Genomic DNA, 53,465 nt, shown 5'->3' with positions numbered 1-53,465 from the left:
GACCAACCGGGTGCCGATACCCCGAACAGCTTCGTCAACTGGACCAGCACCACGGCGGCACACGGCACCTTCACCGACCTGGGCGCTGGCAACTACAGCTACCTGATCAACCCGAACGATGCCGCGGTGCAGGGCCTGGACGAAGGCGAAACCCTCACCGAAACCTTCACCTACACCATGCAGGACGCCGACGGCGATCCGTCCAGCGCAACGCTGACCATCACCATCACCGGCAGCAACGACGGCCCGACCCTGAGCGTCGTGGGGGCCAACGTCTCCGAGCTCGGCTTGCCGTCCGGCTCGGATGCCACGGGGTACAGCGAATTTGCCACGGGTACCTTCACGTTGGGCGATGTGGATGGCCTGGACGACATCCAGACCGTCACGATCGGCGGTACCGCGGTGAATATTGCCAATCTGATCGGCAGTAGTTTTGCCGGCGCGTACGGTGTGCTGAACATCCTCGGCTACAACGACGAGACGGGTGTGGTCAGCTATCAGTACCAGTTGACCAGTCCGACCACCGATGTGGATGGCGTGACGGAGGCCGATACCTTCACGATCAGCGTGTCGGACGGCGCGGCCAGTACGTCGAGCGATCTGGTTATCGGTATCGCCGATGATCTGCCGTCGCTTGGTGCTTTTGTCGCCGCGACGATTCCCAACGAAGTCGGTACGGTCAACGGCACCTTTGCGGTAGTACCGGGGGCGGATGGGCTGGGCGGCTTCGAGATCACCGGGCCGACGCTGGACGGCGTGACCTATCAGACCACGCAGAATTTCAGCGGTGGCACGTTCGTCAGCACCACGCTCACGGCGCTGACGGACACCAACCAACAGGTCTTCACCTTGACGGTGAGCGCAGACGGCACCTACAGCTTCCAGCTGATCGCGCCTGAGGCGGGTTACACCGAGGCCATCGACTTTACGAGCCTGGAACCTGGCAAGCCGATTTCCGTGGCGTCCAGCATCGAGAATGGTTGGACGTTCGACGGCCTGCTGTTCAGCGGAACCTCCCCAACGACATTTACCAACCCCGATAGCGGCAGCGGCTCCAATAGCGATCTGCTCAACATCTCGGGAAATGGGTTCGGCTTGGGGAGTGCGAGCTCCGTTCCGGACAACGCCGGTTTCCTCTACACCCAGCAGGGCGGCGCGGATAGCTTGCGTTTCTTCGCCGATATTTCATCGAGCCTGGAAGGAAAGGGCACTGTACAGATTTCCTGGGCTGCCTATGGCAGCACCGTCGGCGGTACGCCGTTGGCCGTCAGCACGCAGAGCATAACGCTCACCGCAGACGGATGGGTCACCATCGACCCGGGCGTCTCGTTCGAGAATCTGGTGATACGTGTCGACGTGATCGGCGCGAACACTGGCGGGATCCGGGTGCAGGATTTCTCCTATTCCCGTGAAGTGCTGCCGGACGACCAGAGTCTGTCCTTCGGCATCGTGGCGCAGGACGGTGATGGCGACCTGAGTGCGCCGTCTACCCTCGATGTACAGATTACGGCGGCCGACTCGTCAGATGCCTTCACCCTGATCGGAACGGCAGGCGACGATGTCATCGCCGCCAGCAGCCTGACCGACAGCATCAGCGGCAACACCGGCTTCGATATCGTCGACTACGGCGACGCGACCACGGCCATTGCGGCCAGCCTGCTCAGCGGGACGGGCACGCTGGGGGAGGCACTCGGTGATAGCTACACGGGCATCGAAGGCCTGGCCGGCGGGGCGGGCGACGATGTGCTGACCGGCAATACGCTGGACAACTACCTGGCCGGCGGCGCTGGCAGCGATACGCTGGTGGGCGGTGAGGGCGACGATGTTCTCGACGGCGGGATCGGAGCCGACATTCTGCAGGGCGGTATCGGCGATGACGTGCTGATCGGCGGGGCAGGAACGGACGCGCTGGAAGGTGGCTCCGGCATGGACATCGCCGATTACAGCGCCGACGGCGTCGGCATCACGGTCGATCTGGAGAGCGGCGCACCGGGTATTGGCGGCCTGGCTGCGGGTGATACCTACCTCGACATGGAGGGCGTGATAGGCGGCAGCGGCGACGATCTGCTGGCTGGCGACACGCAGGACAACTATCTGGACGGCGGGCTGGGCGACGACGTCCTCTCCGGTGGTGGTGGCGACGACGTCCTGATCGGCGGGTTGGGTGACGACAGCATGACCGGCGGCGCCGGCCGTGACACCTTCGTCTGGCGGGCGGGTGACAATGGCAGCGATACCATCAGCGACTTCCATATCGACCCGACCGGTGCGGCCTCGGACGTGCTCGATCTGTCGGAGCTGCTGTCCGGGGTGGATGCCGACAGCGCGACGCTGGACAATTACCTGACGTTTGCCTTCGGTAACGACACGGTCATCTCGGTCAGCGTCACGCCGGGCGGTGCGCCGGTTCAGGACATTACCCTGGCCGGCGTGGATCTGGCGGATCTGTACGGCACCACCAACGAGGCGACGGTGATCGATAGCCTGCTTGCCGACAACATCCTGAAGGTCGATAACACCTGAGGGCACTCAAGCCCACCGTTCGCAGGAACGGTGGGCTTGTCTTTGCTGGAGAAACTGAATGCTCTATATCGAGCGAGGCCCGGACGGGCAGCTTCGGCGGGTCGAGGCCGAGCCGTTCGACGAGATGACCGGAACGATTCCCGCGGGTTGCGATGAAGCGCTGAGCTGGTTCGCAAACAGTGAGGATGAACACACGCAACGAGTCGGCTTGCAGGCATCCGACCTGGAAATGGTACGGGTTCTGGAAGACCTGATCGGCGTGTTGATCGATCGCGGCGTGATCCGTTTTACCGACCTGCCGGAAGCGGCCCAGCGCAAACTGCGCGCCCGTCAGCAGACCCGTGCGCGACTGGGTGGGCTGTGTGCTCTGTTGAGCGACGATGACGAACCGCGGTTGCCTTAGTCGGCGTTTTTGTTTCGTTCGCTGAAACCGCAACAGACCCCGATTTTCCCTTCCCTCGTGACGCCGACTGGTCGTTGCGACCAGCCGTTCTCTTTCCTTACTGCCACGGGTGGGGCGCGCCAACCGCGTGGCCCATGACGCCATGCACGCCGAGCGCAGCCAGCGTCGTGCGTTCGCCTTCGGTCTCCACCATCTCGGCGATCAGCGGCAGATCGATGCTGTGTGTCGTGCGGTAAAGCGCCTCGATGAAGTCGCGCTTGTCGTCGTCCTGGTCGATATTGCGGATGTAGGTCCCGTCGATTTTCAGATAGACCAATGCCAGCCTCAGCAAACTGCCGAGCTTGCTGAAATCGCCGCCGAAATGCTGCAGACCAACCTGCGCGCCGGTGTCGCGCAGCGCCTGGCTGCAGTGTTGCAGCGTGGCGCTCGCCGGCAGGTGGCGGGCGTCCAGTTCCAGGCAGAGCAGGCGGGTTTGCTCGGGGTGGTCACGCAGCAGTTGGATGATCGGTTCCAGACCGTCAGGGTCGCGCAGCGTGGCGCTGGAAAGGCTGACGGCCAGCGGAGTGGGGGCCTGCCGCAGGCGTTCGATAGCCAGTTCGAGCATCAGCCGGTCGAAGCGCGCCGTCCAGCCCAGCCGTTCCAGCCACGGCAGAAAGCTGCCGGCAGTGAGGACGGCGCCATCGGCGATCGGCAGGCGCGCCAGCAACTTCTGATGCACGAGCTGCTGCGGATTGTCGGCCAGCACCACCGGTTGTACGAAGACGGCCAGATCGCGCCGCTCCAGCGCCTGGTCGAGCGCGCGATACCACTCGTGTTCGCTGTGCAGAAGCGCTGTCGCATGGCTGCATTCCTGCCATGCGTTGTCGCTACCGAGTGCCTGCGCCAGCGCATGGTCGGCCCGCTCCAGCACCGCCGCAGGCGAATCGCCGATGTGAAAGGCGGTATAGCCGATGTGAGCCAGCGGGCCCTCAACGGGCGTGCCGAGCGGGCGCAGCGCTTGCAGATCGGCGCTCAGTGTTTCGGCGAGGCGGGCGGCATGCGCTTCGTGCAGACCGGGTGCCAGCAGGACGAAATCACCGCCGCGGCTGCGCGCAGCCAGCCAGTGCGGCTGGCCTTGTTCGTCCGGTACGCGCCCGAGGCGTGCACCGACCGCGGCGACGAGCTGGTCGGTCTGCTGGCTGCCGAGCTGCTGGTTGAGACGGTTCAGCTCGTGGATGCGGATCAGCATCAGATAGCCGCCGCCGTGATGCTCGGCCGGCGTCAGCTGGATCGCCAGGCGCTGATCCAGCAGGCGCCGGTTGGCCAGCCCGGTCAGCTCGTCGCGGAAGGCCTGCTGATGGAGCCGCTCGCTGCGCGCCGCTTCCTCGGCGAAGAGGGCTTGCAGCTTGGCGACCATCTGGTTCATCGCTTGCACCACACGCCGTAGCTCCGGCGTGCGCGGCAGCTCGGGCAGCGTGACGAATTCGCGTCGGGTGATGGCCTGCGCTTGCTCCACCATGCGATCGAGCGGGCGCAACTGGCTGCGCAGCAACCAGCCGCCGAGCAGGGCGCTGACCAGGCCGCAGCCCAGCAGCCAGTAGAGCGTGGCCACGGTGCTGTCCCAGACCTTTGCCAGGGCGAAGGCGGGGTGGCTGATTACCTCCACGCGCGCCGCCTGTTCCCAGCCGCGCATGATCAGCGCGTCGCCGCCCTGTGCCGGCAGATTCACCAGCGCGGCGAACCAGTTCGGCACCTGCTCGGTGACGATGTTGCTGCTGCGTTCGACGATCGGTTGGCCATCGGCGATCGAGACGATACGGATGCTGCTGAAATAGCCGCTGTCGAAGATCGAATTGACCAGCAATTCGAGCATGACCGGATCATCGACATGCGGCGTCATCGACAGCGCCAGTGCGGTGGCGGCGTCCTGGGCATGGGAGCGAAGCTGGCTGATCGACTGTTCGCGCGAATGCTCGATGCTGGCGAAGAAGCTCCCGGCGAAGGCCACGACGAGGAACAGGCAGATGGCGAGAAACAGCTGCTTGAGTAACGACATACTTCCCTCCTGAAACCGCTCTCGACTAGCCCTCGCCGACCACGAATCCTTCGGCACGCATCTTTCGCAGAACGTCCTGCCAGCGTGACAGCCTTTTGCCATCTCCGCTACGTTTACCACCGCCCGCACCGGGTAGATACAACCCTTCGGCATTGAAGGCATACACCGGCAGCAGGTCGCTGCGCTGCGAGGCGGGGCGGATGGTGCCGTCGATGTTATCCAGCACCAGCGGATCGGCGCCGGGCGTCGCGTAGTAGGTCAGCACCATGTGCGCCTGATTCAGCCGCAGCGCCTTGACGTAGGTGATGCGCAGCTTGTCGCTGGGCACGCCCAGCCGACGCAGGGTGAAGTACTTGGCGAGGGCGTAGTCCTCGCAGTCACCGGCACCGCGGATCAGGGATTCGACCGGCGTGGCCCAGTAATCGTCCTGCTCCCAGACCCAGATGTCGTCGCTGAACTGAATCTGTCGGTTGAAGAAGCGGTTGACCTCGGCGAGCTGCTCTCGCTCGGGCAGTGCGTCGCTGTCTCGCAGAAGCTGCTGCCAGGCCGCTACCCGCGGCAGCGCATCCTCCGCGGCCCCGTAGCGCTTTTTCAGAACCGGGTAGATGCGCTCGAAATCCCACTGTTGCCAGTTGGACGAGCGCGCCAGATTCCATAGCGGTGCGCTGAGCAGGGCGAGCGCGAGAAGCAGCACCAGCGGGCGGCGGCTTGCACGACCAGACTGCAAAGACTGCATGGGCTGCTCTCCATAGCGAATCCTGCCGGTGGGCGGATTCGTGCTCACTGGCGTGGTTTGGCTTCGACCGTGTGCAGGGTTTTCTGTTTGACGATGTACAGCGTGACCAGCGCAGCGCTGAGCAACATGGCGATGCGTGCCCAGACGAGCGGCACCAGCCAGCAGGAAATTCCGATGCTCACCCACATGGTGAGGATGGTGTAGGCCTTGCCCTTGAGCGGAATGCCGTTGCCTTCCAGGTAGTCGCGGAACCAGGGGCCGAGGCGCGGGTGCTCGACGAGCCAGACGTAGAAGCGCTCCGAGCTGCGCACGAAGCAGGCAGCTGCCAGCAGCATGAAGGGGGTGGTCGGCAGCACCGGCAGGAAGATCCCCACTACGCCAAGCGCCACCGCGAGCCAGCCGACCGTCAGCAGCGCATAGCGCACCACGGCGTTGCGCTGCTGGGGAATATCGCGGTGCGCCACGGCGGCTACCCGGTCATCAGTGACGGCGCGGTTTGAGCAGCGCCGGCTTTTCCTCGGGAGCGTGGCAGAGCAGGTATAGCGCAGTCAGGATTTCAGGAATCTGCGCGACCATCTCGTCCACCAGCTCGGGGCTCTCGGCGATCTCGGCGAACTCCGGCTGCTCGTCGAACAATCCCGAGCCGACCATGATCGGCAACAGCAATTCGCTGACTTCCTCCTCGGAATCCTCGAACCAGGCCTCCTCGCGCATGAACACGCCTTCCATGAAGCCGATGCACCAGCCGCGCAGATCGGACTCGTCCGGCTCCTCGCCGAGGTCCAGCTCGCAGGGCAGCTCCATGTCTTCGTCGCTGGCCAGCTGGCGGGCGATATGCGCCTTGAGCTGGACCAGCGTTGCCTCGATGGCGTCGCGTTCGGTGTCGTCCTGGTACTTCGGTGGCTCGGAAAACAGCGCATCGATCCATTCGCGCTCCGGTACCGCTTCGGAGCAGATGCTCAGAGCCGTCAGGTAGCCGTGGGCGGCGATGTAATCCAGCGCCTCTTCATGCAGGTCGTCGGCATCGAGGAAAACCTGCAGGCGGGTGAGTTGCTCGGCGAAAGACATCGGGAACTACCTTGGGGTGGGAAGACAAGCGGGATTCTAGACGAGGCGCGGGATGCAGGCTACTTCGATGGCCGTTGGGCCGCCGTGGCCGACCACCGCGCCTGAACTCCGGCAGGTGCTCGCGTATACTGCGCGCCTTGTTTCGGAGACCGGCATGCTCGACCAGGCACAGCGCATCCTCAAAGACGTATTCGGCTATGACGCCTTTCGCGGCAACCAGGGCGCGATCATCGAACAGGTCGCCGACGGCGGCGATGCGCTGGTGCTGATGCCTACCGGCGGCGGCAAGTCGCTGTGCTATCAGGTGCCGGCGCTGCTGCGCGACGGGCTGGCGGTGGTGGTGTCGCCGCTGATTGCGCTGATGGACGATCAGGTCGCCACGCTCGACGAGCTGGGCGTGGCGGCGGTGGCGCTTAATTCCACGCTGAGTGCCGACGAGCAGCGCGAGATTGCCGAGCGCATTCGCCGCAACGAGATCAAGCTGCTCTATCTTGCGCCGGAGCGACTGGTGCAGCCGCGCATGCTGGCGTTTCTGCAACGGTTGCAGATCGCGCTGTTCGCCATCGACGAGGCGCATTGCGTGTCGCAGTGGGGTCACGATTTCCGTCCCGAGTACCTGCAGCTCGGCCAGCTCGCCGAGCTGTTCCCCGGCGTGCCGCGCATCGCCCTGACCGCCACGGCGGACATGCGCACCCGCGAGGAAATTGTCCAGCGCCTGCATCTGGAGAACGCCGAGCGGTTCCTGTCCAGTTTCGACCGGCCGAACATCTTCTACCGCATCGTGCCCAAGGAGCAGCCACGCAAGCAGCTGCTGGGCTTTCTCGCCGAGCGGCGGGGCGATGCCGGCATCGTCTACTGCATGTCGCGCAAGAAGGTCGACGACCTGGCGGCGTTTCTCACCGAGCAGGGTTTTCCAGCGTTGCCGTATCACGCCGGGCTGCCCAACGAGCTGCGCGCCTATCACCAGAAACGCTTCCTCAACGAAGAGGGACTGATCATGGTGGCGACCATCGCCTTCGGAATGGGCATCGACAAGCCTAACGTGCGCTTCGTCGCTCACCTGGACCTGCCCAAGTCGCTCGAAGCCTATTACCAGGAGACCGGACGAGCAGGGCGCGACGGCCTGCCGGCCGACGCCTGGATGGCCTACGGCCTGCAGGACGTGATCTTTCTCAAGCAGATGCTCAACAACTCCGAGGGCGACGAGCGCCACAAGCGCATCGAGCAACACAAGCTCGATGCCATGCTCGCGCTATGCGAGGAGACCCGCTGTCGGCGCCAGGTGCTGCTGGCCTATTTCGACGAAGACCTGCCGCAGCCGTGCGGACATTGCGACAACTGCGCGGACGATGTGCAGACCTGGGACGCCACCGAACCGGCGCGTCAGGCGTTGTCGGCGATCTACCGCAGCGGGCAGCGCTACGGCGTCGGACATCTGGTGGACATCCTGCTGGGGCGCGACAACGACAAGGTGCGCGGCCTCGGCCATCAGCATCTTTCCGTGTTCGGCGTCGGCAAGAGCCTCGCCGAGGGCGACTGGCGCTCGCTGTTCCGCCAGCTGGTGGCACGCGGGCTGGTGGATGTCGATCTGGAAGGCTTCGGCGGCCTGCGCTTGAGCGACAGTTGCCGACCGTTGCTGCGTGGCGAGGTAAGCCTGGCGCTGCGCCGCGATCTCAAGCCGCAGCAGGCGGCCAAGGGGCAGAAGAGCGCTGCCAGCCAGCTGGTGCGAATCGAGGAGCGCGATACCTGGGAAGCGTTGCGCGCGCTGCGCCGGCGCCTGGCCGAGGAGCACGGCGTGCCGCCCTATGTAATCTTTCCCGACGCCACGTTGCTGGAAATGCTGCGCAGCCAGCCGGCTTCGCTGGCGGATATGGCGCGCGTCAGCGGTGTCGGCGCGCGCAAGCTGGAGCGCTACGGCGCGGCGTTCCTCGAAGTGCTGCAGGGTACGTCGGAACCCGCCAGGTCGCCGATCGATCTGCGTCACGAACTGGTCACGCTGGCGCGTGCGGGCATGACGCCGGCGCAGATCGCGCGCCAGCTCGATTGCAGCGAGAAGAACGTCTACGCCCTGCTGGCCGAGGCGATCGGCCAGCAGCAGCTGAGTCTGGAGCAGGCGCTCGACCTGCCCGAAGACCTGCTCGGCGAGATTCAGGAAGCTTTCCTCGACGGCGAAGGCGAGCTGCCGCCGGTGGCCGAGATCGCCGCGCAGTTCGCCACGCGGGTGCCGGAAGCGGTGCTGTACTGCGTGCGCGCGGCCTTGCAGGCCGAGTTCGAGTTGTAACCGGCTGCGTCACCGCCGCGCGCACGCCGGCGCGGCGCAATCCCGCGTCCTGGCGGGGCCGCCGAGTGCTCCCGCGTACCGAAGGAGGGTGGTGACTGGCCGTTGGTAGGCTTGCCTGCATATCGAAGCTGTGATTAGCTCGCTAATAATTGTTTTTGCAGGAATGCAAGCTTCATGTACGCCGAGCAACATCGCTTCGCCATGCAGTTGGCGCAACTCTCGCGAGGCTGGCGCGCGGAACTGGATCGGCGTCTCGCCGATCTGGGACTGTCGCAGGCCCGCTGGCTGGTGCTTCTGCACCTGGCCCGTTTCGACCATTCACCCACGCAGCGCGAGCTGGCGCAAAGCGTCGCCGTCGAAGGGCCGACGCTGGCCCGTCTGCTGGACGGCCTTGAGGCGCAGGGATTGATTCATCGTCAGGCTTCGCTCGAGGACCGCCGCGCCAAGCTCATCCTGCTCGGCGCCCCGGCGCGTCCGCTGATCGAACGCATCGAGGCGATTTCGACGCAGGTCCGCGAGGAACTGTTCGACGGCATTCCCGAGGAAGACCTGCGCAAGTGCCAGCAGGTGCATGCGCGCATCCTCGCCAATCTGAACAAGACCCGGGCGCTCTAGAAACTGCGGCCGAGGTTCAGATAGAGCGCCTGCTCGTCTTCGTCGTTGGCACCGTAGCCGAGGTTCAGCGGCCCCAGCGGGGTGTCGTAGCCGATGAACACGCTGGCGGCGTTGATGTAGCCGCTGTCGAATTCGTTGTCGTTGTTCCAGGCGCGGCCGCGTTCCAGCGAGCCGCCAAGGTACAGCGGGAAATCCAGCGGCAGGAATCCGCGTGGCGTCATGCGTCGGTAATACACCACCCGGCCGAGGCTGATGTTCTGCCCCGACAGCGCGTCCTGGCGAAAACCTGACAATTGGCGGGCGCCGCCGAGCAGGAAGCTGGAGGTCACCACCTCGGTGTCGTCGAGCGTGCGTCCGTAGCGGCCGCCCAGCAACCAGGTGTGCGGTCCATAGCCGAGCGCCTTGTCCAGGCGGAGGTGCCATTGCCGGTAGCGTTCATCCGAGCCCAGCCCGGGTGTGTACTGGCGCAGCGTCAGACTGATGTCCTCGCCCTCGTGCGGGAAATCCACGTCATCGAGCGTATCGAACGAATACTGCAAGGCGTAGTAACCCTCGCTGAAACTGAAATCCGGCAGGTCGCGCTCGCCGACGCGCACGTCCGCCTCGCCCCACGCCTGGCCGACGCCGAAGCGGATCTCGCCGTTGTTGGCAATCTGCCGGCCGAGGTTCAGCCCGTAGCCGTAGCGGCGCAGACGGTACTCGGCGATCGGGTCGTGCTCCAGCGTCGCCTCGACGTTCTGTGCCTCGAGAAACGCATTCGGCGCGACGAACCAGCGCGAACCGGCATCCAGCGGCTGGTAGAACTCACTGAACAGCTCCTGGCGATCGCCCAGTTGCGCCCGCGTCAGCCACTCGGCGCCCAGCTCGTTGATGCCGTTCATGCGGTAGCTGGCGCCGATATTGAAGGCACTGTCGCCCTGGAAATCGTCGGACAGGCTCAACCCGAGGCGCAGGTAGTCGGTGCCGGAGCGCTTCTCGCGTGTGCGGATCACCAGCGTGTTGCCCAGCTTGCCGTGGGCGACGCGGTATTCGACGCGGTCGAAATAGTCCAGGCCATACAGCGTGCCCATGTCCTTCTGCAGGTCGGCGAGGTCGAGCGGCTCGCCGAGACGCTGGCGGATGTGGCGGCGGATCACCGCATCGCCGACCTTGGAGTCGTTCTCGATGCGCACCGCGGTGATCACCGGCGTACGCGGATCGTTCGAGCGCGCCAGGCTCAGCGCCGGATTGCCGCCGCTGGCCGGCGCGAAGCCGGCCAGACGCCCTTCGAGCGCGCGGGTGGCGCGGTAGCCGGCGTCGATCAGCTGCGCCGCGCTGCCGAAATCGGTCGAGCCGTAGGCCGCCAGAGGCGGCTCGATCAACAGGTCTTCGGCGCGCAGGGTGGCCAGCTGCTCCTCGGAGTTGCGCCGCGTCATCATGGTGGTGGTCTGGTTGAGCACGTCGAACACGGTGAGCAGGTCTTCGCGGCGCATCAGCGGCGTGCCGATGTCGACCACGATCAGCCGGTCGACGCCCATGTCGCGCGCCACGTCCATCGGAATGTTGTCGACCATGCCGCCGTCCACCAGCAGGCGGCCGTCGAGCTCGACCGGCGCGAACACCGCCGGGATCGACATGCTGGCGCGAATGACTTGCGGCAGGTGGCCGCTGCGGAACACCACCTTCTCGTCGTTGGCGATGTCGGTCGCCACCGCGCGGAAGGGGATCGGCAGCTGGTCGAAGTCGCGCGTATCGCTGGCATGCACCAGCAGGCGTTCGAGCAGCAGGGCGAGGTTCTGCCCCTGGATCACGCCCAGCGGCAGGCCGAGGCTGCCGTCGTCGCGAAAGCTGAGCTTGCGTTTGACCAGGAAGTCGCGGTCGTCCTGCTTGCGCCGGAATGGCACGTCCTGGCGGGCCGGATCGTCGGACAGCACCTGCTGCCAGTCCAGCGTCATCGCCAGTTTCTCCAGTTCGTCGACGGTGTAGCCGGCGGCGTACAACCCGCCGATCACCGCGCCCATGCTGGTGCCGGCTACCGCGTCGATGCGCACGCCTTGTTCTTCCAGCGCCTTGAGCACACCGATATGTGCCAGCCCGCGCGCCGCGCCGCCGGAAAGCACCAGCCCGGTCTTCGGCGCCGCAGTGTCGGCGAGGCCGCTCAGTGGCAGACAGAACAGCAGGACAAGCAGCAGGCGACGCATGACGGATTCCGGGTACGAAGGAAAAGGCCGCTATTATAGGCCGCTCCCATTACCAGCCAGGGTCGCGCGCATGTCCAACGGCAAAGCGGAAATCGTCATCGTTTATTGCACCCAGTGCCAGTGGTTGCTGCGCGCCGCCTGGCTCGCCCAGGAGCTGCTCTCGACCTTCGCTGACGATCTTGCCCGGGTCGCGCTGGAGCCGGGCACCGGCGGGGTGTTCCGCATCACCTGCGACGGCGAGCAGATCTGGGAACGCACGCTCGATGGCGGCTTTCCCGAAGCCAAGGAACTCAAGCGGCGGGTGCGCGACCGCATCGATCCACAGCGTTCGCTGGGCCACAACGATCGTTGAGATTCAGGCCGCCGGCGGACTCTTCAGGCGGCTGGTGATGACGCTGGCGAGAATGATCAGCGCGCCGCCGCCGAGCATGCGCAGCGTCGGCTGCTCGTCGAACAGCCACCAGGCGAAGACGATGCCGTAAACCGGTTCGAGGGCGAAGATCACCGAGGTGGTGCGCGCCTTGAGCACCCGCAGACTGGCGACGAACAGGCTGTGCGCGAGGCCGGTGCAGAGTACGCCGAGCAGCGCCAGCCAGAGCCAGTCCTGTGCCGGAATGGCGGGTACGCCCGCCCAGGCGAACGGCAGCAGGCCGAGCAGGATCGCCAGGTTCTGCCACAGCGCGGCCTGCACGGCGTCGATGCCGCGGGTGACTGCGCGGTTGAGCAGCGACAGCAACGCGAACAGCAGACCCGACAGCACCCCATAGAGCAGTCCGCCGGTCGCTGCGCTGGATACGTCGAAGCTTGGCGTGACCAGCAGGAGGCCCAGGCAGACCAGACCGACCATTGCATACTCGATCGCCCGGGTGCGTTCGCGAAACAGCAACCCTTCCAGCAGCACAGTGAACGCTGGAAAGCTGGCGAAGCCGAGGGTGGCGATGCCGACGCCGGCGACTTTCACCGCGATGAAGAACGTCAGCCAGTGCGCGCCCAACAGCACACCGCCGAGCATCAGGCCGCAGCGGCGCTTCCAGTCGGGGCGCGCGCCGCTGGGCGGCAGCAGCAAGGCTACCGCCAGCAACGCGAGGACGGCGAACAGTGCGCGGCCGAAGGTGATCATCAACGGCTGGCTCTGCGCGAGTTTGCCGAGCACGCCGGACAGGCCAAACATCAGCGCGCCGAGGTGAATCGCCAGCAGGGCGTTGCGCGGGGTCATGTGTCGATACCGCGGGTCAGCGATGGGTACGAAGGGGGCATGCAGTTACCGCGACGGAGATGGCAGGGCGATCATGCTAGGACAGTCGCGTACGCGCGTCTGTCGCGTCAGCCGGCGGTTTTGTCGCGCAACTCTCGCGGCGTGCAGCCGTGTACTCGAACCAGCGCCGCGGTGAAGGCGCTCTGCGAGGCGTAGCCGACCTGTGCGGCAATCTCGCCGACCGACAGCCGGGTGCCGCGCAGCAACGCTTCGCCTCGCTGCAGACGCCGCTGGCGCACGTAGTTCATGGGCGTCTGTCCGGTCTCATCGAGAAAGCGCGCATGCAGGCGCGCCACGGACAGCCCGGCGACTCGCGCCAGATCCGCGACCTGCAACGGATGGGCGAGGTGCCGGTCGATGTAGGCGTCGAGCGCCGCAAGCGTCAGCGGCGGCCTGTTGCCGAGCGGCGCGCAACCGCTCCCCAGCGTTGCCAGCAGCAATACCGTGCCTTGTTCGGCGATCAGCGGATCGTTCAGCGGGCTGGCGGCCAGCCACTCCACCAGGCGCTGCTGCGTGGCGGTCAGGCGCAGTGAGTCGGGGCGTTCGAGCAGCCGCAGGCTGGCGGCCCCGTGCGGGCCGAGACGCTCGCTGATCCAGGCCGGATGCGCAATGTCGAGCACCAGACAGTGGCTGCCGCGCGCGCTGCCACAGGCATGATGGGTGAATGGAGGAACGACTGCCAGGCATTGCTGGCCGATGCGGCTGCCGCGTCCGGCGATCTCGAATTCCAGTTGGCCGCGCAGGCCGAAGACCAGTTGCACGTGATCGTGGCTGTGAGCGATCTGGTCCTGGTTGTAATGCCGAAGGGACAGCATCTGCATCGCGGCCTCGCTGCGGTATCCGCTCAGAGGATGACCTTGTCGCGCAGTTTCTCCGCGGCCTCCTGCAGGGCCTGGATCACGCGTTCCTTGTCGAAGTTCTGCACGCCGTTGGTGTCCAGGTACATGGAGAAGCCCGGCAGCTCGGTCTCGACGAAACTGCAGGTGGCGCCGAGGTCGCGGCGGAAATCGACGACCTGATAGATCTGCACTGGCCGGGTGAATCCCTTGACGCCGATCTGGCCCTTGTCGCGGCACATGATCACGTCCTTCACCAGTGAATAGGTTTCGTGGGAGATGAGGATCTCGCTGGTTTCCGCGGCGCTTTCCAGGCGGCTGGCGAGGTTCACCTCGCGCCCGATGATGGTGTAGTCCATCCGGGTGTCGGCGCCGAAGTTGCCCACCGTGCAATAGCCGGTGTTGATCCCCATGCGGATCTCCATCGGCCGGGTGATGCCCTGTGCGCGCCATTGCTGGCGCAGCACCTTCATGTGCTTGCGCATGGCGATGGCCATCGACACGGCGGCCACGGCGTCCTTCTTCGCGCCCTGGCTGGTCGGGTCGCCGAAGAACACCATCACGCAGTCGCCGACGAATTTGTCGATGGTGCCGCCGTACTTCAGCGCGATCTTCGACATTTCGTTCAGGTAGTTGTTGAGCAGGTCGGTCAGCGCCTCGGCTTCCAGCTCCTCGGACAGTTCGGTGAACCCCTTGATGTCGGAGAAGAACACCGAGAGCTTCTTGCGCTGGGTCTCCAGGCGCACGCTGCGCTTGCCGGAGAAGATCGATTCCCACACCTGTGGCGACAGGTACTTGGCCAGACTGCGCGCCAGCCGCGCGGCCTTGGTCTGCTCAGCCTCGATGTCGCGCCGCGCCTGGGCCAGGCGCAGGCCCTGCTGGTGTACGAAGTAGGCCGTGGCACAGATGTACAGCGAAGCGAACAGGATGCTCACCAGCGAGACCAGCTGCGGCGTGGCGCCGCGAAGCTCGAGCGGTACCAGCGCGCTGCCCAGACCGATACCACCGGCCACACCGAGCACCGCCAGCAGCAGGTGCTGCAGGCTGCCGGTAACCAGTGCGCTGAAAAACAGCGTCAGCAGGAACATCAGGCTGGGCACGATGGGCGCGCCGAGCAGGATGATGGCGACGCCGGTGTTGAGCGCATCCAGGCACAGCAGCACTTGCGAGGTACGCTGCGGATGATCGCGCTTGAAGCGGTAACCGAGGTGGTAGGCCAGATGCGGATAGAGCAGCGCATAAGGCACCATCCACAGCAGGTCGAGGGGAAAAAACTGCGTATAGGTTCCGGCCGCGAGAGTGGCGGCGCCGGCCAGGTAGGCGAACACACGGGAGTAGTACTCGCGCAGCGTGCGATTGGCGAGACCGTTGCGGCGCTCTGCCGTGGCGGAAGTCATGTGCTTACGTTCCCTTGTAAAATCGACGCCTTTTTCTAAGCGCCTTGCTGACTGAAGCGCCCACGCGCCGAACGCTTGGAAGGGGCCTTGCCGGTGGCGGTGCATTGCGCTGTTCTGCCGTGGCGCACGCCGAGCCGGTGGATCATAACCAAGCCGCGTCGCGCAGCCAAACCGCAGGCGACAAAAGCCGTGTGGCGATGGGGCGTGGTGACTGGCAGAGGCGCCCCCAGCGGAACCCGCCGAGGCGAAAGCGCCCTAAACTACAGCGGCGCCGCGCGCCTCTTTCTTCTTTCCACGAACAGGATTTCCCTTTGGCTACCAGCTTGCTTGCCTTGATCGACGATATCGCGACGGTTCTGGATGACGTATCCGTGATGACCAAGGTCGCCGCTAAGAAAACCGCCGGCGTACTGGGTGACGACCTGGCGCTCAACGCCCAGCAGGTCAGTGGCGTCAAGGCCGACCGTGAATTGCCGGTGGTCTGGGCGGTCTGCCGGGGTTCGTTGAAGAACAAGCTGATCCTGGTGCCGGCGGCGCTGCTGATCAGCGCATTCGCGCCCTGGGCGATCACGCCGTTGCTGATGCTCGGCGGCGCGTTTCTTTGCTACGAGGGTTTCGAGAAGCTGGCGCATCGCTTCCTGCATGACGATGCCGCCGCGCACGCCGAAACCGCCAAGGCGCTGGCCGATCCGGCGGTGGACATGGTGGCTTTCGAGAAGGACAAGATTCGCGGCGCGATCCGTACCGACTTCATCCTGTCCGCCGAGATCATCGCGATCACCCTGGGCACCGTGGCCAATGCCAGTTTCACCCAGCAGGTCATGGTGCTGGCCGGCATCGCGGTGGTGATGACCATCGGCGTCTATGGGCTGGTTGCCGGTATCGTCAAACTCGATGACCTGGGGCTGGCCTTGAGCAAGGCGGCGAGCGGAGCGGTACAAGCCGTCGGTCGTGGCATCCTGTGGCTGGCGCCGTGGCTGATGAAAACGCTGTCGGTCGTCGGCACCGCGGCGATGTTCATGGTCGGTGGCGGCATTCTCACCCACGGCATTGGCGTGGTGCATCACTGGATCGCCAACAGCGCCGAGCAGACGCAGCATTTGCCGTACATCGGTGCGGTGCTCGGTGGGCTGCTGCCGACGCTGCTCGACGCGGTATTCGGCATCGTCGCCGGTGGCGTGATTCTGGCGGTTCTGACGCTGGGCGGCCGCCTGTTCGGCAAGCGCGGCTCGGCGTCTTGATCAGTGGCGCCAGAACGCGGGGGTCAGCACCACCAGCACGGTGATGATCTCCAAGCGACCCAGTAGCATCCCGAGCGACAGCAGCCACTTGGCCGCATCCGGCAGCGGGCTGAAATTGCCGGCCGGGCCGATGATCGGCCCCAACCCCGGACCGACGTTGCACACCGCCGATGCCGCGCCGGTCAGTGCGGTGATCAGATCCAGTCCGAGCAGCGCCAGGCATAGCGCGAGCGCGCCGATGGTGATGGTGATGAAGAAGGAAAAGGTCAGGATAGACCGGACGATATCCTCATCCAGCGTGTGGCCGTTGTACTGCTGGCGAATGACTGCGCGCGGATGGATCAGCTGCTTGAGGTTGGCCCGCAGCAGCGCGTAGGCGACTTGGAAACGGAAGATCTTCAAACCGCCGGTCGTGGAGCCGGAGCAGCCGCCGATGAAGGTCAGGTAGAAGAACACCATCATCGCGAAACCGCCCCACTGGGTGTAGTCGCCCGAGGCGTAGCCGGTGGTGGTGACCACCGAAACCACGTTGAAGGTCACGATGCGCAGCGCGTACAGCCAATCGGCATCGTGGGTGAGCCAGTACCAGCCGCTGAACAGCACGCTGCTGACCACCACCAGGACCAGGAAGCCGCGTACCTGTTGATCGCGGATCAGCGCCTTGCGGTGGCCGCGCAGCGTGGCGACGTACAGGGTGAAAGGCAGGCTGCCGAGAACCATGAAGAACACCGCCACCCAGTGCGCCGACGGGCTGAATTTACCCATCGAGGCATCGGAGGTGGAAAAGCCGCCGGTGGATACCGTGGACATCGCATGGTTGATCGCATCGAACAGGCTCATGTCCGCCAGCCAGAAGGCCGCCACGGCCGCCAGCGTCATTCCCACGTAGATGGCGATCAGGTACTGCCCGGCGATGTGTGAGCGCGGCACGACCTTTTCCGACCAGTCCGACGATTCCGTCTGGAACAGGCGCATACCACCGATTCGCAACAGCGGCAGGATCGCTACGGCCATACCGATGAAACCGATGCCGCCCAGCCAGTGCAGCATCGAGCGCCACATCAGCAGGCCGGGCGAGGCGTCGTCGAGGCCGGTGAGGATGGTGGAACCGGTGGTGGTGATGCCCGACATGGTTTCGAAGAATGCGTCGGTGTAGCTGATGTGCCGGCTCAGCATCATCGGCAGTGCGGCGAAGCAGCAGACCACCAGCCAGCTGGCGGTCGTCAGGAAGTACATGTCGCGCGGCCGCAGCTTGGCGTTGGCCGGACGCCCCGGCGCGACCAGGGCGACGCCGCAGCCGCCGGTGATTGCGCTGGCCCAGATGAATGCCTGCAGGTCGTCGGTACGCTCGAACGCCAGCAGCGTGAGCATCGGCACGACCATGCCGATCGCCAGGGTGATGAGGAAAATGCCGAGGAGAAAACCGATGATGCGCAGCGTCGGTAAGGCCATTGGGTGCAACTCGGCGCCAGAAAATGAGGGCCGCCATTCTACCTGTGTCGGCCCGCCAGTAAACCGCCTGCAGCTTGCCGACAGGCGTATGTCTGGGGCCTCTTCACAAGCGCATGGCGATGCATAGAATAGCGGCCCGGCGCCGGCCGGTTCCGGCATCTGCGCGTGTTGCCTCCATGTCCGTCGACAATCCCTGTCTCACCTGTGGCGCCTGCTGCGCCTATTTTCGTGTGTCCTTCTTCTGGGGCGAATGCACGTCGTCCGGCGGCACTGTGCCCGAGCAACTGGTGGTGCAGGTCAGCCCCTACCACGTGGCGATGCAGGGCACCGAGGCCAAGCCAGCCCGCTGCGTCGGCCTGCTGGGTGAAGTCGGTTGTGGCGTGCGCTGCACGCTGTACGAGCAGCGCTCGAGCACCTGTCGTGAGTTCGAAGCCGCCTGGAGCAATGGCGAGCCCAACCCGCATTGCGACGCGGCGCGCGCGGCGCATGGCCTGCCGCCGCTGGTGCCGCCGCTGCAGCCGCACCTGTCACCCGATCGCGTCGCCTGAGGCGCACGCCTGCACGAGAGTTGCCCTGGCGGCGCCATCGGCCTCTAGAATGTCCGCTTCGTTCTGGAGGTAATGGATGGACGCTCTCGACCTGTTGCTCAACCGTGTTTCGGTTACCCGGCTGTGCGATCCGGCTCCCGATGCCGCGCAGCTCGACCTGCTGTTTCGCGCCGCGCTGCGCGCGCCGGATCATGCCCAGCTGCGACCCTGGCGTTTCCTGACCATCGCGGGGCCGGCCCGTGACCAGCTGGGCGAGTTGTTCGCCACGGCACTGCAGGCGCGCGACCCGCACTGCGCGCAAGAGGCCCTGCACAAGGCGCGCAGCATGCCGTTGCGCGCGCCGTTGCTGGTGGTGGTGATTGCGCATCTGCAGGCCCATCCGAAGGTGCCCGAAGGCGAGCAGCTGCTCGCCGCCGGCTGCGCGGCGCACGGATTGCTGCTCGCCGCTCACGCTCAGGGCATTGGTGCGGTGTGGCGTACCGGTGATTTCGCCTATGACGCGCAGGTCGCCGCCGGCCTCGGTCTGGCGGCGAACGAACGCGTGCTGGGTTTCCTCTATCTGGGCGCGCCGGAAGGGCGGGTACGTGCGGCGCCGGTGCTCGATCCGGCCGATTTCGTCAGCGCCTGGCCGTCGCGCTGATTAAGCGAGCGGCAGACGCAGGCTGGCGATGAACCCGCCGGCCGGGTGGTTGCTCAGTTGCAGCTGACCGCCGTGGCGCTCCGCCGCGCGACGGGCGATGGCCAGGCCCAGGCCATGCCCGGCGGCAGTCTGCCCCGGCGCGCGGAAGAACGGCTCGCTCAGCTGCGACAGATGCGCGGCATCCACGCCCGGACCGTGGTCGCGCACGCTGAGCGTCAGCCAATCGCCATCCAGGTGCGCCTGCAGTTCGATGGGCTGGTCGGCCGGGTTGAACCGCAAGGCGTTACGCAGCAGGTTGTCGAGGGCGCGTTCGAGCATGTCCGGCCAACCGCGCAGCGTGCTGCCGGGGTCGATGTGGCTGTCGATGCGCTGATCCGGCGCGACGATGCGCGCGTTGTCCTGCAGTTGCTCGAAGAGCATCGGCAGGTCGATGCTCTGCGCCGCGCCGGGCTCGGCATCCATCCGGGCCAGTTCCAGCACCTCGCCGATCAGCGCTTCCAGGCGATCGCACTCCTTGGTCAGGCGCGGCCAGAGCGCCTCGCGTTCGGCCGGCGTGGCGCGCTCGGCCAGCGCCAGGGCGATGCGCAGGCGCGCCAGCGGCGAGCGCAGTTCATGGGACACGTCGCGCAGCAGTTGGCGCTGGCTGCCGATCAGCGTCTGCAGGCGGGCGCCCATGCGGTTGAAGTCGCCGGCCAGCACGCCCAGTTCATCGCGTCGCCTGGCCAGGCGCGCCAGCGAGTTCTGCTGATAGGTGGTCTGGCCAAGATCGTGGACGGCGCTGCGCAGGCGATCGAGCGGCCGCGTGATGGACAGCGTCAGCAGCAGGCTGAAGCCGCTCAGCACCACTAGCGCGATCGCTAGCGCGCTGAGCGGCCAGAACAGACTGCCGCGGTGCCAGGCCCGTAGCTCGGGATGCGGAATACGGTAGATGAACAGGTAGGTATCGCCGCTGGCTGGGCTGGTGTAGTCCTCGGTCAGCCGGCGCCAGGGCAGCGAGTGATCGCGGTCGCGTTGACGTGCCTCGAACGCTGCGGCGCGTGGCGGGAAGGTGCCGCGAATGACCGGCTGGCCGTTCTCGCCCAGCACTTGCACGTCGATGTGCGCGCGATGCCGGTGCTGCTCCAGCAGGCGCTGGGCCGCAACTGCACCCTGTTGCTCGTAGACCCGGGTCCAGGTCTCCGCGAGGCCGCTGACAGCGGGGTGGCGGCTGAGAATCCAGGCATCCTGGTTCAGCGCATGCCCGAGCAGCAGTGCCAGGCCGGCGACCAGTGCAATGGCGAGCCAGAAGGTTGCGAGAATGCGCCAGAACAGTGATCGCACGGCTGTCTCCACGGCGAAGCCCGGCCGGAGCGTGCGCACCGGCCGGGCGGTTGGTAAGTGCGACGATCAGTTCTGCTGATCGCGCTCGGCTTTCCACTTGAGGAACTCGGCGCGTTCGGCGCGCCTCTCTGCCATCTTCTTCAGGCTTTCGTCGAAGGCCTTCTGCTGCTCGGGCTTGAGCAGCGCGCGCATCTGCTTGTGAATGTCATCGCGGCTCTTTTGGATCTCGTCCTGCATGGCCTTGCGTTCGGCTTCCGGCAGCTTGTCCAGGTAGCGCTGGGTGACGGCTCGACGCTGTTGCATCTGCTCGCCCATCAGCTTGTGCATTTCGCGTTGCTGTTCGCGGGTCAGGTCCAGTTCCTGAAACATCCGCGGGCCCTGTTTGCCGCCCATTGGGCACTGGCCGCCGTCCCGCATGGCGCCGGGCATGGCCATGACGGCAGTGGGAATAGCGGTGACGAACAGCAGGGCGATGAGGGATTTGCGCATCTTGGTTACTCCTGTGATGAAAGCCGGTTCGCGGACTCTGCGCCGGGTTTTTCGGGCGGCGGCTGGTCTGTGACCGGATGAGTTCAGTCTAGGGAGGGCAAGGTCAAGCGCGGTCAGCGTCGGGTAAAGGCTCGGTAAAGACGCTCAGCCGGCGTACAGGTAGCCGCGTCCGCGCAGCGCGACGATGCGCGGGCTGCCGTCGGCATGCGGACCGAGCTTGCGCCGCAGGTTGCTGACATGCATGTCGAGGCTGCGGTCGTAGAGGGTCAGTTTGCGTCCCAGGGCATGCTGGGCGAGGGCCTGCTTGTCCAGCGGTTCGCCGGGCTGGGCGAGCAGCGCTTCGAGGATGCGGCCCTCGGATAGCGTCAAGCTGACATCGTGTCCGCCGATACTGGCGACGCCGCGCGCCGGGCTGTAGCACAGGTCGCCACGTTCCAGCTGGCTGGGCGTGGCCGGCGGCAGGCTGCGGCGCAGCACGGCACGCAGGCGCGCCGTGAGTTCGCGTGGGTCGCAGGGCTTGGCCAGGTAGTCGTCGGCACCAAGCTCCAGGCCGAGGATGCGGTCCAGCGGTTCGCCGCGCCCGGAGAGCATCAGTACCGGCAGACCGGGATGTTCGCTGCGCAGCTGCTTGAGCAGCTCCAGGCCGCTGCCGTCGGGCAGCATCACGTCGAGTACCACGGCGGCCGGCTGGAACTCGGCCAGCGCGGCGCGGGCGCTCTGACCGTCGTGACAGGCGTGGGCGACGAAGCCTTCCTGCGCTAGCCAGCTGATCAGCAGCTCGCACAGTTCGTGGTCGTCATCGATCAGCAGCAGTTCGTTCATGAATGATTCAGTTCAGCCATTGGCGACGCCGGCGCCCGCGGGTCACCAGCAGGCCGAGCAGGAAGCTCGCGACGCCGACGCTGCCGCCGACGGCGAACCATTTCTGTTCCTCGCTGAGCAAGGGCAGCGGGGCCTGGCTCTGCGCTTCCTGCAGCTGCAGGCGTAGGCGCTGGTTCTCCTGCCGCAGGCGCTGCAGGGCCAAAGTGTCGATTGCCGGCGCATTATCGGTCGCTGCCGGGGCGGCGTCTTCGCTCGTCTGCTCCTCCACATCCGCTGCGGGGGCTTCCTGGGCGTGAACGGTCGGTGCGAGCAGGCTCACGGCCAGCAGCAGGGGAAACAGGGCACGATGCATCTGACTACCTTCTCCTTGGTGCTGGCCACGGTGAATCCGCAGCCAGGCTGATCCTTGTGTTTCGGTCAGGGCAGCACTTTCTTGAACGGCTTGACCAGCACATCGCTGTAGACGCCGGCGGCCTTGTAGGGATCGGCTTCGGCCCATTCCTGCGCGGCTTGCAGCGAGTCGAACTCGGCCACCACCAGGCTGCCGGTGAAGCCGGCCGCGCCCGGATCGTTGCTGTCGATTGCCGGATGCGGTCCGGCGAGTACCAGTCGGCCTGCTTCCTTGAGCGCTTCCAGGCGGGCGAGATGGGCCGGGCGGGTGGCAAGGCGTTCCTGCAGGGAGTTCGGGGCGTCGGTGGCGATGATGGCGTACAGCATGGTTACTCCTTGGACGGTGCGGGAGTCGTCTGCATGTGGCGGACGAGGTAGAAACTCTGGCCGATCATGAACAGCAGGGTCAGGCCCAGGCTGCCGAAGACCTTGAAATCGACCCAGATGGCCGGGAAGGTGAACGCGACGAAGAGGTTGGCGCCGCCGCAGACGAGAAAGAAGGCGACCCAGGCGGCGTTCAGCCGGGCCCATTGCGCGGCGGGTAGCTCGACCACATGGCCCATCAGGCGCTGAACCAACGGCTTGTCGCCGAACAGCTGACTGCCGGCGAAAGCCAGCGCGAACAGCGCGTTGACCACCGGCGCCTTCCACTTGAGCACGGTTTCGCTGTGAAACGCCAGGGTCAATCCGCCGAACACCAGGCAGGCGGCGAGGGTGATCAACTGGCTCTTGTCCAGGCGCCGTTGCTTGACCAGGAGCGCGCCGTAGACGAGCAACGAGCTGAGGATCAGCACTGCCGTTGCGCTGAAAATGCCGCCGAGGGCGAACTTGTGCCCGGCGATTTCGACGATCCGTGGCTCGAGCTTGTAGACCGCGAAGAACAGCAGCAACGGGATGAAATCGATGAATTGTTTCACGATGCGGGCCGGCAACCTTGAGTGGGCGGCATAATAGCAAACCGGATTGTCGGCGGAACGCATGTGCCGAATGCGCAGCACCAAGCGTTTGCCGGGCGGTCTCAACGACAACGGCTGGCCGGCGGGCGCGCCAGACGCCCTTCATGCAGCGTACACTGACGCGCTGTTCTTTCCGCCGTTGCGCCAGCGCGCGGCAACCTGCATTTCCGATCCGCCTCTTGAGTAACGAGCCCCACTGATGATTGTCGACCTGCATTGCCACAGCACCGCTTCCGATGGCGTTCTTGCGCCGTCGCTGGTAGTGGAGCGCGCGCATGGGCGCGGCATCGAGCTGCTGGCGCTGACCGACCACGACACGCTCGAAGGGCTCGACGAGGCGCATGCCGCCGCCAGCGCGCTGGGGATACGGCTGATCAATGGCATCGAGCTTTCCTGCCAGTGGAACGGGGCTACCATTCATGTGCTGGGGTACGGTTTTTCCCGCACGGCGCCAGCGCTGCTGAGCGCCATTGCCGCGCTGCACGATGGCCGCTGGCGGCGCGCCGAACTGATTGCCGAGCGCCTGGCGGCCAAGGGCATGCCCGCTGCGCTGGACGGCGCGCGGGCGGTGCAGCAGGAGCTGGGCGACAGCGGCAATGCGCCAGCCCGACCGCATTTTGCCGAGTTCCTGGTGCGCGCTGGGCATGTGCGCGACCGCGCCGAGGCGTTCCGCAAGTGGCTGGGAGCCGGCAAACTGGGCGATGTGAAGCAGCATTGGCCGAGCCTCGAACAGACCGTGAGCACGCTGCGTGAAGCCGATGCCTGGATCAGCCTGGCGCATCCCTGGCAGTACGCCTTTACGCGCAGCAAACGGCGCCGACTGGTGGCCGATTTCGTCCAGGCGGGCGGCCATGCGCTGGAAGTGGTCAACGGCATGCAACCGCTCGAACAGGTGGGCGGGCTGACGATCCTGGCGCGCGAGTTTGGCCTGAAGGCCAGTGCCGGCAGCGACTTTCACGCGCCGGGCGATTGGTCCGAGCTGGGGTTGTACCGCCCCCTGCCGGAGGATTTGTCGCCGTTATGGAGATGTTTCGATCATGAGTGCCGCAGATCTGCTGCCAGCTGAACAGGGAGTCGCCATGAGTCAGTTTTTCCAGATTCATCCAGATAATCCGCAACCGCGGCTAATCAAGCAGGCCGTGGAGATCATCCGCCAGGGCGGCGTGGTGGTCTATCCGACCGATTCGAGTTATGCCGTGGGCTGCTCGATAGGCAATAAATCCGGTATCGAGCGCATCCGCCGGCTGCGCCAGCTGGACGACAAGCACAACTTCACCCTGGCCTGCCGCGACCTGTCGCAGCTCGGCATGTTTGCCAAGGTCGATACCGCAGCCTTCCGCTTGCTCAAGACTCACCTCCCGGGGCCGTACACCATCATTCTTTCGGCCACCCGCGAGGTGCCGCGTATGCTCCTGCACCCCAAGCGTCGCACCATCGGCCTGCGCGTGCCGGCGCAGCCGATCGCCCAGGCGCTGCTGGCGGAGCTGGGCGAACCGCTGATGAGCGTCAGCCTGATCCTGCCGGGCGACGAGCTGCCAATGAGTGATCCGTACGAGATGCGCGACGCCCTCGAGCATCAGGTGGACCTGATCATCGACGGCGGTTACGGTGGCGTCGAAGCCTCCACCGTGGTCAGTCTGGTGGATGACCAGCCGCAGGTGCTGCGGGTCGGCTGCGGCGATCCCGCGCCGTTCATGGCCTGAGCCCGTTGCGTTCTCTCCATCCGACAAGGACAGCCTTTTGAGCTCCATCGATTCGCAGCGGCGCGTGGTATCCGGCATGCGCCCCAGCGGCCGTCTGCACCTGGGCCACTACCACGGTGTGCTGAAGAACTGGACCCGTCTGCAGCACGAATACGAATGCTACTTCTGCATCGTCGACTGGCACGCGCTGACCACCGACTACGAAGCCAGCGGCGCGATTGCCCAGCACGTGATGGACATGGCGGTGGACTGGCTGGCTGCCGGCGTCAGCCCGAGTTCGGCGACCCTGTTCATCCAGTCTCATGTGCCCGAGCACGCCGAGCTGCACCTGCTGTTGTCGATGATCTGCCCGCTGGGCTGGCTGGAGCGGGTGCCGTCCTACAAGGAGCTGCAACAGCATCTGCAGCACAAGGAGCTCGATACCTACGGTTTCCTCGGCTATCCGCTGCTGCAGGCCGCGGACATCCTGCTGTACAGAGCTGGGCTGGTGCCGGTGGGCGCCGACCAGCTGCCGCATATCGAGTTCGCCCGTGACGTGGCCCGACGCTTCAATCACCTGTACGGGCGCGAGGCAGATTTCGAGGACAAGGCCGAGGCGGCCATCCGCAGGCTCGGCAAGAAGACCGCCAAGCTCTATACCAGCCTGCGCAAGAGCTATCAGGAGCAGGGCGACGTGGAGGCGCTGGGCACCGCGCGCGCCATCATCAAGGAGCAGCAAACCATTACCCTCAGTGATCAGGAGCGCTTGTACGGTTACCTCGAAGGCTGTGGCAAGCTGCTGTTGCCCGAGCCGCAGGCTCTGCTGAGCGATGCGCCGAAGATATCCGGCCTCGACGGCGGCAAGATGGCCAAGTCCAACAGCAACGCGATCTTCCTGCGCGACACGTCCGAGGAGGTCGCCGAGAAAATCCGCCGCATGCCCACCGATCCGGCACGCGGACATCGCCAGGACCCGGGCGAACCGACGCGCTGCCCGGTGTGGCAGATGCATGTCACGCATTCGGACGAGGCGGTGCGCCAGTGGGCCGAGCAGGGTTGCCGCAGTGCCGGTATCGGCTGCCTGGAATGCAAGGCGCCGCTGATCGACGCCATTCGCGCCGAGCTGGCGCCGCTGCAGGAGCGCGCGCTGGACTACGAGCAGAACACCGATCTGGTGCGCAGTATCCTTGCCGACGGTGCCGAGCGTGCCCGCGACGAGGCGCGCGAGACGCTGGTCGAGGTCCGCCAGGCAATGGGCCTCGGCTATCGCTGAGCCGCGCGCGGAGACTTCCATGCAAAAAACCGAGACGCCGGACGCCCAATCGAACCAGCCTGGCGAGCAGCTGCGCCTGGCGCTGGTGTACGGCGAGGCCGTCACCGAGCTGCCGCTGGACCTGTACATTCCGCCGGATGCGCTGGAGGTGTTCCTCGAAGCCTTCGAGGGGCCGCTCGACCTGCTGCTGTACCTGATCCGCAAGCAGAACATCGACATCCTCGATATTCCGGTGGCGGAAATCACCCGCCAGTACATGGGCTACGTCGAGCTGATGAAGAGCGTGCGCCTGGAGCTGGCCGCCGAGTACCTGGTGATGGCCGCCATGCTCGCCGAGATCAAGTCGCGTATGTTGCTGCCGCGCTCGGCCGAAGCCGCCGAGGAGGAAGACGATCCTCGCGCCGAGCTGATCCGCCGTCTGCAGGAATACGAACGCTTCAAGGCAGCCGCCGAAGATCTGGATGAGCTGCCGCGCGTCGGTCGCGAACTGCACGTGCCGCGCTTGGATGCCCCCGAGGCGCGTGCGCGCAAGCTGTTGCCGGATGTCAGCCTGGAAGAATTGCTGGTGTCGATGGCCGAGGTGCTGCGTCGCGCCGACATGTTCGAGAGCCATCAGGTGACGCGCGAGGCGCTCTCGACCCGCGAACGCATGAGCGAAGTGCTGGAACGGCTCAAGGGTGGCGCTTTCGTGCCGTTCGTCGCGCTGTTTCGTGTCGAGGAAGGGCGCCTCGGCGTCGTCGTGACCTTCATGGCGGTGCTCGAACTCATCAAGGAATCGCTGGTCGAGCTGGTGCAGAATGAGCCCTTCGCGCCGATCCACGTGCGCAGCCGTACCGAATAGCTCAAGTCAGGAGTCATCCGTGGACCTGTCCGATCCCAAGGACCTCGCTTCGCTGCTCGAAGCCTTTCTGCTCGCCTCGGGCAAGCCGCAGTCGCTGGAACGCCTCGCCGAGCTGTTCGAGGAGGCCGAGCGGCCATCTTCGGCGCAGCTGAAGAAAGCGCTGGACGTGCTGGAAAAGTCCTGCAAGGGCCGCGCCTTCGAGCTGAAGGAGGTTGCCAGTGGCTACCGCCTGCAGGTGCGTGAGCGTTTCGCACCGTGGGTCGGCCGCTTGTGGGAGGAGCGCCCGCAGCGTTACTCGCGCGCGCTGCTGGAAACCCTTGCGCTGATCGCCTATCGCCAGCCGATCACCCGTGGCGAGATCGAGGACATCCGCGGCGTGGCGGTCAACAGCCAGATCGTCAAGACGCTGCTGGAGCGCGAGTGGATCCGCGTGGTCGGTCATCGCGACGTCCCGGGGCGGCCGGCGATGTTCGCCACCACGCGCCAGTTCCTCGACCACTTCAACCTGAAGAATCTCGACGAACTACCGCCGCTGGCGGTGCTGCGCGAAATGGAGCCGGAGCTGCGGCCGGTGGTGGATGAGGAAGACGCGGCCGTGCCGGCCGATCTGCAGGCACGGGCCGATCTGGCTGCCGAGGAACCACAGGACGAGCCGCGCGAGCAGACCAGCTTTCGCAGCCTGCTCGCCGAGCTGGACGGCATGGAGCAGGGACTCAAGACCGATTTCGACGATCTGCTGGAACCTGCAGTCCCCGACGCGGACGACGAATCCGCGCCGTAACCGCTTACCGCGCAAGGCGAAACGCTCAATGCGGGCGGCTGACGGTCCGCGCACGCGCGGCCGTTGCAATGCTGTCCGGCCTCTCCTTATAGTCCTGCCCGCATCGGGTCGTCTCGACGAACGGGGCGGACCTTCCAGCAGGGTGAGAGCCAGGAACAGACCCTCATGATCGAATTAAGAAGTCTGACGAAACGATTCGCCCAGCACACGGCGGTGGATGCCTTGTCGTTCAGCGTCCAGCCGGGCGAGGTGCTGGGCTTTCTCGGCCCGAACGGCGCCGGCAAGTCCACCACCATGAAGATGCTGACCGGTTTTCTCGCGCCGACCTCCGGCAGCGCCAGCATCTTCGGCCACGATATCCAGACGCAGACGCTGCAGGCCCAGCGCCAGATCGGCTATCTGCCCGAAGGCGCGCCCTGTTACGGCGACATGAGCGTGCGCGGCTTCCTCGAGTTCATCGCCGAGGTGCGCGGCTTCCGCGGCGCAGCCAAGCGCCAGCGGGTCGAGGCGGCGGTCGCGCAGGTGGAGCTGGAAAAGGTGCTCGGCCAGTCCATCGAGACGCTTTCCAAGGGCTTCAAGCGCCGGGTCGGACTGGCACAGGCGATCCTCCACGATCCGCGCGTGCTGATCCTCGACGAGCCCACCGATGGCCTCGACCCGAACCAGAAGCATCAGGTGCGCGAGCTGATCCAGGGGCTGGCGCATGACAAGATCGTGATCATCTCCACGCACATTCTCGAAGAGGTCAGTGCCGTGTGCACCCGCGCGTTGGTGATCGCCGGCGGCCGACTGGTGGCTGACGGTACGCCGCTGGAGCTGGAAGGACGCTCGAAATACCACCAGGCGGTAACGCTGGTCGGCGACGGCGCGCTGGATGCCGATGCGCTGGCGGCGCTGCCGGGTGTCGCCGGGGTGGAGACCAACCGCAGCGACGGCAGCCTGACCGTGCTGGCGCAGCCGGGGCAGGTGATCTTCCCGCAGGTCAATGCGCTGATCAGCCAGCGTGGCTGGGCGGTGAAGGAGCTGGACGTCGAGCGCGGCCGGCTGGATGAGGTGTTCCGTACTCTGACCCGCGGGGAGGCGCAATGAGCCAGTTGCCGATTATCTTCAAGCGCGAGTTGGCCAGCTATTTCGCCACGCCGCTCGCCTACGTGTTCATCCTGATCTTTCTGGTGCTGTCGGGCGTGTTCACCTTCTACCTGGGCGGCTTCTACGAGCGCGGCCAGGCCGATCTCACGCCGTTCTTCAGCTTCCATACCTGGCTGTACCTGTTCCTGATTCCGGCCGTCGCCATGCGCCTGTGGGCGGAGGAGCGCAAATCCGGCTCCATCGAGCTGCTGATGACGCTGCCGATCACCCGTTTCGAGGCGGTGACCGGCAAGTTCCTCGCCGCCTGGGTGTTCGCCGGTATCGCGTTGCTGCTGACCTTTCCGATGGTCATCACCGTCAACTACCTGGGCGAGCCAGACAACGGCGCGATCCTCGCCGGTTATGTCGGCAGCTGGCTGCTGGCCGGCGCCTTCCTGGCGATCGGCTCGTGCATGTCGGCGCTGGCGAAGAACCAGGTGATCGCCTTCATCCTCGCGGTTGCGGTGTGCTTCCTGTTCATCGTCAGCGGCCTGCCGATGGTGCTCGATGCCTTTGCCTGGGCACCGCAGTGGCTGATCGACGCAGTCGCCTCGCTGAGCTTCCTGGTGCGCTTCGACTCCATCAGCAAGGGCGTGATCGACCTGCGCGACTTGCTGTATTTCGTCACGCTGATCGTCGCCTGGCTGGCCGCCACCGCTGTGGTCGTCGATCTGAAGAAAGCCGCCTGAGGAACCGCCATGAAACGAGTCATCTATTCCGGTGCCGGGCTGCTGCTGATCGCGCTGGCATTCCTGGTGTTCAACGGGCTGTCCGGCGTGCTGTTCACCAATGCACGGCTGGATCTGACCGAGCAGAAGCTCTACACCATCTCCGAGGGCACCGAGCGCATTCTCGACAGCCTGCAGGAGCCGATCGAGCTGCACTTCTTCTATTCCGATGAAACCGCCAAGGAGCTGGTGCAGCTGCGCAACTACGCGCGGCGCGTCGAGGAAATGCTGCGCGCCTACGAGCGCGCCTCGGGCGGCAAGCTGAAGCTGCAGGTGATCGATCCGCAGCCGTTCTCCGAGGACGAGGATCGCGCCGCCGAGTTCGGCCTGCAGGCGGTGCCGCTGAACCAGGGTGGCGACAAGGTTTACTTCGGCCTGGCCGGGCGTAACGCCGAGGGCATGACGCAGATCATCCCGTTCTTCCCGCTGGACCAGGAGGAGTTTCTCGAATACGAGATCAGCCGTCTGGTGCAGAGCCTGGCGAAGGCCGAGCTGCCGGTGGTTGGCGTGCTTTCCGACCTGCAGATCAACGGTGGCTTCGACATGCGCACCCAGCAGGCGACGCCGCCGTGGATGGTGCTGGAGGAAGTGCGCCAGCTGTTCCATATCGAGAGCCTCAAGCGCGACATCGACATGATCCCGGCGAATGTTTCGGTGCTGCTGCTGATCCATCCCAAGCAGCTGCCGGAGCAGACGCTGTACGCCATCGATCAGTTCGTGCTGCGCGGCGGCAAGCTGCTGGCATTCGTCGATCCGTTCAGCGAAGCCGATCCGGGCATGAGCTTCGGTCCGGGCGAGGCGGCCGAGGATCGCGCCTCCGATCTGGAGCCGCTGCTCAAGGCCTGGGGCGCGCGGCTGCTGCCGGGGCAGGCGATTGCCGATGCCTCCTACGCGATGTCCGTGGGCGTGGGCGCCGAACGCCGACCGGTGCGCCATCCGGGCTGGCTGAGCCTGCCACACGCGGCCGTCGACGCGCAGGACGTCACCACCGCCTCGCTGGAAAACCTGACGCTGGCCAGCGCCGGTATCCTCGAACCGCTGGAGGGCGCCGGAACGACCTTCACGCCGCTGCTGCACAGCTCGACCTACGCCATGCCGGTGGAGGCGCAGCGCTTCGTCACGCTGGACAACCCGGAAACCCTGCTGCGCGGCCTGGACCCGAGCGGCCAGCGTTACACGCTCGGCGCGCGCATCCAGGGGCCGGCGAAGACGGCATTCCCCGACGGCATCGAGGGGCGCAAGGACGGCCTTGCCGAGAGCGAGCGCATCAACGTGATCGTGATCGCCGATACCGACCTGCTCAGCGATCGCATGTGGGTACAGGTGCAGGACTTCTTCGGCCAGCGCGTGCCGCAGCCGTGGGCCGACAACGGTGCCTTCGTGATCAACGCGCTGGACAACCTGTCGGGCACCGATGCGCTGATCAGCGTGCGTTCGCGCGGTCGCTTCACGCGGCCGTTCGTGGTGGTCGAGGAGCTGCAGCGTCAGGCGGAGAACCGCTTCCGCGAGCAGGAAGAGGTGCTCCAGCAACGGCTGGCCGCCACCGAGCAGAAACTGGCCGAGCTGCAGAGCAGCGACCCGGAGCAGGCGCTGGAACTGACTGCCGAGCAGGAAAGCGCACTGCAGCAGTTCCTGCAGGAAAAGCTGCGTATCCGCAAGGAACTGCGCGAGGTGCGCTACCAGCTCAATGCCGATATCGAGGCGCTGGGGCGGACGCTCAAGTTCGCCAATATCGTGCTGGTGCCGTTGCTGCTGACGCTGGCGGCGCTGGCCCTGTGGATCTGGCGCCGGCGCAGGGCGGCCTGAGCCGGCGGCCCTGGCCACCGCCCGATACCGGGAGAAATGGGGGCTGACAGCCACGGGCGTTGTTTTATACTCCGGCGACGGTGGCTGCCCGTCTCAGTAGCCTCTATGGCGCAGCACCGATAAGCCCCTCGTCAGAGGAATAACAAAAAGCGAGTTGGAGTGTGGGTAATGGCTGAACGCGAGACCGGAACCGTCAAGTGGTTCAACGATGCAAAAGGCTATGGATTCATTCAGCGGGGCAACGGTGCCGACGTGTTCGTGCATTACCGCGCGATTCGTGGCGAGGGCCACCGCTCGTTGACCGAGGGTCAGCAGGTGGAATTTTCGGTGATCCAGGGCCAGAAGGGCCTGCAGGCCGAGGACGTTGCCGGCGTCTGAGCTTCGCTCGCGCAAACGCAAAGCCCGTCTTGATGACGGGCTTTGTGCTTTTCAGGGGCATCGGCGCCAGCCGCGGATCAGCCCGTGCGCCAGACGATTTCCTGCTCGCCATCGGTGCTGATGCGTATCCAGCGATCGGCTTCGTCGTCGGATTCTTCTTCCTGCCAGCCGCCTGGCGCACAACGGATTTCCACGCCCAGCGCCTGATGTGCGGCACGCGCGCAGGCGAGGTCGTCTTCCCACGGTGTGGCGTCGCTTTCCAGCAACAGGCAGTGCCATTTGCCGACCGCCTTCGGCAACCAGATCACCGGAATGCCGGCGGCGCTGCACTTGAAGGTCTGACCTTTCTGCTGCCAGGGCGTGCAGGCGCCGATGGCCTGTTCCAGCCAAGCGCCGACAGCCTCCTGGCTGGCGTCCCTGAGGTAGATCTCGATGTCCGGTTGACGCATGTCGGTGGCCTTGTATGGGTCGGAGGTCAGTCGCGCTGGATCAGGTCGTAGCGTATCGCAACCCGCACGCTCAGCGCTGTATCGATCACCGCGGCGCGTCGCTCGGCGCTGGCGCGCCAGCCGTGCGGCGTCATCGCCAGCAGGTCGGCGCGCGCCTGCGCATCGTCCAGTTGCAGCGCGTAGCTGAGCGTTTCGCTATGCGCCAGGTGCATGCCGTCCGGGATCAGCGACAGGTGCTTTTCGTCATCGTAGTCGCGCACTTCGTCATACAACCGTGCGCGCAGCTCCCACAGGTGCTCGCGCGTCGGCCCCATACGCAACAACACGCCGCCGGATGCCAGCACGCGGCGGGCTTCGTTCCAGTCGAGCGGGCTGAACACGCTCGCCGCCAGATCGCAGCTGGCGTCGGCCAGCGGCACGCGGGCCATGCTCGCCACCAGCCACTCGAGTTGCGGCGCCCGCTTGCAGGCACGCTTGATCGCCTCGCGGGAAATATCCAATGCATAGCCCTCAGCCCGCGGCAGCGCCGCTGCGAGCTGGGCGGTGTAGTAGCCCTCGCCGCAGCCGATGTCCAGCCAGCGCCGCGGTGCGCGTTCGGTCGCAAGTTCGGCCAGACGCCGGGCCAGCGGCGCGTAGTGGCCGCCGTCGAGGAAGCGTCGGCGCGCCTCGACCATCGCCTGGTTGTCGCCCGGATCGCGGCTGTTCTTGTGTTGTACCGGCAGCAGATTGAGATAGCCCTGGCGCGCACGGTCGAAACGGTGATTGGCCGGACAGATGACACCATTGTCGACCGCACTCAGCGGCGCCTGGCAGATCGGGCAGATCAGCATGCGAGCAGGTTCACCAGGGTCTGGTAGTAGATTTCGGTGAGCAGATCGAGGTCGCTGGCGAGGATGTGCTCGTCGACCTGATGAATCGTCGCGTTGACCGGTCCAAGCTCGACCACCTGGGTGCCGAGGGTGGCGATGAAGCGTCCGTCCGAGGTGCCGCCGCTGGTGGACGGCGTGGTCTCGCGACCGGTGACGCTGCGGATCGCCTTGGCCACGCCGTCGAGCAGCGCACCCGGCTCGGTGAGGAAGGGCAAGCCCGACAGTGCCCAGTCGATGCTCCAGTCCAGGCCGTGCTTGTCGAGAATGGCGGCGGTGCGCTGCTGCAGCTGCTCGACGGTGGATTCGGTGGAGAAACGGAAGTTGAACACCGCTTCCAGCGTGCCGGGGATGACATTGGTCGCGCCGGTGCCGGCGTTGAGGTTGGAAATCTGGAAGCTGGTCGGTGGGAAGAACGCGTTGCCATCGTCCCAGTGCTCGGCGGCGAGTTCCGCGAGCGCCGGCGCGGCCAGGTGGATCGGGTTCTTCGCCAGGTGCGGATAGGCGACATGGCCCTGCTGGCCGCGCACGGTCAGCGTGCCGCCGAGCGAGCCGCGGCGGCCGTTCTTCACCACATCGCCGACCAGCGCGGTGCTCGACGGCTCGCCGACGATGCACCAGTCCAGCCGCTGGCCGCGCTCGCGCAGGCGTTCGACCACCGCCTTGGTGCCGTGGTGCGCCGGGCCTTCCTCGTCGCTGGTGATGAGAAAGGCGATCTGCCCCTGGTGCTGCGGATAGTCAGCGGTGAAGCGCTCCACCGCGACGATCATCGCCGCCAGGCTGCCCTTCATATCCGCGGCGCCGCGCCCGTGGAGCATGCCCGATTCGTCGATGCGCGCGCTGAACGGCGGATTCTGCCAGGCCTGCAGCGGGCCGGTCGGCACCACGTCGGTGTGGCCGGCGAAGCACAGCACCGGGCCTTCGTTGCCACGAATCGCCCAGAAATTCTCCACGTCCTCGATGTGCATCGGCTCGATGGCGAAGCCGCAGGCCGCCAGACGCTGACTCATCAGCTGCTGGCAGCCTTCGTCCAACGGCGTGACGGACGGACGATTGATCAGCTCGCAGGCGAGTTCGAGCGTCGGGGAGAGGGCGGGGGCGGTCATCACGGCTCCGGTACGGCGGGGAAAGGGCGCCATATTAAAGCAAAGCCGTGGCGGCGGTGACGCTCGGCTGCGGTGGTTGTGGCGCGGCGAGGTCTTATAATCGGCGGGTCTTTTTCCGGGGAGTCGGCATGTCTATCGATGAACAGCGTTTCGGCGGCATCGCCCGCTTGTATGGCCGCATCGGTCTCGAGCGGCTGGCGGCTGCTCACGTCGCGGTGGTCGGCATCGGTGGAGTCGGCTCCTGGGTGGCCGAGGCGCTGGCGCGCAGCGGTGTCGGCGAGATCAGCCTGTTCGATCTGGACGACGTCTGCATCACTAACACCAACCGGCAGATCCAGGCCGTCGAGGGGGCCGTGGGCAAGCCCAAGGTGGGCGAAATGGCCGCGCGCATTCATGCCATCAATCCGTCTTGCCGCGTGCATGCGGTGGCGGACTTCGTCACCCGCGAGACGATGGCCGAGTACATCACCGAAAACCTGGATTGCGTCATCGACTGCATCGACAGCGTGCCGGCCAAGGCGGCGCTGATCGCCTGGTGCAAGCGGCGCAAGATCCAGATCGTCGCCACCGGTGGTGCGGGCGGGCAGGTGGACCCGACGCAGATCCAGGTCGCCGACCTGAACAAGACCTTCAACGACCCGCTGGCGGCCAAGGTGCGCGCCCTGCTGCGTCGCGAATACAACTTCTCGCGCACGCCGGGACGCAGCTACAGCGTGCCCTGCGTGTTCTCCACCGAGCAGCTGCGCTACCCCAAGCCCGATGGCGGCGTGTGCCAGAGCAAGAGCTTCGTTGGCGAAGGCGTCAAGCTCGACTGTGCCGGTGGTTTCGGCGCGGTGATGATGGTCACCGCCAGCTTCGGTATGGCGGCGGCGGCCAAGGCAATCGACAAGCTGGTGGCCGGCGCACGGCGGCCGGCCGAGCGAAAGTCGGCCGACTGATGGCGCCGCTGCGGCGCCTCAAGAGGGCTGCCGACGCTGCCGGGATGCTCTGGAATGCGCCTCGCAGGAAAGTTCCGGTGTCATAAAACCTTTATCTAACAGCCACTTGGCTGCAATAAGTCGTCGCCAAGATTCCCCCCAACACAAAGAGCCCATCTCGTGTGTTTCCGACGCTAAACATAAAGGGGAATTTTGGATGATCCGTAAGCACTTCGCCGGTTTCGCCGCCAGCGCTCTGGCTCTGGCCGTTTCCGCCCAGGCTTTCGCCGGTACCGTCACCACCGATGGCGCCGATATCGTTATCAAGACCAAGGGTGGCCTGGAAGTAGCCACAGCGGACAAGGAATTCAGCTTCAAGCTCGGTGGTCGCCTGCAGGCCGACTACAGCCAGTTCGACGGTTTTTACACCGAAGATGGCGGCAGTCAGGATGCCTCCTATTTCCGCCGTGCGTTCATCGAGGTTTCGGGCGTCGCCTACAAGGACTGGAAATACCTGCTCAGCTATGACCTGGCGCACAACGCCGGCAGCAGCGACGACGGTTACTTCGATGAAGCGTCGATCACCTACACCGGCTTCAAGCCGGTCGAAATCCGCTTCGGCCGCTTCGACCCCATCTTCGGTCTGGAGAAGGCCACCAGCTCCAAGTGGGTCACCGCGCCGGAGCGCAACTCGGTTTATGACCTGATGGAATGGGTCAACGGTCACCAGAACGGCATGGGTATCGAAGTGGCCGCCACTGCTGGCGACTCGCTGTTCGGTGCCGCAACCCTGAGCGCCAAGGACAACGGCGATGACAACGGCCAGAGCACCAAGCAGCTCAACCTGCGCGGTGTCTTCGCCCCGCTGCACGAAGCTGGCAACGTCCTGCACTTGGGTCTGAACTTCGCTCAGCGCAACGCCGACGACGATGGCTACGATGCACGCTTCCGCAGCCGCATGGGCATGCGCGGTGTGGATACCGAAGGCGGCACCGAAGCCAACAGCGGCAACCGTGGCGCGTTCGGTGGCTACAACAACTCCGATGCCGGCGATTGGGACAAGGACACCGCCTGGGGTGCTGAACTGGCCTGGGCAACCGGCCCGCTGTCCCTGCAGGGCGAGTACATGAAGCGCACCCTGGAGGCTGATAACGCGGCAGAAGACATCGAAGCCGATGGTTTCTACGTACAGGCTGCCTACACCCTGACCGGCGAGGCCCGCGGCTATAAGCTCGGCAAGTTCGACGCGATCAAGCCGGAGAACAAGCAGATCGGCGCGTGGGAAGTGTTCTACCGCTATGACGATTTCAGCGTTGAAGACGACAACGGCGTCGGCGCCGTGGCCGGTGTGGTCGATTACGGCACCGGTCTGCGCGATGTCGGCGAAGTCGACGGCAAGACGCACAACCTGGGCGTCAACTGGTACGTCAACGAAGCGGTGAAGCTGAGCGCCACCTACGTGAAGGCCAAGACCGATGGCATCACCAACTACGAAGGCGACGACGACGGCGACGGCTTCGTGATCCGCGGCCAGTACGTGTTCTAAACATCACTTCATCCGTGATGCTCCCTTGAGCCCCGCCCCAGGCGGGGCTTTTTTTCGTCTGCGCGACGGGCCAGACTGCCCGGCATGCCTATCCAGACCCTTTCCCGACTCGTCGACCTCGACCCCGCCAGCTGGGACGCCTTGCTGCCCTCGGCGCAGCCGTTCGTACGCCATGCCTTCCTCTCGACGCTGGAGGATAGCGGCAGTGTCGGCGCCGGTACCGGCTGGCAGCCGGCGCATCAGGTGCTGCGCGATGCGCGGGGCGAGCTGCTGGCGGCGCTGCCGTTGTACCGCAAGAGCCACTCCTACGGCGAATACGTGTTCGACTGGGCCTGGGCCGATGCCTGCCAGCGGGCCGGCATCGCCTACTATCCCAAGCTGCTCTGCGCCGTGCCGTTCAGCCCGGTGCACGGCGCGCGCCTGCTGGGTGATCTGCCGGCGCACGGCGCGATGCTCGACGAGCTGACGGAAACGCTGCCCAGCCAGGGCGTTTCCGGGCTGCACCTGAACTTCACCGATGCGGCGGCCGACGCGGTGCTGAGTGGACGTGCCGGCTGGCTGGAGCGGATCGGCTGCCAGTTTCACTGGCACAACCGGGGCTATCGCGATTTCCAGGATTTCCTCGACGCGCTCGCATCGCGCAAGCGCAAGCAGCTGCGCAAGGAGCGTGAGCAGGTGGCGCTTCAGGGCGTCGAATTCGACTGGCTGGGCGGCGACCAGCTCAGCGAGGCACAGTGGGATTTCGTCTACGCCTGTTATGCCAATACCTACCACGTGCGCGGGCAGGCGCCGTACCTGACGCGGACATTCTTCAGCCTGCTGGCCGAACGCATGCCGCAGGCCATTCGCGTGGTGCTGGCGCGCCAGCATGGGCGGCCGGTCGCGATGGCCTTCAGCCTCACCGATGGCGAGGTGTTATACGGCCGCTACTGGGGCTGCCTGGGTGAGTTCGATCGGCTGCATTTCGAGACCTGTTTCTACCAGGGCATCGAACAGGCGATTGCCGCCGGCTGGCAGCGTTTCGATGCCGGCGCCCAGGGCGAGCACAAGCTGATTCGCGGTTTCGAGCCAGTGATCACGCGCTCCTGGCACTATCTGGCGCATCCCGGCTTGCGTGCCGCGGTGGCCGAATTCCTCACTCAGGAACGCGCGGGTGTACAGGCCTATGCCGAGGCGGCACGCCAGGCGTTGCCGTATCGGCAGGCTGACTGACGGCGCAATAGGCACGCACCGACTAGGCGCGAAGAGAAAAAATCAGTGCGACGCTGCGCTGTTCTCTTCGTGAATACGCAGCATCTGCTCCAGCTCGCTGCGCAGCAGCGGGTCGTCGCAGCCGGGCAGGTACTCACGCAGTTTGCGGATGACCCACTGCTGACCGCGATCGACGAAAGGCAGGCGCTCGTCCAGCGATTCGATGGCCATGGCCTTGCCGTAGAAGGCGCCGGTGTCTCGGTTCGGCTCCAGACCCAGGTGCTTGAGGCAATTGAGCAGCAGCTTGCAACTGTCGATCTCGCCCTGGCGAATCTGCTCCAGCAGCTCGCGCTGCTGCGGATCGGTGGCCTGCTGCAGCGATTCGCCGGCAACCTTGGCACCGGCACGCTCGGCGCTGAGCAGGTCCTGTAGCAGCTGGGCCTGGCCTTCGGGGGTATTGAGGGGGCTTTGTGGGGCACTCATTACGCGATCTCCTGTAGCAGAGCAGTGCGCGGATGGGCGCAGCGGCTCGGCCGCCGCGTCGTTGCCGCAAGCGAGATGACCGGCGAGGCCGGTCATCGGAGGGGGTCAGAGCTTCTTGGCGCTGACGATCTTCACCGGCGTCAGCGGCACGTTCTGCATCATGCTGCGATTGCCGGTCGGTACCTGGGCGATCTGGTCGACCACGTCCATGCCGCGCACCACCTTGCCGAACACGGCGTAGCCGAAATCGCGCGCGCCGTTGTCGAGGAAGTCGTTGTCGCGGTGGTTGATGAAGAACTGGCTGGTCGCCGAGTTGACGTTCTGCGTGCGCGCCATCGCGATGGTGCCACGCACGTTGTGCAGGCCGTTGTCGGCCTCGTTCTTGATCGGCTCGCGAGTAGGCTTCTGGTTCAGCCCTTCGCCGAAGCCGCCGCCCTGGATCATGAAGCCGGGAATCACACGGTGGAATACGGTGTCGTCGTAGAAACCGCTTTCCACGTAACCGAGGAAATTTTCGACACTGATCGGCGCTTTCTCGGCGTCGAGTTCCAGCTCGATTTCACCCAGGCTCGTGGTGAGCAGGACGTGCGGATTGTCGGCGGCCAGCAGCTGGCCGGCGAGCAGCATGGAACAAGCGGCGAGGGCGAGGCGTTTGAGCATGGTGGTTTTCCTGATGGTGGCAATGACGATCAGCCGCTGGCGGCAGATTGCTCACCATCGTACGTCCTGAACAGCTCGATGAGAATCCGTGTGGCGGGGCCGAGCGGCTTGTCGGGGTTGGTGTAGAGATAGAACAGCGGCCGGCGGATGCCGCCCTGAATCAGCGGCAACGGCACCAGCACACCCTCGGCCAGCTCGCGCAGGATCATGTGCCGCGGCAACCAGGCGAAGCCCAGGCCGCTGCTGACGAACGCCACGGAGGTCGCCAGGCTGCCGACCGTCCAGCGCTGCTCGGCGCCCAGCCAGCCACTGTCGCGCGGCTGGCGTGCGCCGGTGTCGCGCACCACCACCTGCATCTGGCTCTGCAGATCCTGCACACTGAGTTTGCGGCCCAGTTGATGCAGCGGGTGTTGGGCGTGCGCCACGGCAATGAACTCGACGGTGCTCAGTTCCGCGCCCAGGTAGCCGGTGATATCGAGCGCGCTGATCGCCAGATCGGCGGAGCCGTCCTTGAGCACGTCCTCGACGCCGGACAGCACTTCCTCGCGCAGACGCACCCGGCAGCCGCGGCTCTTGGGCATGAATTCGGTGAGCGTGTGGATCAGCTTGGCGTTGGGATAGGCGGCGTCAACCACCAGCCGTACCTCGGCCTCCCAGCCCTGCTCCATGTGGTGGGCGAGTTCTTCCAGCTGACTGGCCTGGGTCACCAGTTGTCGCGAGCGACGCAGCAGCACTTCGCCGGCTTCGGTGAGAGCTGCCTTGCGGCCTTCGATGCGCAGCAGAGGCACGCCGAGCTGTTCCTGCATGCGCGCGACGGTATAGCTGACGGACGATTGCGAACGGTGCAGCACTTCCGCCGCCTGGGCAAAGCCGCCGTGGTCGATCACCGCCTGCAGGGTGCGCCATTGCTCCAGTGTCACGCGAGGCCCTTTCATTCCCTGGTCTTCCTGTGCCGTAGGTCTGTTACGCTGGCCGCCCCCTGTTGGAGACAGCCGAAATGAAACGACGTTGCTACCTGTTGCTGGCCTGGCTGCCGCTCACCGCGCTGGCGGCGACCTATCCAGTCGACCTCGACCAGCAGCTCAACGGGGCCGAGATCATGGCCTCTGCCGAAACCATCGACCGCGACATGGCCGGCCTGCAGCTGCATAACCACGGGCAAACCGTCGCACGTTGCACCGTGGTGTTCCGCAATGGACCGGAGGCGCCGCGAACCCGCCGCACCGAGATCCAGCCCGGCGAGCAGAAGATCCTGACCGCCAAGTTCAAGCGCGAGATTCTCCGCCTGCGCATCCAGCTCACCTGCGAGCCGCGCTGAGCGCCAGCGGCGCCGCTCAGTCGAGTACGTTGTCCAGAATCTCGTAGACGATGCCGGTGGCGATGGCGATCAGCACCACATCGCGGCCGACCTGACGCCACTCGTAGCCTGGGTAGTAAGGCAGGTGGCTCAGCAGGCGGCCGTCCATCTTCTTCGCAATACCCGGCGGCAGCGGCTTGCCGCGCGCCAGATTCTTCGAGATGCCCGGCGGCAGAGCGGAAACCGGCGCCAGCAGATCGCGATGGCTGCGCAGGGTGATGCGTACATCGCCGAGATCGACCGACGGGCCGTGGCGGCGATAGTCCTGATCATAACGCGGCGCATGATTGTTGCCCTTTTCGCCCCGGCCTGGTTTGCCGTCGTGCGGCGGCTGAGCCTGGACCGCAGGGATTGCACCGAGCAGGGCGGTCAGAGCGACCGCAACGCCGATACGCGTGTGCTTGAGCATGTTCGGTCCTCATGGAATTAAGCCGTGTGCTCAGCTTAGCGTCAGTTGCGCTTGCAGAATATGCCGCCGTTACGTAATCGCGCCTTTGCCAGGCAGACGGGTTAACCTATGCCACCGTTTTTATCCGACTTTTCCGAGGTAGCACCCTTGTTCGACCAATTCGCCCTGCACGAACGCCTGCTCAAGGCAGTCGCCGAACTCAAATTCGTCGAGCCGACCGCCGTGCAGGTCGCCGCCATCCCCCCGGCGCTGGAGGGCAAGGACCTGCGCGTGACGGCGCAGACCGGCAGTGGCAAGACCGCTGCCTTCGTGCTGCCGATGCTCAACCGGCTGATCGGCGATGCACAGCCGCGCGTCGATGTGCGGGCGCTGATCCTGCTGCCGACGCGTGAACTGGCGCAGCAGACGCTCAAGGAAGTCGAGCGCTTCTCGCAGTTCACCTTCATCAAGTCCGGGCTGATCACCGGCGGCGAGGATTTCAAGGTGCAGGCCGCCATGCTGCGCAAGGTGCCGGACGTGCTGATCGGTACGCCCGGACGGATGATCGAGCACCTGAATGCCGGCACGCTGATCCTCAAGGACGTGGAAATCCTCATCCTCGACGAAGCCGATCGCATGCTGGACATGGGTTTCGCCGAAGACGTGCAGCGATTGGTCGGCGAGTGCGCCAAGCGCCAGCAGACCCTGCTGTTCTCCGCCACCAGCGGCGGTGCGAGCCTGCGCGAGATGGCCGCGCAAGTACTGCGCGAGCCGCTGCACCTGCAGCTCAACCGTGTCAGCGAGCTGAACGAGGGCACGCGTCAGCAGATCATCACCGCCGACGACATTGCGCATAAAGAAAAGCTGGTGCATTGGCTACTGGCCAACGAGACCTACCAGAAGGCCGTGGTGTTCACCAACACCCGCGCCCAGGCCGACCGCCTCTACGGGCACCTGGTTGCCGCCGGCACCAAGGTCTTCGTACTGCACGGAGAGAAGGACCAGAAGGAGCGCAAGCTCGCCATCGAGCGCCTCAAGCAGGGCGGCGTCAAGGTGCTGGTCGCCACCGATGTGGCGGCGCGCGGGCTGGATATCGAAGGCATGGACCTGGTCATCAACTTCGACATGCCGCGCTCCGGCGACGAGTACGTCCACCGCATCGGCCGTACCGGGCGGGCCGGCGGCGAAGGTCTGGCCATCTCGCTGATCTGCCACAACGACTGGAACCTGATGTCCAGCATCGAGCGCTACCTCAAGCAGCGTTTCGAGCGCCGGGTGATCAAGGGGCTCAAAGGCACCTATCAAGGGCCGAAGAACCTCAAGGCCTCGGGCAAGGCCGCCGGCAGCAAGAAAAAGAAGCTCGAGAAGAAGAAAGGCAGCCCCGACAAGAAGGCCAAGCCGGCTGCCAAGCGGCCGAAGAACTCGCCGCGTCCGGCGCCGTCGCCGGTGGTCAGCCAGGACGGGCTGGCGCCGCTCAAGCGCAAGAAGCCGGCTGCGGAGTGACAGCCGGCGATCGCGCTCACTCCTTGGTCTGCACCTTCGATTCCGCCTGCTCGATCTGCTGCAGGCGCTTGTCGTAGGCCTGGCATTCGTCGCCCAGTTGGTCGGCGGTGCGCTTGGCCTGCATCTCGCGGATTTCCTCGTTGATCTCCTTGGCGCGCTGCGGGTCGCTGCGCGCCAGCTGGTTGACGCGCTCGGCCAGCTGCTCGGCTTTGGCTGTGACCTCATCCGGTGTGCAGGTGGCGTAGGCGCCCGGGCTGGCGAGCAGCGCGACGGCGAGTGGAACGATCAGATGGCGCATGGCGGTTCTCCTCGGTTCGGCGTTCTGCAACGGTGGATCGCCACGTACACGCTTTAGTTCAGCGCCTGGCGCGCGGCGAACCCTCGTCGCGCCGACTAGTCCCAACTGCAGGCGCCTCGTTTTCCGCGGGGCGATGACCAGCCACGGGAGACGAGCCATGAGCTACAACTGGGACCTGCTGCTGCGCCTGCTGCACGAAGTCCGGCAGTCCGCCAACGACAGCTTCAAGCCGCGCCGCTACGCCGAGGACTACGCCGCCGAGCTGGAGAGCGCCGGGCGACCGCTGCCCAACCTCGACAGCCTGCGCGCCGAGGCGGCGGACTACGAGCGTCTGCTGTTCGAGGGCGGCTTCATCGCCTCGCGGCCCGAGGAGGCTGGTGGCAACGGCGAAAACTTCGTGCTGACCGAACGCGGCTCGCGCCTGCTGGCAATCCTCGAAGGCCAGGAGCCGGGCAGCGATACGCTGCGCCAGCGGCTCAGCGAACAGGGCGAGGGTGCGCTGGTGCCCGAGCTGTTCGACCGTCTGGCCGCCGGCGGCCACTAGCCTCAGCGGCGGTGCCGCAGGCTGTCGGCGGCGAGCTCCAGTGCCTTGCGCATGTCCAGCCGGGCCGAGCGACCGACGTCGCGGTTGTCCAGCTGGTAGTTGCGCTCGGACGGCAGGATCGGTGCGGTCAGGTCGTCCGCTTCGGCGGCCTCGAAGTCCGCGCCGATGGTCATCGCGCTGCGGCGTAACAGCTCGCGCAACTGCTCGGGTTGCAGGCGCGGGTTGATCGACAGCATGGCCGCCACCGCGCCGGCCACCAGCGGCGTGGCGTAGGAGGTGCCGCAATGCACCTCGCCCGGCTCGCCGTCGTACGTCGCGGCGCGAATGCAGGCGGCGGCGGTGATGTCGACGCGCATGTCGACATTGGACGACTGGCGTTTTTCCACCGAGCGCGGGTCCTCGACCGGCAGGCCGCGCTGTTCGCTGAGCTGATGGCCGCCGACCACCAGCAGCTGCTCGGTGATGAACGAGGAGGGCAGGCGGTAATCGTCGTGCCCGGAGCGGGCCGAGCCGTTGCCCGCCGAATTGATGACCACCACGTCAGGATGCTCGCGGCGCAGCCAGAGGAAGAACTCCTCCAGCAATTCCTCGTAACCGCTCATGGCGATACCCGAGCGCAGCAGCGAATCCACCGGCTCGCCTTCGACGTTCAGCGTGCCGATGCGGTGGATACCCCAGCTCCAGTTGAGGATGCGCGCGCCGTCCTGCACCAGATTCACCGAGGCGGCGATGTTGGCGGTGATGCCGGCGTCGGAGTTGCGCTCGACGATCACCTCGAAGCCGGGGCCGGTTTCATCCAGCGCACTGAGAAAACCGCTGTCGTGCGCCTCGCCACGCGCCGCGAGAATGCCGGCCACGCTGCTGCCGTGGCCGTCGGGCTGGCGGGCGTCACGGGCGTAGAGGCAGGTGCGGCCCGCCGTCGGGTCGCACGGTTGCAGGTAACCGGCGAAGCCCGGCGCATCGAAATCCACGTTGCGCTCGATCACGCCGATGCGGATCGGCTCGCCTTCGCCGGTTGTCGCACGCGGCGGAAGATGCCGGCGATAGAAGTCCACCGCATCGAGGAAACGGTTGGCCGCCCACTCGGGGTTCTGTCGGCGCGCGCGGCCCGGCTCCGCTTCGCCGCTCTCGGCGCCGGATTCCTCGATCACCACGGCATCGACGCCGACCTCGCTGCCCAGGCGCAGCAGCATGGCATCGCGCTCGGTCAGGTTCGTCACCGGCAGGCGCAGCTGGTAAGTGTTGAGCGGCACGATGGCACCGACGACCTTCGCGCCGTACTTCTCGGCCAGACGTTGCGCGGTGGCGAGCCCGTCCTGATCTTCCTCGATGATCAGGCTCGCCAGATCGACGTAGGTGGTCAGCCCGTCCATGTTTTCGGCGACTTCCTTGTCGCTGGCGGCGAGCACCTGGCTGCGCCCGCGCGACAGCCACACCGGATTGCTACGCCGACCCTCACGTTCCAGCCATAGCGGCGCGCTGGGCTGCCCGGCCGGCAGGGTCAGGCGCAGGCGCGCACCATCGCGTTCGAGCTGATCGGCGGGTATCGGCTGGCCGCCGAGCAGCACCCGCACATCCTCGTCGAGCGGGTCACTGGCCTGCAGGCACCAGCTCGATGGTCCTTTGGCAAGCAGATCGCCGCAGCGCTGCAACTGGGTGATGCGCAGCTCCGGCTGCGCTGCGGGCAGCGTCGCGCTGGCACAGAGGCCGAGCAGGCCGAGGAAGAGGCCGCTGAGACGGGACGCGGACAGCATATTCAGCGGCGCTGCAGGTAGTGCACGCTGAACAGCTCGCGCGGGTCGGTCCACTGCGCGCGGCAGTCGAAGCCGGCGCCATCGGCCAGCGCGGCGAAGGAGTGCAGCGTGTATTTGTAGGAGTTTTCCGTATGCAGGCTTTCGCCGGCGTCGAAATGGAAGCACCGGCCCTCGACGGTCACATCCTGCGCCTGGCGGCTGACCAGATGCATCTCGATGCGCGACTCGGCCTCGTTGAAGAAGGCGTGGTGGGCGAAGCGCGACGGGTCGATATCGCTGTCCAGCTCATTGCCGATGCGCTGCAGCAGATTCAGATTGAAGGCAGCGGTGACTTGCGCGCGGTCGTTGTAGGCCGCTTCCAGCACCGCGCGCGGCTTGACCAGATCGACGCCGATGAGCAGCCCGCCGCCGACCGGCAGCACTTCGTGCAGGTGGCGCAGCAAGGCCGCGGCTTCCTCCGGGGTGAAGTTGCCGATGCTCGAGCCGGGAAAGAACACCAGCGGATGCTCGCTGGCAAAGTCCTCGGGTAGCGCCAGTTCGTGGGAGAAATCGGTGCAGGCGGCGTGCACCTCCAGCCACGGGTAATCGGCGGCGAGGCGCTGAGTGCTGCTGCGCAGGAAGTCCTCGCTGATGTCGATGCCCAGATAGCTGGCAGGGTGCAGCGCTTCGAGCAGCAGGCGCACCTTGCGGCTGGCACCGCTGCCCAGCTCGATCAGATCGCTGCGTGGCCCGGCGATCTCGCGGATATCGCCCGCCGCGTCGGCCAGGATGCGCTCCTCGGTACGGGTGAGGTAGTACTCCGGCTGTTGGCAGATCTGCTCGAACAGCTCGGAGCCGCGTCGATCGTAGAAGAACTTGGGCGACACCCGTTTCGGCGTGGCGGCGAACCCGCGCAGGGTTTCCTCGCGAAGCGAGGCCGCATGCGGTTGTTGCAGTCGGTCATGGAAATGAATGGCCAGCGCCATCTTCAGAGCCCCCTGGCCAGGCGCAGCCCGGCGAACTGCCAGCGCATCGCCGGCTGGAAGAAATTGCGGTAGGTGATCCGCAGGTGCGATTGCGGCGTCGCGCAGCAGCCGCCACGCAACACCATCTGGCCGGACATGAACTTGCCGTTGTACTCGCCGAGGCTGCCGGGCAGCGGGCGAAAACCCGGATAGGGCAGGTAGGCGCTGGCCGTCCATTCCCAGACGTCGCCGAACAGCTGCTGCGGGCCGTCGTGTGTGCTGGGCGCGGCGATCGGCTGCAGGTAGTCGCTCTCCAGAAAGTTGCCCGTCAGCGGCTGGTCGGCTGCGGCCACTTCCCATTCCGCCTCGCTCGGCAGTCGGGCGCCGGCCCAGCGGGCATAGGCGTCGGCCTCGTAATAGCTGACATGGCAGACCGGCGCGTGCGCGTCCAGCGTGCGCAGTCCGCCGAGGGTCATCTCCAGCCAGGCGTCGTCGGCACGCAGCCAGTACAGCGGCGCGTGCCAGCCGGCCTGCTGGATCAGGTCCCAGCCATCGGATAGCCACAGTTCCGGGCGCGCATAGCCGCCGTCGGTGATGAATGCCAGGTATTCGGTATTGCTCACCGGCCGCTCGGCGAGCTGGAAGTCCTCGACGAACTGGCGATGCCTTGGCGTTTCGCAATCGAAGGCGAAGCCGCCGCCGGCGTGGCCGATGTGCTGCACGCCGCCGGCATGCTCGTGCCAGCGCGGCCGTTGCGGCGTGGCGCTGGGTGGCGGTTGCAGGTCGTCGCGATAGACCGGGTGCAGCGGGTTCTGCGCGAGGATGTGCTTGATGTCCATCAGCAGCAGCTCCTGGTGCTGCTGCTCATGCTGCAGGCCGAGTTCGACGCGCCGGGCGATCTCGCCGGCCTGTGCAGGCGGCAGGGCAATCAGCAGCTCCCCCATCGCCTGGTCGACATGCCGGCGGTAGCGGTAGATCTCATCGACCCCCGGGCGCGACAGCACGCCGCGCGAGGCGCGCGGAAACGGCGTGCCGTGGGTCTGGTAGTAGGAGTTGAACAGGTAGTCGTAGGCGTCGTTCAGGCGCCGATAGCCGGGCAGGTAGGGCAGCAGCAGGAAGGTCTCGAAGAACCAGCTGACATGCGCCAGATGCCATTTCGGCGGGCTGACGGCAGGCATGCTCTGGATCACGTAATCCTCGACCTGCAGCGGCGCGCAGAGCGCTTCGCTGGTGGCGCGCACCTGCCGGTAGCGTTCGAGCAGACCGCCTGGCTGCGGCGCTGCCGGATGCGCCCGCGCCTGCCCTGCCAGATTGATCATGAGCGTTCCCCCCTGCCGTTCGTGCGGTCGCGGCCGCCTCCAGATAGCGACTCGAAGCGCAGCGCAAAAGTTCGCGCGCAGGCCGCCCCGTTTGAGAAAAGCAGCAGATCGCCCGTTGCGAAAGCCGGGGCGCTCAGTAGTTCGGCGTGGTTTCCGGGATCGCGCTGTCATCGGTGATGAAGGGCATCGTCCACGGCTCCAAGGTGCAGCCCTTGGCGAGCAGCTCCTGGCGGGTCTGCTCGATCACCTGGGCCATGCGTAGCGGATCGGCGTAGTCGCGCACCTGCGCCACGCGCGCCAGCTCCGCGCCGCTGCCACTCATCACGGTGAAGCCGAAACTGTCGTCAGCGGGGTTGGCGCTGGTCACACAGCCGCAGGGCAGGAAGGCTTCGGCGGCCAGTTGCATGGCGTTGTCGAGGCTGAGCGGGGTGGTGGTCATGACGGGCTCCGTGGCGTGGCGATGTCAGAAGGTTGACCGCCATATCGCGATGCCGTTTCCGCGCCGCCGACCGGCTGTCGCTTGTGCCGCATCCTGTGCGGCAGCATATTCGAGCGCATGAACACCTCCCGCACCGATCCGCTGAGCCATTTCCATGCCGCCGTGGCGGGCTGGTTCGCGCGCAACTTTCCGGCACCGACGCCGGCCCAGGAGGCGGCCTGGCCGTTGATCCGCGCGGGGCGCTCGACGCTGGTGGCCGCGCCGACCGGCTCGGGCAAGACGCTGACTGCATTTCTCGCTGCCATCGACGCGCTGGTGCAGCAGGGCCTGACGGAGGGCGGGCTGGTCGACGGCACGCAGGTGCTCTACGTCTCGCCGCTCAAGGCGCTGTCCAACGACATCCATATCAACCTGGAGCAACCGCTGGCCGGCATCGGCGCCGAGCTGGAGCGCCTCGGCCTGCCGCCGGTGGCCATTCGCACCGCTGTGCGCACCGGCGACACGCCGCAGGCCGAGCGCAACGCGATGCGCAAGCGGGTGCCGCACATTCTGGTCACCACCCCGGAATCGCTCTACGTGCTGCTCGGTTCGGAGTCCGGGCGGCAGATGCTGCGCGATGTGCGCAGCGTGATCGTCGACGAGATCCACGCCATCGCCGGCAACAAGCGCGGCAGCCACCTGGCGTTGTCGCTGGAGCGCCTGGAGGCGCTCTGCGAACGGCCGCTGGTGCGCGTCGGGCTATCGGCGACGCAGAAGCCGATCGAGGCGGTGGCACGCTTTCTGGCCGGCACCGGACGGCCGTGCGAAATCGTCGATATCGGCCACGGCCGCGCGCGCGATCTTGCGCTGGAAGTGCCGCCGGTACCGCTGGAAGCGGTGATGAGCAACGACGCCTGGACGCTGGTCTACGACCGTCTTGCGGCGCTGGCCGGCGAGCATCGCACCACGCTGGTGTTCGTCAACACGCGGCGCATGGCCGAGCGCACCACCCGGCATCTGGCCGAGCGGCTGGGCAGCGGCGTGGTGGCCGCGCACCACGGCAGTCTGGCGCGCGAGCAGCGGCTGACGGCCGAGCAAAAGCTCAAGCGCGGCGAACTGCGGGTGCTGGTCGCTACCGCCTCGCTGGAGCTGGGCATCGACATAGGCGACGTGGAACTGGTCTGCCAGCTCGGCTCGCCGCGTTCGATCGCCGCCTTTCTGCAGCGCGTCGGCCGCGCCGGGCATCAGGTCGCCGGGATCTCCAAGGGGCGGCTGTTTCCCAGCTCTCGCGATGACCTGATCGAATGTGCCGCGCTGCTCGATGCTGTGCGCCGTGGCGAGCTGGACGTGCTGCGCATTCCGCAGGCGCCGCTGGATGTGTTGGCCCAGCAGATCGTCGCCGAGGTGGCCTGTGGCGAATGGCCGGAGGCGACCCTGCTGGCGCTGATCCGCCGCGCCATGCCCTACGCAGCGCTGGACGAGGCCAGTTACCAAGCGTTGCTGACGATGCTCGCCGAGGGCTACACGACCCGTCACGGCGCCCGCGGCGCCTATCTGCATCGCGACCTGGCGACACGCAGCCTGCGCGCCCGTCGCGGCGGCCGGCTGATCGCGCTGACCTCCGGCGGCACCATCGCCGACAATGCCGACTACGCGGTGCTGCTTGAACCCCAGGGCCTGAACATCGGCACGGTGAACGAGGACTTCGCCGTGGAGAGCCTGGCCGGTGATGTGTTCCAGCTGGGCAATACCTCCTATCGCATCCTCAAGATCGAGCCGGGGCGGGTGCGCGTCGAGGACGCCCAGGGCACACCGCCGAACATCCCGTTCTGGCTCGGCGAGGCGCCGGGCCGCAGCGACGAGCTGTCCTTTGCCGTGGCGCGCCTGCGCGAGGAGATCGACCAGCGCCTGGCCGCGGCCGAGCAGGCCGGCGATGCGCGCCTGGAGCCGGCCATCGCCTGGCTGCTGGATGTGCTCGGTCTCACCGAGCCGGCGGCGCGGCAGATCGTCGAGTACCTGGCCCGCGCGCGCTCGGCGCTGGGCGCGCTGCCGACCCAGCGGCGGCTGGTCATGGAACGCTTTTTCGACGAGTCCGGCGGCACCCAGCTGGTCATCCATTCGCCCTACGGCAGCCGCATCAACCGTGCCTGGGGGCTGGCGCTGCGCAAGCGCTTCTGTCGCACCTTCAATTTCGAGCTGCAGGCGGCGGCCACCGAAGATGCAATCATCCTGTCGCTGTCGACCAGCCACAGTTTCGCGCTGGACGAGGTCTGGCGTTACCTGCATTCGGCCAGCGCCGAGCAGGTGCTGATCCAGGCGCTGCTCGACGCGCCGCTGTTCGGCGTGCGCTGGCGCTGGATCGCCACCACCGCACTGGCGCTGCCGCGCATGGCCGGCGGGCGCAAGGTGGCGCCGCAGCTGCAGCGGATGAAAAGCGAAGATCTGCTGGCCACGGTGTTTCCCGATCAGGTGGCCTGCCTTGAGAACATCGTCGGCGAGCGCGAGATTCCCGAGCATCCGCTGGTGCGCCAGACCCTCGACGACTGCCTGCACGAGGCGATGGACAGCGAAGGCTGGCTGGCCTTGCTGCGGCGCATGGAAAGCGGTGAGGTCGAGCTGCTGGCGCGCGACCTGCCGGCACCGTCGCCGCTGGCCATGGAGGTGCTTGGCGCGCGGCCCTACGCCTTTCTCGATGACGCCCCGCTGGAGGAACGCCGCACCCAGGCGGTGCTCGCCCGGCGCTGGAGCGACCCGCAATCCGCCGATGACCTCGGTGCGCTGGACCCGCTGGCGATCGCTGCCGTCAGCGAAGAGGCCTGGCCCGAGGCGCGCACGGCTGACGAGATGCACGAGGCGCTGACAGCGCTGGGCTGCATCGCCGAAACCGAGGCCGCCACGCAGTCGCAATGGCCCGCCTGGCTCGCCGAGCTGGCGCGCGGCGGAAGGGCGACGCGCCTGCAGGTCGCCCATGACCGCGCGCTGTGGGTGGTGCTGGAGAGGCTGGCATGGCTGCGCGCGATCTACCCGCAGGCGCCGTGCGAGCCCAGGCTGCAGCCGCCGGCCGGGTACGACCGCGAGCTGGCGGAAGAGGATGCGCTGGTGGAGCTGATCCGCGCGCGGCTGAGCGGCTTCGGCCCGCTGCCGGTGCCGCTGATCGCCCGGCCGCTGGCCTTGCCGGCCTCGGCCGTGGCGCAGGCGCTGACCCGCCTGGAAGCCCAGGGCTACGTGCTGCGCGGCCGCTTCACCCCGGCGGCGAGCGAGGATGAGTGGTGCGAGCGGCATCTGCTGGCGCGTATCCATCGCTACACGGTCAAGCGCCTGCGGCGCGAGATCGAGCCGGTTGAGCGCGCCGATTTCATGCGTTTTCTCGCCGACTGGCAGCACCTGTCCGCGGCCACGCGCATGCAGGGGCGCGAGGCGCTGGACACCCTGGTCGAGCAGCTCGAAGGCTTCCAGGCGGCTGCGGGCGCATGGGAAAGCGATCTGCTGCCAGCGCGCCTGCAGGACTACGGCGGCCACTGGCTGGACGAGCTGTGCCGCTCCGGGCGCATCGTCTGGACGCGGCTGGCCGGGCGTCCGAAGGCCGGCGGCGGGCCGGTGCGCGGCACGCCCATCGTGCTGCTGCCGCGGCGCCAGCTCGCGGTCTGGCAGGCGCTGGCCAGCGGCGCGCCGCTGGCGCAGCTGTCGTCGCGGGCGCAGCGGGTGCTCGATTGTTTGCAGGCGCACGGTGCGCTGTTCTTCGACGAGCTGCAGCACGAGGCACACCTGCTGCGCAGCGAACTGGAGGATGCGCTCGGCGAACTGGTGGCGGCGGGGCAGGTGAACGCCGACAGCTTCGCCGGCCTGCGCGCGTTGCTGACGCCGGCCAGCAAGCGTGCGCGCACCACGCGACGCAGCCGCGGCGGTGCCTTCAGCGGCGGCATGGCGGATGCCGGTCGCTGGGCGCTGGTGCGCCGGTCGGCGCCAGTCGAGGCGCTGGCGGACGGTCGATCCGCTGTCGATGGCGAGGCGCTGGAGCATATCGCCCGGGTGCTGCTGTGCCGCTACGGTGTGGTGTTCTGGCGGTTGCTGGCACGCGAGGCGGACTGGTTGCCGCCCTGGCGCGAGCTGCTGCGGGTTTATCATCGGCTGGAAGCGCGTGGCGAGATTCGCGGCGGGCGCTTCGTCGCGGGCGTGGCCGGCGAACAGTTCGCGCTGCCGGACGCGCTCGGTCTGCTGCGCGAGGTGCGCAAGCGCCCACCCTCCGGCGAGCTGCTGACGGTATCGGCGGTCGATCCGCTGAATCAGCTGGGTACGCTGTTGCCGGGCAACAAGGTGCCGGCGTTGCCGGGCAATCGCCTTGTTTACCGCGACGGCGTGCCGCTGGCAGTGCTGCTGGCAGGCAAGCCGCAGTGGCTGGCCGAGCTGGACGTGTCGGAGCAGGAGGCGCTCAGGCGCGCGCTGCTGCGACACTAGCCGGCAGGCATTCGAGGCCGGCGAGGTCCTGGCGCATCTGCTGCAAACGCTGGGCAAGGTGCTCGCGCTGGCGCGCGTCGGCCATGCCGTGCAGATCGGCCAGCAGGGCCAGTGCGGCGCGTTCGGCGTGCTGCAGTGCGGCACGGTCGGCCTCGCCGAGCAGCGCTTCGCGATCCTGCAGCAGCCGTGCGATGCGCGCCGCGAAATCGGCCCGATCGCGCTGGCGCACGGTGTCGAGCAGCTCGCGCTGCCAGTGCTCGCGGTTGCTCAGCCAGCGTGCGTTCTGCTCGCCCAGGCTGTGCGACCAGGCCAGCACGCGCTGGCGCTGCGCCGCATCGAGCGGGCCGAGCCAGTGTTCGAGGCGTTCGCCCATGCGTTCGGCACGTTCGCGAATCTGCTGGGGCAACGGCGGCGCCAGGTATTGCTCGCGGTGTTCGCGTCGATCCGCTTCCAGCGCCTGCGCCAGTTCGCGCACCTGCTCGTCGTCCAGTGCGCGCAGCAGTTCGGCGGCGGTGGGGGTGATCTCTACCGCGATGGCCTGGATCGCCTGGCGGATGTCCCGGTAGTACGGCTGCAGCTGCTCGCCGTCCAGCCTGCGGTGGGTGCTGTCGTGTTGCAGGCGCTGCAGGTCGTCGAGCAGGTCCGGTAGCTGGCTGCGGCAATGCCAGGCCAGATGCGTCCTGATCCGCTCGCGAAGCCGGTCCTGCTGTGCGCGGTTCAGGTCGAGGTAGTCGTTGAGCGACCACGGCACCAGCACGTCGAGGTTGCGATAGACCAGCGTCGCGCGGCTGCAGCCGACCAGCACAACGCTGCAGAACAGTAGCGACAACAGTACCCGGCAGGTGCGGTGCATCGTCGGTCCTCGTCTGCTCGTCATCCGCGTGCCTGGGCAGGGGTTTCGTCGGGCGACAGGTGAGAACCCACCGCGCACGCGGTCATTTCTAGCGTAGGCCGCGCCCCGGCGCGGTGCGATTCATTCAATCAACGCGGGAGAAATATCATGACCATGCGCGCACAGATCAAGCACCTGAGCGGTGAGGATGTTCCCAAGGCCTGGCGCCCGACCTGGGCGGTGTGCTGGGTCGTGGAACTGGATGGCGCGGTGATCGGCGGGCCTTACGCCAGCGAGGCGCAGGCCCGTGCGGTGGCCGATGGCGACGAGGAGCCGCGCCTGTCGCAGACGCCAGCGCCCTGAGCGGCGTTCAGCGCGGCTGTTGCGCCTGCTCCAGACAATACTGCGGGCAGGGCGCGCGATACTCGGCGGCTGGCGGCGGCGGTTCGACCAGTTGCGACACCAGGGCCAAGGCCTTCTCGAAGGACGGGTAGCCGCTCTGGGCGACGTCGAGCTGCGCGTAGGCTTCGCGATAGGCGTCCGCCTTGGCGATGTCGCGCTCGTCGACCAGGTAGGGCTCCATGTAAATCTTGTAGAGCAGGGCGACCGCGTGCGGATGGCCCTTGTCCTT

At 66.4% G+C, this 53,465-nt stretch carries 55 protein-coding genes (1 of these 55 running past the window's edge); 26 read left to right on the top strand and 29 right to left on the bottom strand.

The window, feature by feature from the left end:
• Positions 1–2,523 (top strand): type I secretion C-terminal target domain-containing protein (locus U8L64_RS02755; protein ID WP_333393793.1); only part of this gene is annotated, 2,523 nt, incomplete at its 5' end.
• Positions 2,524–2,581: 58 nt separating this feature from the next.
• Positions 2,582–2,926, top strand: coding sequence for a tryptophan synthase subunit beta (locus tag U8L64_RS02750; protein ID WP_333393791.1), 345 nt, complete (start codon positions 2,582–2,584; stop codon positions 2,924–2,926).
• Between the two features lie 97 nt (positions 2,927–3,023).
• On the opposite strand, the gene U8L64_RS02745 is transcribed toward U8L64_RS02750, so the two are convergent.
• The 4 genes from U8L64_RS02745 to U8L64_RS02730 are packed head-to-tail and all read right to left on the bottom strand — an operon-like array spanning position 3,024 to position 6,765.
• Positions 3,024–4,961 (bottom strand): bifunctional diguanylate cyclase/phosphodiesterase, encoded by a 1,938-nt coding sequence (locus U8L64_RS02745; protein WP_333393789.1) that lies wholly within the window; start codon positions 4,959–4,961, stop codon positions 3,024–3,026.
• 25 nt (positions 4,962–4,986) lie between these two features.
• Positions 4,987–5,697, bottom strand: coding sequence for a cysteine protease LapG (gene lapG / locus U8L64_RS02740; RefSeq protein ID WP_077683885.1), 711 nt, complete (start codon positions 5,695–5,697; stop codon positions 4,987–4,989).
• Between the two features lie 44 nt (positions 5,698–5,741).
• Positions 5,742–6,161 carry a YbaN family protein gene (locus tag U8L64_RS02735; RefSeq protein ID WP_008570124.1) on the bottom strand — a complete coding sequence of 140 codons (420 nt, stop codon included), beginning with the start codon at positions 6,159–6,161 and terminating at the stop codon, positions 5,742–5,744.
• Between the two features lie 16 nt (positions 6,162–6,177).
• Complete coding sequence (locus U8L64_RS02730; protein WP_043296699.1) at positions 6,178–6,765, bottom strand: UPF0149 family protein; 588 nt, start codon at positions 6,763–6,765, stop codon at positions 6,178–6,180.
• 154 nt (positions 6,766–6,919) lie between these two features.
• On the opposite strand from U8L64_RS02730, the gene recQ reads away from it, so the two are divergent.
• Both recQ and U8L64_RS02720 read left to right on the top strand, forming a co-directional pair.
• Complete coding sequence (recQ, locus tag U8L64_RS02725) at positions 6,920–9,046, top strand: DNA helicase RecQ (protein WP_043296716.1); 2,127 nt, start codon at positions 6,920–6,922, stop codon at positions 9,044–9,046.
• 174 nt (positions 9,047–9,220) lie between these two features.
• Positions 9,221–9,661, top strand: coding sequence for a MarR family transcriptional regulator (locus U8L64_RS02720; RefSeq protein ID WP_043296698.1), 441 nt, complete (start codon positions 9,221–9,223; stop codon positions 9,659–9,661).
• On the opposite strand, the gene U8L64_RS02715 is transcribed toward U8L64_RS02720, so the two are convergent.
• Complete coding sequence (locus tag U8L64_RS02715) at positions 9,658–11,841, bottom strand: patatin-like phospholipase family protein (RefSeq protein ID WP_043296697.1); 2,184 nt, start codon at positions 11,839–11,841, stop codon at positions 9,658–9,660. The two genes, U8L64_RS02720 and U8L64_RS02715, sit on opposite strands and share 4 nt — an antisense overlap.
• Positions 11,842–11,911: 70 nt before the next feature.
• Here U8L64_RS02715 and U8L64_RS02710 point away from each other — a divergent pair, with 70 nt between their 5' ends.
• Positions 11,912–12,193 (top strand): SelT/SelW/SelH family protein, encoded by a 282-nt coding sequence (locus U8L64_RS02710; protein WP_043296696.1) that lies wholly within the window; start codon positions 11,912–11,914, stop codon positions 12,191–12,193.
• Between the two features lie 3 nt (positions 12,194–12,196).
• Here the strand turns inward: U8L64_RS02710 and U8L64_RS02705 are convergent, their stop codons facing one another.
• From U8L64_RS02705 to U8L64_RS02695, 3 genes are all read right to left on the bottom strand, one after another.
• On the bottom strand, positions 12,197–13,057 hold the full coding sequence (locus U8L64_RS02705) for a DMT family transporter (protein ID WP_333393783.1): 861 nt from the start codon (positions 13,055–13,057) through the stop codon (positions 12,197–12,199).
• A gap of 107 nt (positions 13,058–13,164) precedes the next feature.
• Positions 13,165–13,911, bottom strand: coding sequence for a helix-turn-helix transcriptional regulator (locus tag U8L64_RS02700; RefSeq protein ID WP_043296714.1), 747 nt, complete (start codon positions 13,909–13,911; stop codon positions 13,165–13,167).
• A gap of 29 nt (positions 13,912–13,940) precedes the next feature.
• On the bottom strand, positions 13,941–15,329 hold the full coding sequence (locus U8L64_RS02695) for an adenylate/guanylate cyclase domain-containing protein (protein WP_043296694.1): 1,389 nt from the start codon (positions 15,327–15,329) through the stop codon (positions 13,941–13,943).
• Positions 15,330–15,640: 311 nt separating this feature from the next.
• Between U8L64_RS02695 and U8L64_RS02690 the strand changes: the two genes are divergently transcribed.
• Positions 15,641–16,570 carry a DUF808 domain-containing protein gene (locus tag U8L64_RS02690; protein ID WP_333393781.1) on the top strand — a complete coding sequence of 310 codons (930 nt, stop codon included), beginning with the start codon at positions 15,641–15,643 and terminating at the stop codon, positions 16,568–16,570.
• Here the strand turns inward: U8L64_RS02690 and U8L64_RS02685 are convergent, their stop codons facing one another.
• Positions 16,571–18,022, bottom strand: a complete 1,452-nt coding sequence (locus U8L64_RS02685) for a TrkH family potassium uptake protein (RefSeq protein WP_043296692.1) — start codon at positions 18,020–18,022, stop codon at positions 16,571–16,573.
• 176 nt (positions 18,023–18,198) lie between these two features.
• Between U8L64_RS02685 and U8L64_RS02680 the strand changes: the two genes are divergently transcribed.
• On the top strand, positions 18,199–18,570 hold the full coding sequence (locus tag U8L64_RS02680) for a YkgJ family cysteine cluster protein (RefSeq protein ID WP_008570111.1): 372 nt from the start codon (positions 18,199–18,201) through the stop codon (positions 18,568–18,570).
• 76 nt (positions 18,571–18,646) lie between these two features.
• Positions 18,647–19,210 (top strand): nitroreductase family protein, encoded by a 564-nt coding sequence (locus U8L64_RS02675; protein WP_102829385.1) that lies wholly within the window; start codon positions 18,647–18,649, stop codon positions 19,208–19,210.
• Here U8L64_RS02675 and U8L64_RS02670 read toward each other — a convergent pair whose 3' ends face one another.
• From U8L64_RS02670 to U8L64_RS02645, 6 genes are all read right to left on the bottom strand, one after another.
• Positions 19,211–20,530, bottom strand: a complete 1,320-nt coding sequence (locus tag U8L64_RS02670) for a sensor histidine kinase (protein ID WP_102829386.1) — start codon at positions 20,528–20,530, stop codon at positions 19,211–19,213. It lies immediately after the preceding gene.
• 66 nt (positions 20,531–20,596) lie between these two features.
• Positions 20,597–21,019 carry a Spy/CpxP family protein refolding chaperone gene (locus U8L64_RS02665; RefSeq protein WP_054095199.1) on the bottom strand — a complete coding sequence of 141 codons (423 nt, stop codon included), beginning with the start codon at positions 21,017–21,019 and terminating at the stop codon, positions 20,597–20,599.
• A gap of 144 nt (positions 21,020–21,163) precedes the next feature.
• Complete coding sequence (locus U8L64_RS02660; RefSeq protein WP_077683892.1) at positions 21,164–21,841, bottom strand: response regulator transcription factor; 678 nt, start codon at positions 21,839–21,841, stop codon at positions 21,164–21,166.
• 7 nt (positions 21,842–21,848) lie between these two features.
• On the bottom strand, positions 21,849–22,193 hold the full coding sequence (locus U8L64_RS02655) for a hypothetical protein (RefSeq protein ID WP_054095200.1): 345 nt from the start codon (positions 22,191–22,193) through the stop codon (positions 21,849–21,851).
• Between the two features lie 65 nt (positions 22,194–22,258).
• Complete coding sequence (locus U8L64_RS02650) at positions 22,259–22,558, bottom strand: YciI family protein (RefSeq protein ID WP_043296687.1); 300 nt, start codon at positions 22,556–22,558, stop codon at positions 22,259–22,261.
• Positions 22,559–22,560: 2 nt separating this feature from the next.
• Positions 22,561–23,148, bottom strand: coding sequence for a septation protein A (locus tag U8L64_RS02645; RefSeq protein ID WP_333393771.1), 588 nt, complete (start codon positions 23,146–23,148; stop codon positions 22,561–22,563).
• A 70-nt stretch (positions 23,149–23,218) separates the two neighbouring features.
• Here U8L64_RS02645 and U8L64_RS02640 point away from each other — a divergent pair, with 70 nt between their 5' ends.
• The 10 genes from U8L64_RS02640 to U8L64_RS02595 all read left to right on the top strand — a co-directional run bounded on the left by U8L64_RS02640 (position 23,219) and on the right by U8L64_RS02595 (position 31,804).
• Positions 23,219–23,374 (top strand): hypothetical protein, encoded by a 156-nt coding sequence (locus U8L64_RS02640; RefSeq protein ID WP_180981456.1) that lies wholly within the window; start codon positions 23,219–23,221, stop codon positions 23,372–23,374.
• A gap of 12 nt (positions 23,375–23,386) precedes the next feature.
• Positions 23,387–24,253: a PHP domain-containing protein gene (locus U8L64_RS02635; RefSeq protein WP_077683893.1), complete on the top strand. Its 867-nt coding sequence runs from the start codon at positions 23,387–23,389 to the stop codon at positions 24,251–24,253.
• A 13-nt stretch (positions 24,254–24,266) separates the two neighbouring features.
• The gene (locus U8L64_RS02630; protein WP_003289450.1) at positions 24,267–24,890 is read left to right on the top strand and encodes an L-threonylcarbamoyladenylate synthase; all 624 of its coding nucleotides are present in this window, start codon (positions 24,267–24,269) and stop codon (positions 24,888–24,890) included.
• A 37-nt stretch (positions 24,891–24,927) separates the two neighbouring features.
• Positions 24,928–26,142, top strand: a complete 1,215-nt coding sequence (locus U8L64_RS02625) for a tryptophan--tRNA ligase (protein WP_333393766.1) — start codon at positions 24,928–24,930, stop codon at positions 26,140–26,142.
• A gap of 142 nt (positions 26,143–26,284) precedes the next feature.
• The gene (locus U8L64_RS02620) at positions 26,285–26,983 is read left to right on the top strand and encodes a segregation and condensation protein A (RefSeq protein ID WP_165595035.1); all 699 of its coding nucleotides are present in this window, start codon (positions 26,285–26,287) and stop codon (positions 26,981–26,983) included.
• A 19-nt stretch (positions 26,984–27,002) separates the two neighbouring features.
• Complete coding sequence (gene scpB / locus U8L64_RS02615) at positions 27,003–27,764, top strand: SMC-Scp complex subunit ScpB (RefSeq protein WP_003289453.1); 762 nt, start codon at positions 27,003–27,005, stop codon at positions 27,762–27,764.
• A gap of 165 nt (positions 27,765–27,929) precedes the next feature.
• Positions 27,930–28,853, top strand: a complete 924-nt coding sequence (locus tag U8L64_RS02610; RefSeq protein WP_003289454.1) for an ABC transporter ATP-binding protein — start codon at positions 27,930–27,932, stop codon at positions 28,851–28,853.
• Complete coding sequence (locus tag U8L64_RS02605; protein ID WP_077683898.1) at positions 28,850–29,581, top strand: ABC transporter permease subunit; 732 nt, start codon at positions 28,850–28,852, stop codon at positions 29,579–29,581. The genes U8L64_RS02610 and U8L64_RS02605 overlap by 4 nt, the downstream gene beginning before the upstream one ends.
• Positions 29,582–29,590: 9 nt before the next feature.
• Entirely contained in the window at positions 29,591–31,426 is a 1,836-nt protein-coding gene (locus tag U8L64_RS02600; RefSeq protein WP_333393761.1) for a GldG family protein, read from the top strand.
• A gap of 168 nt (positions 31,427–31,594) precedes the next feature.
• On the top strand, positions 31,595–31,804 hold the full coding sequence (locus tag U8L64_RS02595; protein WP_003289458.1) for a cold-shock protein: 210 nt from the start codon (positions 31,595–31,597) through the stop codon (positions 31,802–31,804).
• 77 nt (positions 31,805–31,881) lie between these two features.
• Here the strand turns inward: U8L64_RS02595 and U8L64_RS02590 are convergent, their stop codons facing one another.
• The 3 genes from U8L64_RS02590 to dapE are packed head-to-tail and all read right to left on the bottom strand — an operon-like array spanning position 31,882 to position 34,225.
• Positions 31,882–32,253 carry a hypothetical protein gene (locus U8L64_RS02590; RefSeq protein ID WP_333393758.1) on the bottom strand — a complete coding sequence of 124 codons (372 nt, stop codon included), beginning with the start codon at positions 32,251–32,253 and terminating at the stop codon, positions 31,882–31,884.
• 26 nt (positions 32,254–32,279) lie between these two features.
• The gene (locus U8L64_RS02585; RefSeq protein WP_077683901.1) at positions 32,280–33,083 is read right to left on the bottom strand and encodes a putative RNA methyltransferase; all 804 of its coding nucleotides are present in this window, start codon (positions 33,081–33,083) and stop codon (positions 32,280–32,282) included.
• Positions 33,077–34,225 carry a succinyl-diaminopimelate desuccinylase gene (gene dapE / locus U8L64_RS02580; protein WP_333393755.1) on the bottom strand — a complete coding sequence of 383 codons (1,149 nt, stop codon included), beginning with the start codon at positions 34,223–34,225 and terminating at the stop codon, positions 33,077–33,079. Before dapE ends, U8L64_RS02585 begins: the two co-directional genes overlap by 7 nt.
• Before the next feature lie 128 nt (positions 34,226–34,353).
• Here dapE and tcdA point away from each other — a divergent pair, with 128 nt between their 5' ends.
• The 3 genes from tcdA to U8L64_RS02565 all read left to right on the top strand — a co-directional run bounded on the left by tcdA (position 34,354) and on the right by U8L64_RS02565 (position 37,900).
• A complete protein-coding gene (tcdA, locus tag U8L64_RS02575) occupies positions 34,354–35,163 on the top strand; it encodes a tRNA cyclic N6-threonylcarbamoyladenosine(37) synthase TcdA (protein ID WP_333393753.1) in 810 nt (269 codons plus the stop codon).
• Positions 35,164–35,359: 196 nt separating this feature from the next.
• Positions 35,360–36,688, top strand: coding sequence for an OprO/OprP family phosphate-selective porin (locus U8L64_RS02570; protein WP_008570089.1), 1,329 nt, complete (start codon positions 35,360–35,362; stop codon positions 36,686–36,688).
• An 84-nt stretch (positions 36,689–36,772) separates the two neighbouring features.
• Complete coding sequence (locus U8L64_RS02565) at positions 36,773–37,900, top strand: GNAT family N-acetyltransferase (RefSeq protein ID WP_333393749.1); 1,128 nt, start codon at positions 36,773–36,775, stop codon at positions 37,898–37,900.
• A gap of 42 nt (positions 37,901–37,942) precedes the next feature.
• Here U8L64_RS02565 and U8L64_RS02560 read toward each other — a convergent pair whose 3' ends face one another.
• The 3 genes from U8L64_RS02560 to U8L64_RS02550 form a co-directional block, all read right to left on the bottom strand.
• On the bottom strand, positions 37,943–38,362 hold the full coding sequence (locus U8L64_RS02560) for a DUF6306 domain-containing protein (RefSeq protein ID WP_003289468.1): 420 nt from the start codon (positions 38,360–38,362) through the stop codon (positions 37,943–37,945).
• Between the two features lie 105 nt (positions 38,363–38,467).
• Entirely contained in the window at positions 38,468–39,022 is a 555-nt protein-coding gene (locus U8L64_RS02555) for a peptidylprolyl isomerase A (RefSeq protein ID WP_003289470.1), read from the bottom strand.
• Positions 39,023–39,051: 29 nt separating this feature from the next.
• A complete protein-coding gene (locus U8L64_RS02550) occupies positions 39,052–39,957 on the bottom strand; it encodes a LysR family transcriptional regulator (RefSeq protein WP_054095214.1) in 906 nt (301 codons plus the stop codon).
• Positions 39,958–40,019: 62 nt separating this feature from the next.
• Here U8L64_RS02550 and U8L64_RS02545 point away from each other — a divergent pair, with 62 nt between their 5' ends.
• Complete coding sequence (locus U8L64_RS02545; protein ID WP_008570086.1) at positions 40,020–40,340, top strand: hypothetical protein; 321 nt, start codon at positions 40,020–40,022, stop codon at positions 40,338–40,340.
• Between the two features lie 16 nt (positions 40,341–40,356).
• Here U8L64_RS02545 and U8L64_RS02540 read toward each other — a convergent pair whose 3' ends face one another.
• Positions 40,357–40,788, bottom strand: coding sequence for an anti-virulence regulator CigR family protein (locus U8L64_RS02540; protein ID WP_077683905.1), 432 nt, complete (start codon positions 40,786–40,788; stop codon positions 40,357–40,359).
• A 147-nt stretch (positions 40,789–40,935) separates the two neighbouring features.
• Here U8L64_RS02540 and U8L64_RS02535 point away from each other — a divergent pair, with 147 nt between their 5' ends.
• Positions 40,936–42,270 (top strand): DEAD/DEAH box helicase, encoded by a 1,335-nt coding sequence (locus U8L64_RS02535; protein WP_333393742.1) that lies wholly within the window; start codon positions 40,936–40,938, stop codon positions 42,268–42,270.
• A gap of 16 nt (positions 42,271–42,286) precedes the next feature.
• Here U8L64_RS02535 and U8L64_RS02530 read toward each other — a convergent pair whose 3' ends face one another.
• Entirely contained in the window at positions 42,287–42,568 is a 282-nt protein-coding gene (locus tag U8L64_RS02530; protein ID WP_043296672.1) for a hypothetical protein, read from the bottom strand.
• Between the two features lie 157 nt (positions 42,569–42,725).
• On the opposite strand from U8L64_RS02530, the gene U8L64_RS02525 reads away from it, so the two are divergent.
• Positions 42,726–43,112 carry a transcriptional regulator gene (locus tag U8L64_RS02525; protein WP_167137753.1) on the top strand — a complete coding sequence of 129 codons (387 nt, stop codon included), beginning with the start codon at positions 42,726–42,728 and terminating at the stop codon, positions 43,110–43,112.
• A gap of 2 nt (positions 43,113–43,114) precedes the next feature.
• Here the strand turns inward: U8L64_RS02525 and U8L64_RS02520 are convergent, their stop codons facing one another.
• The 4 genes from U8L64_RS02520 to U8L64_RS02505 all read right to left on the bottom strand — a co-directional run bounded on the left by U8L64_RS02520 (position 43,115) and on the right by U8L64_RS02505 (position 47,568).
• A complete protein-coding gene (locus U8L64_RS02520) occupies positions 43,115–44,866 on the bottom strand; it encodes a S8/S53 family peptidase (protein WP_333393737.1) in 1,752 nt (583 codons plus the stop codon).
• A 2-nt stretch (positions 44,867–44,868) separates the two neighbouring features.
• On the bottom strand, positions 44,869–45,831 hold the full coding sequence (gene egtD, locus U8L64_RS02515) for an L-histidine N(alpha)-methyltransferase (protein WP_054095221.1): 963 nt from the start codon (positions 45,829–45,831) through the stop codon (positions 44,869–44,871).
• Positions 45,832–45,833: 2 nt separating this feature from the next.
• A complete protein-coding gene (gene egtB, locus U8L64_RS02510) occupies positions 45,834–47,129 on the bottom strand; it encodes an ergothioneine biosynthesis protein EgtB (protein WP_156716494.1) in 1,296 nt (431 codons plus the stop codon).
• Positions 47,130–47,262: 133 nt separating this feature from the next.
• Positions 47,263–47,568, bottom strand: a complete 306-nt coding sequence (locus U8L64_RS02505; protein ID WP_003289481.1) for a hypothetical protein — start codon at positions 47,566–47,568, stop codon at positions 47,263–47,265.
• A gap of 117 nt (positions 47,569–47,685) precedes the next feature.
• Here U8L64_RS02505 and U8L64_RS02500 point away from each other — a divergent pair, with 117 nt between their 5' ends.
• Positions 47,686–52,002 (top strand): DEAD/DEAH box helicase, encoded by a 4,317-nt coding sequence (locus tag U8L64_RS02500; RefSeq protein ID WP_333393730.1) that lies wholly within the window; start codon positions 47,686–47,688, stop codon positions 52,000–52,002.
• On the opposite strand, the gene U8L64_RS02495 is transcribed toward U8L64_RS02500, so the two are convergent.
• A complete protein-coding gene (locus U8L64_RS02495; protein WP_333393728.1) occupies positions 51,977–52,855 on the bottom strand; it encodes a DUF6279 family lipoprotein in 879 nt (292 codons plus the stop codon). The two genes, U8L64_RS02500 and U8L64_RS02495, sit on opposite strands and share 26 nt — an antisense overlap.
• Positions 52,856–53,008: 153 nt before the next feature.
• On the opposite strand from U8L64_RS02495, the gene U8L64_RS02490 reads away from it, so the two are divergent.
• Positions 53,009–53,197, top strand: a complete 189-nt coding sequence (locus U8L64_RS02490; protein ID WP_037020703.1) for a hypothetical protein — start codon at positions 53,009–53,011, stop codon at positions 53,195–53,197.
• 7 nt (positions 53,198–53,204) lie between these two features.
• Here U8L64_RS02490 and U8L64_RS02485 read toward each other — a convergent pair whose 3' ends face one another.
• Positions 53,205–53,465: the 3' portion of a hypothetical protein gene (locus U8L64_RS02485; RefSeq protein ID WP_043296666.1), read on the bottom strand. Its footprint extends 300 nt past the window's final position; 261 of the gene's 561 nt are visible here — the last part of the coding sequence; the start codon falls outside the window, past its right edge; its stop codon occupies positions 53,205–53,207.

The sequence above is a fragment of the Pseudomonas sp. FIP_A4 genome, assembly GCF_036701605.1.
In the GTDB taxonomy this organism is placed as follows: domain Bacteria; phylum Pseudomonadota; class Gammaproteobacteria; order Pseudomonadales; family Pseudomonadaceae; genus Stutzerimonas; species Stutzerimonas phenolilytica.
Note: the sequence above shows the minus strand (reverse complement) of the source record. Positions and strands in the feature narration are given on the sequence as shown.

What these genes read in the sequence shown, in the direction of transcription:
- U8L64_RS02595 (WP_003289458.1), top strand. Translation starts at nt 31,595, where the DNA reads ATGGCTGAACGCGAGACCGGAACCGTCAAGTGGTTCAACGATGCAAAA.
- U8L64_RS02590 (WP_333393758.1), bottom strand. Translation starts at nt 32,253, where the DNA reads ATGCGTCAACCGGACATCGAGATCTACCTCAGGGACGCCAGCCAGGAG.
- dapE (WP_333393755.1), bottom strand. Translation starts at nt 34,225, where the DNA reads ATGACCGCCCCCGCCCTCTCCCCGACGCTCGAACTCGCCTGCGAGCTG.
- lapG (WP_077683885.1), bottom strand. Translation starts at nt 5,697, where the DNA reads ATGCAGTCTTTGCAGTCTGGTCGTGCAAGCCGCCGCCCGCTGGTGCTG.
- egtB (WP_156716494.1), bottom strand. Translation starts at nt 47,129, where the DNA reads ATGATCAATCTGGCAGGGCAGGCGCGGGCGCATCCGGCAGCGCCGCAG.
- U8L64_RS02495 (WP_333393728.1), bottom strand. Translation starts at nt 52,855, where the DNA reads ATGCACCGCACCTGCCGGGTACTGTTGTCGCTACTGTTCTGCAGCGTT.
- U8L64_RS02710 (WP_043296696.1), top strand. Translation starts at nt 11,912, where the DNA reads ATGTCCAACGGCAAAGCGGAAATCGTCATCGTTTATTGCACCCAGTGC.
- U8L64_RS02635 (WP_077683893.1), top strand. Translation starts at nt 23,387, where the DNA reads ATGATTGTCGACCTGCATTGCCACAGCACCGCTTCCGATGGCGTTCTT.
- U8L64_RS02610 (WP_003289454.1), top strand. Translation starts at nt 27,930, where the DNA reads ATGATCGAATTAAGAAGTCTGACGAAACGATTCGCCCAGCACACGGCG.
- U8L64_RS02705 (WP_333393783.1), bottom strand. Translation starts at nt 13,057, where the DNA reads ATGACCCCGCGCAACGCCCTGCTGGCGATTCACCTCGGCGCGCTGATG.
- U8L64_RS02520 (WP_333393737.1), bottom strand. Translation starts at nt 44,866, where the DNA reads ATGCTGTCCGCGTCCCGTCTCAGCGGCCTCTTCCTCGGCCTGCTCGGC.
- U8L64_RS02685 (WP_043296692.1), bottom strand. Translation starts at nt 18,022, where the DNA reads ATGGCCTTACCGACGCTGCGCATCATCGGTTTTCTCCTCGGCATTTTC.
- U8L64_RS02555 (WP_003289470.1), bottom strand. Translation starts at nt 39,022, where the DNA reads ATGCTCAAACGCCTCGCCCTCGCCGCTTGTTCCATGCTGCTCGCCGGC.
- U8L64_RS02525 (WP_167137753.1), top strand. Translation starts at nt 42,726, where the DNA reads ATGAGCTACAACTGGGACCTGCTGCTGCGCCTGCTGCACGAAGTCCGG.
- U8L64_RS02545 (WP_008570086.1), top strand. Translation starts at nt 40,020, where the DNA reads ATGAAACGACGTTGCTACCTGTTGCTGGCCTGGCTGCCGCTCACCGCG.
- U8L64_RS02695 (WP_043296694.1), bottom strand. Translation starts at nt 15,329, where the DNA reads ATGACTTCCGCCACGGCAGAGCGCCGCAACGGTCTCGCCAATCGCACG.
- U8L64_RS02630 (WP_003289450.1), top strand. Translation starts at nt 24,267, where the DNA reads ATGAGTCAGTTTTTCCAGATTCATCCAGATAATCCGCAACCGCGGCTA.
- U8L64_RS02560 (WP_003289468.1), bottom strand. Translation starts at nt 38,362, where the DNA reads ATGAGTGCCCCACAAAGCCCCCTCAATACCCCCGAAGGCCAGGCCCAG.
- U8L64_RS02700 (WP_043296714.1), bottom strand. Translation starts at nt 13,911, where the DNA reads ATGCTGTCCCTTCGGCATTACAACCAGGACCAGATCGCTCACAGCCAC.
- U8L64_RS02715 (WP_043296697.1), bottom strand. Translation starts at nt 11,841, where the DNA reads ATGCGTCGCCTGCTGCTTGTCCTGCTGTTCTGTCTGCCACTGAGCGGC.
- U8L64_RS02680 (WP_008570111.1), top strand. Translation starts at nt 18,199, where the DNA reads ATGTCCGTCGACAATCCCTGTCTCACCTGTGGCGCCTGCTGCGCCTAT.
- U8L64_RS02605 (WP_077683898.1), top strand. Translation starts at nt 28,850, where the DNA reads ATGAGCCAGTTGCCGATTATCTTCAAGCGCGAGTTGGCCAGCTATTTC.
- recQ (WP_043296716.1), top strand. Translation starts at nt 6,920, where the DNA reads ATGCTCGACCAGGCACAGCGCATCCTCAAAGACGTATTCGGCTATGAC.
- U8L64_RS02505 (WP_003289481.1), bottom strand. Translation starts at nt 47,568, where the DNA reads ATGACCACCACCCCGCTCAGCCTCGACAACGCCATGCAACTGGCCGCC.
- U8L64_RS02565 (WP_333393749.1), top strand. Translation starts at nt 36,773, where the DNA reads ATGCCTATCCAGACCCTTTCCCGACTCGTCGACCTCGACCCCGCCAGC.
- U8L64_RS02640 (WP_180981456.1), top strand. Translation starts at nt 23,219, where the DNA reads ATGCGCAGCACCAAGCGTTTGCCGGGCGGTCTCAACGACAACGGCTGG.
- U8L64_RS02585 (WP_077683901.1), bottom strand. Translation starts at nt 33,083, where the DNA reads ATGCTGATCTGCCCGATCTGCCAGGCGCCGCTGAGTGCGGTCGACAAT.
- U8L64_RS02500 (WP_333393730.1), top strand. Translation starts at nt 47,686, where the DNA reads ATGAACACCTCCCGCACCGATCCGCTGAGCCATTTCCATGCCGCCGTG.
- U8L64_RS02650 (WP_043296687.1), bottom strand. Translation starts at nt 22,558, where the DNA reads ATGCTGTACGCCATCATCGCCACCGACGCCCCGAACTCCCTGCAGGAA.
- tcdA (WP_333393753.1), top strand. Translation starts at nt 34,354, where the DNA reads ATGTCTATCGATGAACAGCGTTTCGGCGGCATCGCCCGCTTGTATGGC.
- U8L64_RS02660 (WP_077683892.1), bottom strand. Translation starts at nt 21,841, where the DNA reads ATGAACGAACTGCTGCTGATCGATGACGACCACGAACTGTGCGAGCTG.
- U8L64_RS02530 (WP_043296672.1), bottom strand. Translation starts at nt 42,568, where the DNA reads ATGCGCCATCTGATCGTTCCACTCGCCGTCGCGCTGCTCGCCAGCCCG.
- U8L64_RS02570 (WP_008570089.1), top strand. Translation starts at nt 35,360, where the DNA reads ATGATCCGTAAGCACTTCGCCGGTTTCGCCGCCAGCGCTCTGGCTCTG.
- U8L64_RS02550 (WP_054095214.1), bottom strand. Translation starts at nt 39,957, where the DNA reads ATGAAAGGGCCTCGCGTGACACTGGAGCAATGGCGCACCCTGCAGGCG.
- U8L64_RS02540 (WP_077683905.1), bottom strand. Translation starts at nt 40,788, where the DNA reads ATGCTCAAGCACACGCGTATCGGCGTTGCGGTCGCTCTGACCGCCCTG.
- U8L64_RS02655 (WP_054095200.1), bottom strand. Translation starts at nt 22,193, where the DNA reads ATGCATCGTGCCCTGTTTCCCCTGCTGCTGGCCGTGAGCCTGCTCGCA.
- U8L64_RS02745 (WP_333393789.1), bottom strand. Translation starts at nt 4,961, where the DNA reads ATGTCGTTACTCAAGCAGCTGTTTCTCGCCATCTGCCTGTTCCTCGTC.
- U8L64_RS02750 (WP_333393791.1), top strand. Translation starts at nt 2,582, where the DNA reads ATGCTCTATATCGAGCGAGGCCCGGACGGGCAGCTTCGGCGGGTCGAG.
- egtD (WP_054095221.1), bottom strand. Translation starts at nt 45,831, where the DNA reads ATGGCGCTGGCCATTCATTTCCATGACCGACTGCAACAACCGCATGCG.
- U8L64_RS02720 (WP_043296698.1), top strand. Translation starts at nt 9,221, where the DNA reads ATGTACGCCGAGCAACATCGCTTCGCCATGCAGTTGGCGCAACTCTCG.
- U8L64_RS02600 (WP_333393761.1), top strand. Translation starts at nt 29,591, where the DNA reads ATGAAACGAGTCATCTATTCCGGTGCCGGGCTGCTGCTGATCGCGCTG.
- U8L64_RS02675 (WP_102829385.1), top strand. Translation starts at nt 18,647, where the DNA reads ATGGACGCTCTCGACCTGTTGCTCAACCGTGTTTCGGTTACCCGGCTG.
- U8L64_RS02490 (WP_037020703.1), top strand. Translation starts at nt 53,009, where the DNA reads ATGCGCGCACAGATCAAGCACCTGAGCGGTGAGGATGTTCCCAAGGCC.
- U8L64_RS02730 (WP_043296699.1), bottom strand. Translation starts at nt 6,765, where the DNA reads ATGTCTTTCGCCGAGCAACTCACCCGCCTGCAGGTTTTCCTCGATGCC.
- U8L64_RS02665 (WP_054095199.1), bottom strand. Translation starts at nt 21,019, where the DNA reads ATGCGCAAATCCCTCATCGCCCTGCTGTTCGTCACCGCTATTCCCACT.